The sequence below is a fragment of the Chromobacterium indicum genome (assembly GCF_039708975.1).
Lineage (GTDB): Bacteria > Pseudomonadota > Gammaproteobacteria > Burkholderiales > Chromobacteriaceae > Chromobacterium > Chromobacterium piscinae.
In genome coordinates, this window is sequence record NZ_JAYFSJ010000004.1 from 278,908 (window position 1) to 333,736 (window position 54,829).

The 54,829-nt window shown below is 65.7% G+C and carries 44 protein-coding genes, 1 tRNA gene and 1 pseudogene (1 of these 46 cut by a window edge); 19 read left to right on the forward strand and 27 right to left on the reverse strand.

Annotation, left to right across the window (positions count from 1 at the left end; genetic code table 11):
* The 3 genes from VA599_RS07760 to VA599_RS07770 form a co-directional block, all read right to left on the reverse strand.
* On the reverse strand, nt 1–556 hold the 5' portion of the coding sequence (locus VA599_RS07760; protein ID WP_346788163.1) for a ferredoxin--NADP reductase. It extends 227 nt beyond the left edge of the window; the window shows 556 of its 783 coding nt (coding positions 1–556); it begins with the start codon at nt 554–556; its stop codon lies beyond the left edge, outside the window.
* 804 nt (nt 557–1,360) lie between these two features.
* Nucleotides 1,361–2,395, reverse strand: coding sequence for a glycosyltransferase family 4 protein (locus VA599_RS07765; RefSeq protein WP_346788164.1), 1,035 nt, complete (start codon nt 2,393–2,395; stop codon nt 1,361–1,363).
* Nucleotides 2,383–3,210 carry a UDP-2,3-diacylglucosamine diphosphatase gene (locus VA599_RS07770; RefSeq protein WP_346788165.1) on the reverse strand — a complete coding sequence of 276 codons (828 nt, stop codon included), beginning with the start codon at nt 3,208–3,210 and terminating at the stop codon, nt 2,383–2,385. The genes VA599_RS07765 and VA599_RS07770 overlap by 13 nt, the downstream gene beginning before the upstream one ends.
* Before the next feature lie 190 nt (nt 3,211–3,400).
* On the opposite strand from VA599_RS07770, the gene VA599_RS07775 reads away from it, so the two are divergent.
* The gene (locus VA599_RS07775) at nt 3,401–4,063 is read left to right on the forward strand and encodes a response regulator (RefSeq protein WP_104945392.1); all 663 of its coding nucleotides are present in this window, start codon (nt 3,401–3,403) and stop codon (nt 4,061–4,063) included.
* Nucleotides 4,060–5,406 (forward strand): ATP-binding protein, encoded by a 1,347-nt coding sequence (locus tag VA599_RS07780; RefSeq protein WP_021475448.1) that lies wholly within the window; start codon nt 4,060–4,062, stop codon nt 5,404–5,406. The genes VA599_RS07775 and VA599_RS07780 overlap by 4 nt, the downstream gene beginning before the upstream one ends.
* 121 nt (nt 5,407–5,527) lie before the next feature.
* Here the strand turns inward: VA599_RS07780 and VA599_RS07785 are convergent, their stop codons facing one another.
* From VA599_RS07785 to VA599_RS07795, 3 genes are all read right to left on the reverse strand, one after another.
* Complete coding sequence (locus VA599_RS07785; protein WP_021475449.1) at nt 5,528–5,884, reverse strand: 5-carboxymethyl-2-hydroxymuconate Delta-isomerase; 357 nt, start codon at nt 5,882–5,884, stop codon at nt 5,528–5,530.
* A 13-nt stretch (nt 5,885–5,897) separates the two neighbouring features.
* Complete coding sequence (locus VA599_RS07790; protein ID WP_021475450.1) at nt 5,898–6,302, reverse strand: hypothetical protein; 405 nt, start codon at nt 6,300–6,302, stop codon at nt 5,898–5,900.
* 72 nt (nt 6,303–6,374) lie between these two features.
* Nucleotides 6,375–8,303: a TonB-dependent copper receptor gene (locus tag VA599_RS07795; protein WP_346788195.1), complete on the reverse strand. Its 1,929-nt coding sequence runs from the start codon at nt 8,301–8,303 to the stop codon at nt 6,375–6,377.
* A gap of 118 nt (nt 8,304–8,421) precedes the next feature.
* Here VA599_RS07795 and VA599_RS07800 point away from each other — a divergent pair, with 118 nt between their 5' ends.
* The 5 genes from VA599_RS07800 (at nt 8,422) to VA599_RS07820 (ending at nt 16,124) form a co-directional block, all read left to right on the forward strand.
* On the forward strand, nt 8,422–9,678 hold the full coding sequence (locus VA599_RS07800) for an ATP-binding protein (RefSeq protein ID WP_346788166.1): 1,257 nt from the start codon (nt 8,422–8,424) through the stop codon (nt 9,676–9,678).
* Nucleotides 9,675–10,199, forward strand: a complete 525-nt coding sequence (locus VA599_RS07805; RefSeq protein WP_221663865.1) for a response regulator transcription factor — start codon at nt 9,675–9,677, stop codon at nt 10,197–10,199. Before VA599_RS07800 ends, VA599_RS07805 begins: the two co-directional genes overlap by 4 nt.
* Before the next feature lie 122 nt (nt 10,200–10,321).
* Nucleotides 10,322–11,950, forward strand: a complete 1,629-nt coding sequence (locus tag VA599_RS07810; protein ID WP_346788167.1) for a 3-(methylthio)propionyl-CoA ligase — start codon at nt 10,322–10,324, stop codon at nt 11,948–11,950.
* A 388-nt stretch (nt 11,951–12,338) separates the two neighbouring features.
* A complete protein-coding gene (locus VA599_RS07815; protein ID WP_081666236.1) occupies nt 12,339–14,216 on the forward strand; it encodes a methyl-accepting chemotaxis protein in 1,878 nt (625 codons plus the stop codon).
* Between the two features lie 84 nt (nt 14,217–14,300).
* The gene (locus tag VA599_RS07820) at nt 14,301–16,124 is read left to right on the forward strand and encodes a tetratricopeptide repeat protein (RefSeq protein WP_346788169.1); all 1,824 of its coding nucleotides are present in this window, start codon (nt 14,301–14,303) and stop codon (nt 16,122–16,124) included.
* 38 nt (nt 16,125–16,162) lie between these two features.
* On the opposite strand, the gene VA599_RS07825 is transcribed toward VA599_RS07820, so the two are convergent.
* The 6 genes from VA599_RS07825 to VA599_RS07850 all read right to left on the reverse strand — a co-directional run bounded on the left by VA599_RS07825 (nt 16,163) and on the right by VA599_RS07850 (nt 20,990).
* Nucleotides 16,163–17,545, reverse strand: coding sequence for an FAD-binding oxidoreductase (locus tag VA599_RS07825; RefSeq protein ID WP_346788170.1), 1,383 nt, complete (start codon nt 17,543–17,545; stop codon nt 16,163–16,165).
* A gap of 26 nt (nt 17,546–17,571) precedes the next feature.
* On the reverse strand, nt 17,572–18,084 hold the full coding sequence (locus VA599_RS07830) for a cupin domain-containing protein (RefSeq protein WP_346788171.1): 513 nt from the start codon (nt 18,082–18,084) through the stop codon (nt 17,572–17,574).
* A 98-nt stretch (nt 18,085–18,182) separates the two neighbouring features.
* Nucleotides 18,183–18,806, reverse strand: coding sequence for a glutathione S-transferase family protein (locus VA599_RS07835; protein WP_346788172.1), 624 nt, complete (start codon nt 18,804–18,806; stop codon nt 18,183–18,185).
* 34 nt (nt 18,807–18,840) lie between these two features.
* Nucleotides 18,841–20,304, reverse strand: coding sequence for a sodium:solute symporter family transporter (locus VA599_RS07840; protein WP_021477973.1), 1,464 nt, complete (start codon nt 20,302–20,304; stop codon nt 18,841–18,843).
* Entirely contained in the window at nt 20,301–20,510 is a 210-nt protein-coding gene (locus tag VA599_RS07845) for a DUF485 domain-containing protein (protein WP_021477974.1), read from the reverse strand. Before VA599_RS07845 ends, VA599_RS07840 begins: the two co-directional genes overlap by 4 nt.
* Before the next feature lie 39 nt (nt 20,511–20,549).
* On the reverse strand, nt 20,550–20,990 hold the full coding sequence (locus tag VA599_RS07850) for a GNAT family N-acetyltransferase (RefSeq protein WP_346788173.1): 441 nt from the start codon (nt 20,988–20,990) through the stop codon (nt 20,550–20,552).
* A 233-nt stretch (nt 20,991–21,223) separates the two neighbouring features.
* On the opposite strand from VA599_RS07850, the gene VA599_RS07855 reads away from it, so the two are divergent.
* The gene (locus tag VA599_RS07855) at nt 21,224–23,194 is read left to right on the forward strand and encodes a phosphocholine-specific phospholipase C (protein WP_346788174.1); all 1,971 of its coding nucleotides are present in this window, start codon (nt 21,224–21,226) and stop codon (nt 23,192–23,194) included.
* Nucleotides 23,195–23,236: 42 nt separating this feature from the next.
* Here the strand turns inward: VA599_RS07855 and VA599_RS07860 are convergent, their stop codons facing one another.
* Together VA599_RS07860 and dnaE are read right to left on the reverse strand one after the other, a co-directional pair.
* Nucleotides 23,237–23,740, reverse strand: a complete 504-nt coding sequence (locus VA599_RS07860) for a 2TM domain-containing protein (RefSeq protein WP_104945381.1) — start codon at nt 23,738–23,740, stop codon at nt 23,237–23,239.
* 268 nt (nt 23,741–24,008) lie between these two features.
* Nucleotides 24,009–27,443 carry a DNA polymerase III subunit alpha gene (dnaE, locus tag VA599_RS07865; RefSeq protein ID WP_346788175.1) on the reverse strand — a complete coding sequence of 1,145 codons (3,435 nt, stop codon included), beginning with the start codon at nt 27,441–27,443 and terminating at the stop codon, nt 24,009–24,011.
* Nucleotides 27,444–27,581: 138 nt separating this feature from the next.
* Between dnaE and VA599_RS07870 the strand changes: the two genes are divergently transcribed.
* Complete coding sequence (locus VA599_RS07870; RefSeq protein ID WP_200862085.1) at nt 27,582–28,175, forward strand: flavin reductase family protein; 594 nt, start codon at nt 27,582–27,584, stop codon at nt 28,173–28,175.
* 7 nt (nt 28,176–28,182) lie between these two features.
* Here VA599_RS07870 and VA599_RS07875 read toward each other — a convergent pair whose 3' ends face one another.
* The 7 genes from VA599_RS07875 to VA599_RS07905 form a co-directional block, all read right to left on the reverse strand.
* Complete coding sequence (locus VA599_RS07875) at nt 28,183–29,091, reverse strand: VirK/YbjX family protein (protein WP_346788176.1); 909 nt, start codon at nt 29,089–29,091, stop codon at nt 28,183–28,185.
* A 124-nt stretch (nt 29,092–29,215) separates the two neighbouring features.
* Nucleotides 29,216–30,847 carry an ArnT family glycosyltransferase gene (locus tag VA599_RS07880; RefSeq protein ID WP_346788177.1) on the reverse strand — a complete coding sequence of 544 codons (1,632 nt, stop codon included), beginning with the start codon at nt 30,845–30,847 and terminating at the stop codon, nt 29,216–29,218.
* The gene (locus tag VA599_RS07885; RefSeq protein ID WP_021475037.1) at nt 30,840–31,091 is read right to left on the reverse strand and encodes a PhaM family polyhydroxyalkanoate granule multifunctional regulatory protein; all 252 of its coding nucleotides are present in this window, start codon (nt 31,089–31,091) and stop codon (nt 30,840–30,842) included. Before VA599_RS07885 ends, VA599_RS07880 begins: the two co-directional genes overlap by 8 nt.
* Before the next feature lie 72 nt (nt 31,092–31,163).
* On the reverse strand, nt 31,164–33,449 hold the full coding sequence (locus VA599_RS07890; RefSeq protein ID WP_346788178.1) for an NADP-dependent malic enzyme: 2,286 nt from the start codon (nt 33,447–33,449) through the stop codon (nt 31,164–31,166).
* A gap of 155 nt (nt 33,450–33,604) precedes the next feature.
* On the reverse strand, nt 33,605–34,933 hold the full coding sequence (locus VA599_RS07895; RefSeq protein ID WP_346788179.1) for a TRAP transporter large permease: 1,329 nt from the start codon (nt 34,931–34,933) through the stop codon (nt 33,605–33,607).
* The gene (locus VA599_RS07900) at nt 34,930–35,520 is read right to left on the reverse strand and encodes a TRAP transporter small permease (protein WP_346788180.1); all 591 of its coding nucleotides are present in this window, start codon (nt 35,518–35,520) and stop codon (nt 34,930–34,932) included. The genes VA599_RS07895 and VA599_RS07900 overlap by 4 nt, the downstream gene beginning before the upstream one ends.
* A 61-nt stretch (nt 35,521–35,581) precedes the next feature.
* Nucleotides 35,582–36,586, reverse strand: coding sequence for a TRAP transporter substrate-binding protein (locus tag VA599_RS07905; RefSeq protein ID WP_104945374.1), 1,005 nt, complete (start codon nt 36,584–36,586; stop codon nt 35,582–35,584).
* 183 nt (nt 36,587–36,769) lie between these two features.
* On the opposite strand from VA599_RS07905, the gene VA599_RS07910 reads away from it, so the two are divergent.
* Together VA599_RS07910 and VA599_RS07915 are read left to right on the forward strand one after the other, a co-directional pair.
* Nucleotides 36,770–39,061, forward strand: coding sequence for a PAS domain-containing sensor histidine kinase (locus tag VA599_RS07910; protein WP_346788181.1), 2,292 nt, complete (start codon nt 36,770–36,772; stop codon nt 39,059–39,061).
* Nucleotides 39,062–39,112: 51 nt separating this feature from the next.
* Nucleotides 39,113–39,188, forward strand: a tRNA-Ala gene (locus VA599_RS07915).
* A 76-nt stretch (nt 39,189–39,264) separates the two neighbouring features.
* Here the strand turns inward: VA599_RS07915 and VA599_RS07920 are convergent.
* On the reverse strand, nt 39,265–40,971 hold the full coding sequence (locus VA599_RS07920) for an amidase (RefSeq protein WP_346788182.1): 1,707 nt from the start codon (nt 40,969–40,971) through the stop codon (nt 39,265–39,267).
* Nucleotides 40,972–41,143: 172 nt separating this feature from the next.
* Nucleotides 41,144–42,100: a LysR family transcriptional regulator gene (locus tag VA599_RS07925; protein WP_104947976.1), complete on the reverse strand. Its 957-nt coding sequence runs from the start codon at nt 42,098–42,100 to the stop codon at nt 41,144–41,146.
* 229 nt (nt 42,101–42,329) lie between these two features.
* Here VA599_RS07925 and aguA point away from each other — a divergent pair, with 229 nt between their 5' ends.
* The 3 genes from aguA to VA599_RS07940 all read left to right on the forward strand — a co-directional run bounded on the left by aguA (nt 42,330) and on the right by VA599_RS07940 (nt 46,513).
* Nucleotides 42,330–43,436, forward strand: a complete 1,107-nt coding sequence (aguA, locus tag VA599_RS07930; protein ID WP_346788183.1) for an agmatine deiminase — start codon at nt 42,330–42,332, stop codon at nt 43,434–43,436.
* 942 nt (nt 43,437–44,378) lie between these two features.
* Nucleotides 44,379–45,356 (forward strand): chromate resistance protein ChrB domain-containing protein, encoded by a 978-nt coding sequence (locus VA599_RS07935; RefSeq protein ID WP_346788184.1) that lies wholly within the window; start codon nt 44,379–44,381, stop codon nt 45,354–45,356.
* A complete protein-coding gene (locus VA599_RS07940; RefSeq protein WP_346788185.1) occupies nt 45,353–46,513 on the forward strand; it encodes a chromate transporter in 1,161 nt (386 codons plus the stop codon). Before VA599_RS07935 ends, VA599_RS07940 begins: the two co-directional genes overlap by 4 nt.
* A 215-nt stretch (nt 46,514–46,728) precedes the next feature.
* On the opposite strand, the gene VA599_RS07945 is transcribed toward VA599_RS07940, so the two are convergent.
* A complete protein-coding gene (locus VA599_RS07945) occupies nt 46,729–47,691 on the reverse strand; it encodes an amidohydrolase family protein (protein ID WP_346788186.1) in 963 nt (320 codons plus the stop codon).
* A gap of 123 nt (nt 47,692–47,814) precedes the next feature.
* On the opposite strand from VA599_RS07945, the pseudogene VA599_RS07950 reads away from it, so the two are divergent.
* The 3 genes and pseudogenes from VA599_RS07950 to VA599_RS07960 form a co-directional block, all read left to right on the forward strand.
* A pseudogene (locus tag VA599_RS07950) lies at nt 47,815–47,988 on the forward strand (LysR family transcriptional regulator); the annotation flags it as partial.
* Between the two features lie 69 nt (nt 47,989–48,057).
* Entirely contained in the window at nt 48,058–48,693 is a 636-nt protein-coding gene (locus VA599_RS07955) for a LysR family substrate-binding domain-containing protein (protein ID WP_346788196.1), read from the forward strand.
* A gap of 178 nt (nt 48,694–48,871) precedes the next feature.
* Entirely contained in the window at nt 48,872–49,744 is an 873-nt protein-coding gene (locus VA599_RS07960; RefSeq protein ID WP_346788187.1) for a nitrilase-related carbon-nitrogen hydrolase, read from the forward strand.
* Nucleotides 49,745–49,841: 97 nt separating this feature from the next.
* On the opposite strand, the gene VA599_RS07965 is transcribed toward VA599_RS07960, so the two are convergent.
* The 3 genes from VA599_RS07965 to VA599_RS07975 all read right to left on the reverse strand — a co-directional run bounded on the left by VA599_RS07965 (nt 49,842) and on the right by VA599_RS07975 (nt 53,602).
* Nucleotides 49,842–51,488 carry a Na/Pi cotransporter family protein gene (locus tag VA599_RS07965; protein WP_231177077.1) on the reverse strand — a complete coding sequence of 549 codons (1,647 nt, stop codon included), beginning with the start codon at nt 51,486–51,488 and terminating at the stop codon, nt 49,842–49,844.
* Between the two features lie 452 nt (nt 51,489–51,940).
* Nucleotides 51,941–53,179: an NADH:flavin oxidoreductase/NADH oxidase family protein gene (locus VA599_RS07970; RefSeq protein WP_346788188.1), complete on the reverse strand. Its 1,239-nt coding sequence runs from the start codon at nt 53,177–53,179 to the stop codon at nt 51,941–51,943.
* 153 nt (nt 53,180–53,332) lie between these two features.
* Complete coding sequence (locus tag VA599_RS07975) at nt 53,333–53,602, reverse strand: hypothetical protein (protein ID WP_346788189.1); 270 nt, start codon at nt 53,600–53,602, stop codon at nt 53,333–53,335.
* Between VA599_RS07975 and VA599_RS07980 the strand changes: the two genes are divergently transcribed.
* Both VA599_RS07980 and VA599_RS07985 read left to right on the forward strand, forming a co-directional pair.
* Nucleotides 53,591–54,268, forward strand: a complete 678-nt coding sequence (locus tag VA599_RS07980; RefSeq protein ID WP_346788190.1) for a type 1 glutamine amidotransferase domain-containing protein — start codon at nt 53,591–53,593, stop codon at nt 54,266–54,268. The genes VA599_RS07975 and VA599_RS07980 overlap by 12 nt on opposite strands.
* Before the next feature lie 51 nt (nt 54,269–54,319).
* Entirely contained in the window at nt 54,320–54,733 is a 414-nt protein-coding gene (locus tag VA599_RS07985; RefSeq protein WP_021478478.1) for a MerR family transcriptional regulator, read from the forward strand.
* The last annotated feature ends 96 nt before the right edge of the window (nt 54,734–54,829 follow it).

Below are 54,829 nucleotides of genomic sequence, written 5' to 3' on the forward strand. Positions count from 1 at the left end.
GCTCGCGGGTGACGGTCGGGTAGTAGATCAACTTTTCACGCACCATGTCGCCGAAGAATTCGTTTTCCGGCAGTTCCTTGGTGATGTAGTCGTGGTAGCCCAACTCGCTGACCCAGCGCACGCCGTGGGTCAGGATCACCTTGTCGTAGCGCTCGTACACGTCCGGGTCCTTGATGATGGACATGAACGGGGCGAGGCCGGTGCCGGTGGACAGCAGGTACAGGTTTTTGCCCGGCAGCAGGTTGTCCTGCACCAGGGTGCCGGTGGGCTTCTTGCTGATCATGACTGTGTCGCCGACCTGCAAGTGCTGCAGACGGGAAGTCAGAGGGCCGTCCTGCACCTTGATGCTGTAGAACTCCATGTGCTCTTCGTAATTGGAGCTGACAATGGAGTAGGCGCGCATCAGCGGCTTGCCGTTCACCTCCAGGCCTATCATCACGAATTGGCCGTTGATGAACCGCAGGCCCGCGTCGCGGGTGCAGGTGAAGCTGAACAGCGTGTCGTTCCAGTGATGGACGGACAGGACCTTTTCAGCGGTCAGATTAGGAGAGGACATAAGCTCGTGCGACTCACAAAATTTAAAGATCGGACAATATTGCGCTGCAAAGATTCTAACCCGTTTGCCCGCCCCCTGCTTGTTCGTGCGGCTTCGGGTGTTGTATGGCGGCATGCTTGCCTGTGCTTGGGACGGCGCCGCGCCGGCGTGGGCCGGGGTGGACGCGATCGTGAATGGCGCCTAGCGGATTGTCCAGGCCGTGGCGCGCGGTTGCAGCATGGTAACTGACAGCGCATAGCATGCGGAAGATTGTTTGCTGATTTTTTTATCGTTTTCCGTTATTTGGACGTGCTATAGCGGGCAGCGCTTGATCTGAAGCAAAGAGGGCGTCCCGGTGTCGGGACGCCCTCTGAATGAATTAAGGGGGATTTTACATCGCGGCCGCGCCGCCTGAATCGTTCATGGCGCGGGCCTGTCTGCGACAAGGCGTGCGTTGAAGCCTGCACGCCACCCTGAAGCAGGGCGCTGCGAACACACCGTTCTGGCCGGCGCATCGATGATGCGCCCGCGACGGGCGCTTGGACGGAAATATCGCTTCCGGGTATTGCCGGTACTGCCCATGCGCCGGGCCGTCAATCGCGATGAAGGCAGGCTTGCCTGGGGCCGCGGGGAGATGCATCCGTCCTGGATGCTCGTTGGGCATTGCTGACACCTCCGGTGCCGACCGCCGCTCCGTAACGTGGGCGCGGTCGCAATGCCAATTCATGCGCGGGTCCGCCGGACAAGCTCGCCAAAGACATCCGAGCTTTCCGCGTGCTTCGATTTTTGAAATATAGCGCTTACAGCTGATGAAGCAAGGCGCATTTAATCTGCGATGGGGTTCAGGCCGGCGGATGCGGCGGCGTTGGGACGCAGATGGGATTCGAATTGGCGGCTGGCGGCCTGCCAGGAGTAGCTCTCGGCCACCCGGCGCACATGGCCGCGGTCCAGTTCCAGCGCCTTCAGGCAGGCGGCGCGCAGGTCCCAGTCCAGCACGCCGGCGCCCGAGTCGCCGACCACGTCCAGCGGGCCGGCCACCGGGAAGGCGGCCACCGGCGCGCCGCAGGCCATCGCCTCCAGCAGCACCAGGCCGAAGGTGTCGGTGAGGCTGGGGAAGACGAACACGTCGGCGGCGCGGTAGAAGCGGGCCAGCTCCTGCTGCGGGAACACGCCGGCGAAGTACACGTCCGGGTGCTGTTGTTTCAGCCGGGGCAGCAGCGGGCCGTCGCCGACCACCCATTTGCTGCCGGGCAGGTCCAGTTTCAGGAAGGCTTCGATGTTTTTCTCCACCGCCACCCGGCCGATGTAGACGAAGCGCGGCGGGTTGGATTCGTCCAGCCTCTGGCGCTCGCCGGGGCTGAACATCTCGGTGTCCACGCCGCGGCTCCACAGCTTGACGTTGTCGAAGCCGCGCGCCTCCAGATCGGAGGCGATGGAGCGGGTGGGCACCATCACCGCCTGGGAGGCGTTGTGGAAGCGCCGCATCCAGGCATAGCTGGCGGAGAGCGGCAGCCGGCAGCGGGCGTGGATGTATTCCGGGAAGCGGGTGTGGTAGGCGCTGGTGAAGGCCAGGCCTTCGCGCAGGCAGAAGCGGCGCGCGGCCAGGCCCAGCGGACCTTCGGTGGCGATGTGGATCGCGTCTGGAGCGAAGCCGGCGATGCGTTGCGCCACCTGGCGGTAGGGCAGCAGCGACAGCCGGATGTCGGGGTAGGTGGGGCAGGGGATGGTGCGGAATTCCAGCGGCGTGATCATGTTGACCTGGTGGCCGAAACCGTCCAGCTCGCGGACGGTTTCGGTCAGCGAGCGGACCACGCCGTTGACTTGCGGCTTCCAGGCGTCGGTGACGATCATGATGCGCATGTGGATTCCTCCGAAGGGATGGGCTCGGGCGATTCCTCGATGACCGCGCCGGCGGTCAGCGCGGTCCAGTGCAGCACTTCCAGCCGGCCGTCGGTGTGCTCGACCAGCGCCGACAGGCTTTCCACCCAGTCGCCGCTGTTACCGTACAGGATGCCGTCTATCATCCGCACTTCCGGCTTGTGGATGTGGCCGCACACCACGCCGTCGAAGCCGCGCCGCCGGGCTTCGCCGGCGAGGATGGCTTCGAACTGGCTGATGAAATTCACCGCGTTCTTCACCTTGTGCTTCAGGTATTGCGACAGCGACCAGTAGGGCAGGCCCAGCCGGTGCCGCACCCAGTTGAAGCCTCGGTTCAGCTGCAGGATCAGCGTGTACAGATTGTCGCCGACATAGGCCAGCCACTTGGCGTACTGGATCACGCCGTCGAACTCGTCGCCGTGCAGCACCAAGAGGCGCTTGCCGTCGGCGGTGAAGTGCTCGGCCTCGTGGCGGATGGCGACGCCGCCGAAGTTCAGCCCGCAGTACTGGCGCGCCGCCTCGTCGTGGTTGCCGGGGATGTAGATCACCTGGCAGCCCTTGCGCGCCTTGCGCAGCAGCTTCTGCACCACGTCGTTGTGGCTTTGCTTCCAGTACCAGGATTTTCTCAATTGCCAGCCGTCGACGATGTCGCCGACCAGATACAGGTATTCGGATTCGTGTTCGCGCAGGAAGTCGAGCAGGTGTTCGGCGCGGCAGCCGGCGGTGCCGAGGTGGACATCGGAAATCCAGATGCTGCGCAGTCGGCGGGAGGCGTCGGAAGCGGTATCTGGCTGCATGGCGGGTCCGTGGGCCGGGATGACGTCCCATGCTGCTATGGCGACGTGACAGGGAAATGAGGTTTTGTTGACGGGAAGGTGAATAGTCCTATGCCGTTCAATGACAATATGGGCGGATCGGGACGGCGCTTAAGCATGGTTTAAGCTGTCAGTGGGATAAAGGACGCTGCGGCGGATAGCGGGAGGACGGATGCGGATACTGGTGGTGGAGGACGATGCGCAGATAGGCGATGGTCTGCAGATGGGCCTGCGGCAGCTGGGATTCGCGGTGGATTGGCTGCGCGACGGCCGGCAGGCGCTGGCCGCCTTGCCCGCGGCGCCCTACGACGCGGTGGTGCTGGACTTGGGGCTGCCGGGCATGGACGGCATGGACATCCTCGCCGCCTGGCGGCGCGCCGGCCGCGACGAGCCGGTGTTGGTGCTGACCGCGCGCGACGCGCTGGCCGACCGGGTCGGCGGGCTGGACGCCGGCGCCGACGACTACCTGGCCAAGCCCTTCGCGTTGGCCGAGGTGGCCGCGCGGCTGCGCGCCCTGACCCGCCGCCGCCATGGGCAGTGCGGCCCGCTGCTCAGCCACGGCAGGCTCAGCCTGGACCCGGTGGCGCGGACGGCGACGCTGGACGGCGCGCCGCTGGAGCTGACCGCGCGCGAGCTGGCCTTGCTGGAGCTGCTGCTCAGCAGCAAGGGACGGGTGCTGCCGCGCGAGCTGATCGAGGAAAAACTGTATGGCTGGGGGCAGGAATTGGAAAGCAACGCGCTGGAAGTGTATGTCCACCATTTGCGCAAGAAGCTGGGCGCGGGCTTCATCCGCACCTTGCGCGGCATAGGCTACACGCTGGGAGAGCCGGCTTGACGCGGCTGCGCAGCCTGCAGGCCCGGCTGATGCTGGTGTTGCTGCTGATCGTGCCCGCCACCTGGCTGGCGGCGTCGGCGGCCGCGGTGTGGCTGGCCCAGCGCGAGGTGGATGAGCTGTTCGACACCCAGATGGCGCAGTTCGCCCGCCAGTTGCTGGCGATAGACGTGCACGGCATGCAACCGGATGATCCGCCCAAGCTCAAGCATCTGCTGGCCGGGGCCGACAAGGGGCGGATGGACAACGACGACATGGGGCTGGCGATCTGGGACGCGCAGGGGCGGCAGGTGTTGTGCGACGGCCGCGGCCGCCGCTTCGACTACGAGCCGGCGCGGCGCGGTTTCCACGATTTCATCGGCCATGACCATCATCACGACTGGCGTCTGCTCTATCTGCCGGCGCCGGACGGCTCGCGCATGGTGGCGGTGGGGCAGAAGCTGGGGCTGCGGCAGGAGATGGTGTGGAGCGTGGTCAAGGCCCAGCTGCTGCCCTGGATGATAGGGCTGCCGCTGATGCTGCTGGCCATCCTGTTCGCGCTGCGCCGCGAGCTGGCCCCGTTCCGCCGGCTGGCCGGCGCGATCGCCGCGCGCGCGCCGGACGACAACAGCCCGGTGCCGGACGAGGTGCCACAGGAGGTGCGGCCGCTGGTGCGGGCGCTGAACGCGCTGTTCGTCCGCATCGGGACAATGCTGGAGCACGAGCGGCGTTTCACCGCCGACGCCGCCCACGAACTGCGCACCCCGCTGGCGGCGTTGCGGGTGCAGGCCGAAGTGCTGGCGTTGACGCCGGACGAGGGCGGCCGCCGCCACGCCTTGTCGCAGTTGCAGCTTGGCATCGAACGCGCCGGCCGTCTGGTGGAGCAGTTGCTGGCCTTGTCGCGGCTGGACCCGTTGCAAAGCCCGAGGCAGCGCGAGGCGGTGGTGTGGGGACGGCTGGCCGAGGGCCTGATGGCGGAGTTGGCGGCGACTGCCGACGGGGTGGAATGGCGGTTGGACTGGCGCTGTCCGCCGGAGCAGGCGCTGCCGCTGTCCGGCGACTCGACCCTGGTGGGGCTGATGCTGCGCAATCTGCTGGAAAACGCCTGCCGCTATGGCCCGGCCGACGGCGTGGTGGAGCTGAGGCTGGAGGAGGATGCGGTCAGCGTGCTGGACCGGGGGCCGGGCATCGCGCCGGAATGGCTGGAGCGGGTGCGCGAGCGCTTTTTCCGTCCGCCGGGCCAGGCGCAGCCGGGCAGCGGCCTGGGCTTGTCCATCGTCGAGCGCATCGCCGAGCTGCATGGCCTGGCGCTGACATTGAGGAACCGGCCGGATGGCGGGCTGGAGGCGAGGCTGGAGCGGGCCTGACTGCGACAATCCGCCGCAGGCGGGGCGCGCCGCGCCGAGGTATGCTGTGAAGGCTGGGCGCGACAGGCGTCCGGCAGACAAAGGTTGCAAGCCCGCCATGACCCGGCGGGCTTTTTTTTGCTCAGCCGAGAGCCCGCAGCTTGTCGCGGCGGCTGTAGGCGGCGGGCGCCATGTCGCGAACCTCGCAGCTGACGGATTGCACGCCGGGCAGCCGTTCGCAGACCGCGCGAACCAGCCGGTCCGCCAACTGACCCTTTTGGTCGTCGTCGCGCCCGGCCAGGATGTGGCAAGCGATGTGGACAAAATCCTGGTCGCGGCCGCCTACCAGGAAATCATCGTAGGACTGCAGCCTGACCTTGATGTCGGCGCTTTGGAACAGGCCGCTGGCGTCGGCGGCTTCGTGGACGGCATGCAGCAGTCGGTCGATATCCGGATGGCCGGCGATCTCGGCCGAGCATTCGATCACGCAATGGGGCATGGGCTTCTCGCTATCAATGGGGCGGGTTGGCGGGCGCGCTGAAGCGGATGCGCCAGAACAGCGCGTTGCACACGCCGCCGGCCATCGCGCCCAGGTACAGGGTCATCGAGTCGTTGTACAGCAAGGGCTCGGCGATGCGGGCGTACAGCAGCGTGATCGTGCTGCCGCTGACCGCGCCGGGGGCGAAGGCGACGACGGCGAGCAGCCAGGCCGGCCATTGCCGTTGCCAGCGCTCCACCGCGCCGGCCATCGCGATGCGCAGCAGGCACAGCAGCAGGCCGAAGACCAGCGCCGGCACCGCGCCCATCAGGTAGGCCATCATCGGCACCACGCCGCTGGCCAAGAGCGCCACCAGCGGCCCGAGCAGGATGAACAGCGTCAGACCGCAGGCCAGGATCTTGAAATAGGGAATCTTCATGCCGCCGCCATCGTGAAAAAGGCTTCCAGCCTAGCAGACTGGAAGCCCCGAGACGAGAGGACGGGCGGATATTTACAGCTCGACCTGCAGCTTGGTCCACAGCGTGCGGCCGGGCTCGTTGACGCGGGTGGTCCGGGTGTAGCCGGCCACCATATCGCCGCCCCTGCTGACGCTTTCGGCGTAGTTGCGGTTGAACACATTGTCGATGCCGGCTAGCAGCTTGAAGCGCTTGCTGATCTTCCAGCCCGCGTCCAGCGACAGCGTGGCGAAGCCGGGCGCCGTGCCGATGTCCTGGCCGACGATATTGCCCTGGCCGGGCGCGACGCGGTCCTGGCGCTGCGCCGCGCGCAAGGCGGCGCTGGCGCCGTAGCGGCCGTTGTCCCATTTCAGGCCCAGCTTGCCTTCCAGCGGCGGGGTTTGCGCCAGCGGCCGGCCGTTGTCCAGATTGGCCGCCCATACCCAGGCCACGCTGCCGGACAGCGTCCATTGCGGCGCGAAGCGCCAGCGCGCCTCGCTTTCCAGGCCGTAGCGGCGGGCGTCGACGTTGCGCGCCATCTGCGGGCTGTTGTTGTCGACCAGGATGAAGTCGCCGACGCGGCTCAGGTAGGCGGACAGCGAACCCTGCAGCTTGTCGTCCTGGTACAGCAGGCCGGCATCCAGCTGCAGATTGCTTTCCTTGCCGAGGCCGTCGTTGCGGTTCAGCTCCCAGTAGTCGGGCGCGCGCTGGGCCTGGCCCAGACCGACGTAATGGGTCCAGCCGCCGGTCTTGAGTTCGTAGCGGACGAAGCCGGAGTCCATGTGGTAGCGGTTCTCCGCGCGGACGCCGCCATTGGACGCGGCTTCCTGCACCGCCAGGGTGGCGTCGCGGCGCAGGCCGGCGATCAGCCTGCCCTGCGCGCCAAGGGGGGTGGACGCTTCGGCGTACAGGCCCTGATTGTCGAAGCTGATGTCCGGCAGGCGCGGCTGTTGCTGGTAATCGACGTCGAAGCGTTTGCTGTGGCGGTCGCGCAGCCAGTCGACGCCGGTGGTGACTTCCCAGTCGCCGAAGGCCAGGTCGGCGCTCAGGCGGCCGGTATCGGCTTCGCGGTCGGGATTGCCCAGCATTTTCATCTTGGGAGCCGGGCGCAGCGAGAAGTTGTCCATCACGTGGTCGACATAGCTGTGGTTCAGTTGCAGGCGTACCGCGTCCAGCCAGCCGGCCAGACGGCGCTGCTCCAGCTTGACGCCCCAGGCGTCGCGGTCGAACTTGCTGCCGTCCATCATCCGGTCGGCGTAGGCGGCCTGGCCGCGGCTGCGGTCGGCCGAGACTTCCAGCGTGGTGTCGCGGCCCGGCGTCAGGCCGACGATGGCGGTCTGGCTGTCGCGGTCGAACGCCGAGTGGACCGGACGGCCGTCGCCATCGCGATAGTCGCCGCCGTGGTTGCGGCTGGCCAGGATGCGCGCGTAGCCGTATCGCGAGCCGGCGGCGAAGTCGGCGTAGGCGTCGTTGCGGTCGCCGCTGCCGCCCAGCAGGCTGCCGTTGAAGCGGACGCCCGGCTGGTCGAAGCGGGGCGTCTTGCGTTCGAAGTTGACGCCGCCGGCCACCAGGCCGGGGCCGAGCTTCACGCTTTGCGGCCCCTTGACCACCTCCACCACGTCGTAGGCGTCGGGGAACAGGTAGGCGGTGGGCGGGTCCATCCGGCCGCCGCAGCCGCCGAACACGAAGCCGCCGTCGGCCAGGATGGCCAGCCGCGAGCCGCCCAGGCCGCGCAGCAGCGGATCGCCGGAGCTGCCGCCCTTGCGGGCGACGTTGAAGCCGGGAATGTTTTTCAGCAGCGAGGCGCCGTCGGCGGCCGGCGCCGGCTGGCGCGGCGCGCGCGGGTCCAGCGACAGTTGCAGCGGCTGGTCGAGGCGGCTGGCGGTCACCAGCACTTCTTCGCCGACGAAGGCGGGCGTTTCCGCCGCGCAGGCGTGGGCGACGGCCAGCGCGAGCGGCAGGGGGAGCAGGTAGCGGATTGTCATCACGGAACAGGTTTGTGTTGGAATTATTGACCGGAGATGGTAGTGGAAGCCGCCGAGCCGACCAATGCGGCAAAGTGTCGCAGCCGCCGAGCGGCCGGCTTGGTGGTAAAGTGCCCCCATGAACAGGAATGCGATGTTGGCGCCGGCGCTGGCGGGGGATGCCCCGCAGGCCGGCGCGCGGGTGCGGCGCTTGCGCTGGCTGATGCTGTGGCTGGCGGCGGCGATGCTGGCCGGTTGCGCGCTGGAGCGGGTGGAACTGCCATGGCTGCTGGTCGGCCAGGCGCTGGCCACGCTGGCGTTGGTGAACCTGTTGCTGCCGCGCCTGCCGGCCTGGGGGCTGCCGGCCGAGCTGGCGCTGCGGCTGGGCCTGCTATGCGACGTGCTGGTGCTGACCGAGCTGCTGGCCTTCAGCGGCGGCGCGGCCAATCCGCTGGCTTCGCTGTATCTGCCGCCGGTGCTGTTCGCCGCGCTGCTGTCGCCGGGCTGGTTCGCCTGGCTGCTGGCGGCGCTCAGCGTGGCGGCGTACGGCCTGCTGTTCGAGTGGCATCTGGACTGGCCGCTGAACGGCGGCAACGCCGCCTACGCCTTCAATCTGCACCTGTCCGGCATGTGGATTTCCTTCGCGCTGTCGGCGCTGCTGATCGCCGGTTTCGTTTCCTGGCTGGCCCGCCAGCTGCGCCATCAGGGCGACGCGCTGGCGCAGGCGCGCGAAACCCAGCTGCGCGACGAGCAGCTGCTGGCGGTGGGCATGCAGGCGGCCGGCGCCGCCCATTCGCTGTCCACGCCGCTGAACACGATGACGCTGTTGGTGGACGAGCTGCTCAGCGAGCGGCAGGGCGACGAGGCGCTGCGCCAGGATCTGGAATTGATGCGCGCGCAGCTGGCCAGCTGCCGCGCGACGCTGTCCCGCCTCAAGCACGGCTCCGAATCCCGCGGGGGGCCGCAGCCGCTGTTCTCGTCGCTGGCCGAGCGGCTGGAAGGCTGGCGCAGCCTGCGGCCAGACGTGAGGCTGGAGTGGCGGACGCCCGACGGCGACGATCCGCTGGTGAGTCTGGACGCCGCGTTCTGGCCGGCGCTGTTCAATCTGGTCAACAACGCGGCCGAGGCCGGCGGCGGCGAGGTGGCGGTGTCGGCCTGCCTGAGCGGCGGCCGGCTGCGGCTGGACATCGTCAACCGCCAGGGCTGTCTGAGCGAGGCGCAGTTGGCGCGCGCCGGGCTGGCGCCGCTGGATTCGTCCAAACCGGCCGGCCTGGGGCTGGGCATGATGCTCAGCCACGCCACGCTGGCCCGGCTGGGCGGCACGCTGCGCCTGGACAACCGCGCCGAGGGCGGCGTGCACGCCCGCATCGAACTGCCGTTGGAGGAGGGAGCGTGAGCGATTTCCTGCTGATAGACGACGACGAAGCCTTCGCCATGGTGCTGACCCGCTCGCTGGCGCGGCGCGGCCACGCGGCCGCCTGGGCGCGCGACGCGGCCGAGGCGCTAGCGCGGGCGGCCGAGCGGCCGGCGCGCATTCTGCTGGATCTGAACCTGGACGGCGACAGCGGCCTCAGGCTGCTGCCGGCGTTGCGGGCGGCCAGCCCGGACAGCGCCATCGTGGTGCTGACCGGCTACGCCAGCATCGCCACCGCGGTGGAGGCAACCAAGCTGGGCGCGGTGCAATACCTGGCCAAGCCGGCCGGCGTCGACGAGATCCTGGCCGCCTTCGCCCAGCAGACGGCTAATCCGGAGCTGCCGGTGGCGCCGCAGCCGATGTCCTTGCGCCGCGTCACCTGGGAGCACCTGCAACGGGTACTGGCCGAGCACGACGGCAACATCTCCGCCACTGCGCGCGCGCTCAACATGCACCGCCGCACCTTGCAGCGGATGCTGGCGAAACGGCCAGTCAAGAGCTGAGTCAATTCCGATGACGAATATATAAATCAGACGATGGCCGGCCATCAGAAAATATGATTGGAGTGAAAACTCCAGCGCGGCGTAACGTGCGGATTCCATACCGATAACAGGGGAGATGCCAGATGCTGCGTGGACAGATGATGGACCAGCCTTTGCTGATTGCGGATTTGCTCGAGCATGCCGAGCGCTTCCACGGCGACACCGAGATCGTGTCGCGCACGGTGGAAGGCTCGATGCACCGCTACACCTACCGCGACGCCGCCCGCCGCGCCCGCCAGCTGGCCAACGCGCTGCCGTCGCTGGGCGTGGCGCCGGGCGACCGGGTGGGCACGCTGGCCTGGAACGGCTACCGCCATTTCGAAATCTACTTCGCGGTGTCCGGCAGCGGCGCCGTCTGCCACACCGTCAATCCGCGGCTGTTCCCCGAGCAGATCGCCTGGATCGTCAACCATGCCGAAGACAAGGTGCTGATGTTCGACGCCACCTTCCTGCCGCTGGTCTCTCAGTTGGCGGACCAGTTGAAGAGCGTCGAGCATTTCGTGCTGCTGGCGGCGCGCGCCGACTTGCCGGCCGACAGCGGCATCCCCAATCTGCTCAGCTACGAAGACCTGGTGAACAGCCACAGCGACGTCTACGACTGGCGGCTGCTGGACGAGAACGCCGCCTCCAGCCTGTGCTACACCTCCGGCACCACCGGCAATCCCAAGGGCGTGCTGTATTCGCACCGCTCCACCGTGCTGCACGCCTTCGGCAGCTCGCTGCCGGACAGCTTCGACCTCTCGGCGCGCGCGGTGGTGATGCCGGTGGTGCCGATGTTCCACGCCAACGCCTGGGGCCTGCCATACAGTTGCGCGATGAACGGCAGCAAGCTGGTGCTGCCCGGGCAGAAGCTGGACGGCGCCAGCCTGCAGCAGTTGATCGCCGAGGAAGGCGTCACCACCACCGTCGGCGTGCCCACGGTCTGGCTGCAGCTGTTGCAATATTGCCAGCGCGAAAACCTGTCGCTCTCGCCCTTGAAGCGGGTGATCGCGGGCGGCTCGGCGGTGCCGGAAAGTATGATCGAGCAACTGGCCGAGCGCGGCATCGAGCTGCGCCAGCTATGGGGCATGACCGAGCTGTCGCCGTTCGGCACCACCAGCACGCCCAAGCTCAAGCACGAAGGCCTGCGAGGACGGGAGTTGAACGCGCTGCTGACCAAGCAGGGCCGGCCGGCGTTCGGGGTGGACATCCGCATCGTCGACGACGCCGGCCTGCCGCTGCCGCACGACGGCGTGTCCTTCGGCAATCTGCAGGCGAGGGGGCCGTGGGTGCTGTCGCAGTACTTCAAGCGCGAGCTGGACGCCAACCACAGCGCCGACGGCTGGTTCCACACCGGCGACGTGGTGACCATCGATCCGGACGGCTACATGCGCATCACCGACCGCACCAAGGACGTGATCAAGTCCGGCGGCGAATGGATCAGCTCAATCGATCTGGAAAACATACTGGTCGGCCATCCTGCGGTGGCCGAGGCGGCGGCGATCGCCGTGCCGCACCCCAAGTGGGACGAGCGGCCGCTGATGGTGGTGACGCTGAAGCCGGGCGGGCGGGCGACGCGGGAGGAGCTGCTGGCTTACTTCGACGGCAAGATCGCCAAATGGTGGACGCCGAACGATGTCGTCTTCGTCGACGAGCTGCCGCACACCGCCACCGGCAAGCTGCTGAAGATGAAGCTGCGCGAGCAGTTCCGCGATTACCGCTGGCCGGAATAATGAAAATTGGATGAATTGCTCTAAAGTGCTGGATTTCCGTAGAGCAATTACGCTAGAATGCCGGCTGCACTGAGAACCGCAAGGTTTTGAGGTGTTAGCCCCTCGAAATATCGCGCTGGCCGAGGCCGGTCCGATGTTTCTTCCTCGTGTTGACCCCTGCCGCATTGCCGCAGGGGTGTTTTTTTGCCCGTCCTTCCCCGTTATTCACATCGACTGAAATCATGGTTGCACCTATCATATTGTGAAAACGGCATGAGCTTGATCAAGCGCCCGCGCGTCCGCTTGGTTTAGCGTATCCATCAGGCTCTCCAAATGAATCACCACCAGTCTGCCGAGGAAATGGCCGGCTTTCGCCCGGGCTATACAGGGTAGAAATGAAGGGAAGGCGATGAAATCACTTCGTAGTCGATTGATAGCGTTCAATGCCCTGTTGATGGCGTTGTTCGGCCTGGTCCTGGTGACCATAGTTTTCACGCAGATGCGATCGGAAATCCTGGAAGGGCTGGACAACGAATTCGCCGCCAGCTTGAAGGGGCAAAGCTCGGTGGTGACCACCTGGCTGGGCGAGAAGAAGCAGCAGATCGTCGCCCAGACCGCGGTGGCGGGCGAGGCCGACGCGATGCGCTTCCTCAAGGTGGGCACCAAAGCCGGAGGCTTCAACGTCAACTACGCCGGCTACGCCGACGGCCGCACGCTGTTCTCCGACGACTGGGTGGCCCCGGCCGATTACAAGGTGGCCGACCGCGACTGGTACAAGCAGGCCCAGGCCTCAGGCCAGCCCGTCGTCACCGACCCCTATGTCGACGAGGCCACCAAGAAGCTGACTGTCACCATCTCCGCGCCGTTCAACCACAACGGTGCCTTCGCCGGCGTGGTCGGCGGCGACGTGATGGTGGACACGCTGGTGAAGTCGGTGCTGTCGCTGAAGGTGCGCGGCAATGGCTACGCTTTCATCATCGACAAGAAGGGCACCGTCATCGCCCACCCGCAGGCCGAGCTGACGCTGAAGCCGATCACCAGCGTGGTGCCGGCGCTGACGCCCGACCGCCTCGCGCAACTGGTGCAGAACGACAAGGCGTCCGACGTCGACATCGGCGGCAGGAGCATGCTGATCGCGGCGCAGGCCATTCCCGGCACCAACTGGATTCTGGCGCTGGTGTCGGACCGCGACGAGATCCTGGCCCCGCTGCACACGCTGCTGTACACCATAGGCGGGCTGACGCTGCTGGTGTTCGCGCTGATGATCCCGTTCGCCAGCCTGGTGATCGGCAAGATGCTGGCCGGCCTGGTGCGGCTGAAGGCGGCGATGGAGGACATCGCCCGCGGCCAGGGCGATCTGACGCTGCGGCTGAAGGACGACGGCCAGGACGAGATCGCCGCCACCGCGCGCGCGTTCAACACTTTCGTCGGCCAGCTGGGCCACCTGTTCCGCGGCCTGAAGGGCGATGCGGCCGGCGTGGTCGGGGGGGTGAAGGACGCCAGCCAACTGGTGGCCGACGTCGCGCAGAGCTCGCGCCACATCTCCGACGTGTCCTCGTCCAACGCGGCCACGCTGGAGCAGATCACCGTTTCCATCTCCCATATCGCCGACAGCGCGCGCCAGGCCGACGACCTGGCCAGCGCCACCGGCCATAACCTGGCTGCCAGCGCCGACAATATGCAGCGGCTGTCGTCCGGCATGGAAAACACCGTGCAGTCGGTGCGCGGGCTGGAAGAGATGCTGTCCTCGCTGGACAAGCGCTCGCAGGAAATCTCCGGCATCACCAACGTGATCCGCGACATCGCCGACCAGACCAACTTGCTGGCGCTGAACGCGGCGATCGAGGCCGCCCGCGCCGGCGAGCAGGGCCGCGGCTTCGCGGTGGTGGCCGACGAGGTGCGCAAGCTGGCGGAGCGCACCGCGCAGGCGACGCTGGAAATCTCCAATATGGTGGGCGCGATCCGCGAGGAAACCGGCCGCGCGGTCGGCGACGTCAACTCCACGGTGCAGGCGGTGGACGAGGGCGTCGGCCTGACCCGCGAGGCGGTGGACAATATCGCCGCCATCCGCGCGTCGATGCTGGACGTGGTGGCCAAGATGAGCGAGATCTCCAACTCCACCCAGGAGCAGCACAAGGCCACCACGCTGATCGCGCAGAGCTCCGAGGCGATCAACGGCCACGTGCTGGAAAACGACGACGTGCTGCAGAACGTCAGCAGCACCTTGCAGGGCCTGGCCGGCAACGCCGGCAAGATGGACGCCGAGTTCAACAAGTTCCGGCTGTAAGCCCGATCCGTCTTCTCGAACGCCGCCTTGCCGGGCGGCGTTTTTGCGTCGATGATCCGGAGTGAAACGATTTCGGAAGCCGCGATGACCCTGCTTTCCCCCGATACGCTTGAAGCCGCGCGCCTGTTGGCCGACGGCGATCTGCAAGGCGCGCTGCGAGCCGCCCAGCGCGGTTTGCAGGCCGAGCCCGGCAATGCGCCGTTGTGGAATCTGCTGGGCGTGTGCGCCGCGCGCCTCGGCCAAGCGCCGTTGGCCGAACAGTGCTGGCGCCAGGCTCTGGCTTTGGAGCCGGCCACGCCGGACGCGCGCTTCAATCTGGGCAGGCTAGCCGAAGAGAGCGGCGACGCGGCCGCCGCCGAAGCTCACTACCGCTCCGAACTGGCGCGCGATCCCGATCATCTGGCGAGCCTGGGCAATCTGGGCAATCTGCTGCAGGACGCCGGCAGGCTGGCCGAGGCCGAAGCCTGCTTCCGCCGCCGGCTGGCTGCCCAGCCTGGGGCGGCCGTCCATTACCAGCTGGGCCGGCTGCTGGATTCGCAGGGCTTAAGTCGCGAGGCGGAAGCGCATCTGCGCGCCTGCCTGGACGAGGCGCCTGACGATGCCGAGGCGCTGCAGCTGCTGGGGCGGCTGCTGGAGGATAGGGGGGAGGCCGGGAAGGCCGAAGCCATGCTGCGGCGCGCGTTGGAGTCGGCGCCGGGCCATGTCGTCGCCGGCAACAATCTGGGTTTGTTGCTGATGGCCCAGCGACGCTGGGACGAGGCGGAGCGGCATTTGCGCGCCGCCCACGCGGCTGCGCCCGGCTCCGCGCTGGCCAATCTGGCCTCGCTGCTGCTCGCCACCGGCCGCGCGGCGGAGGCGGAAAGCCTGGCGCGGCAGGCGCTGGCGACGGAGCCTGGCCGCGCCGACTGGCTGAACCTGCTGGGCCTGGCCTTGCGCGAGCAAGGGCGGGACGACGAGGCCGGGCGGGCATGGGGGCAGGGCCTGGCGTCGGCGCCGAACCACCGCCGGCTGCGGCAGAATCTCGGCTATCTGCAACTGGCGCGCGGCGACTGGGCGGCCGGCTGGGCCAATCACGAGGCGAGGCTGGAGGCGGCCGGCTATCCCGCTTTGCCGACGCCGCGCTGGCAAGGGGAGGACTTGGCGGGGCGGAGGCTGCTGGTGTTGTTCGAGCAGGGCTATGGCGACGCGATCCAGTTCAGCCGCTATTTGAATCCGCTGCTCGAAAAGGGCGCGGTGCGAGTCATCGCGCTATGCCGCGAGCCGCTGTTGCCGCTGTTCCGCCGGCAATGGCCGCAGGTGGAATGGCAGGCGATGGCCGGCGCTTATCCGGCCGACTTTCCGCCGCATGATTGCCATGTGTTTTCGATGAGCCTGCCATGGGTCTTGCGCGCGTTCGAGCCGCGCGCGGAAACCTATCTGCAGGCCGATCCGGCGTTGCGGCAGGCGTGGCGGAAGCGCTTGCCGGCCGGCCGCAACATCGGCCTGGTCTGGCGCGGCCGCGCCGAGCATCCGTTCGACCACTGCCGCTCGTTGCCGGGGCCGGAGGCCTTGCTGCCGCTATTGGTGGATCGAGGCGTCAACTGGATTTCGCTGCAGCCGGAGCCGAGCGATGTCGAACGGCAATGGTTGCTCGAACATGGCGTGGCTGAGTGGGGCTCCCAATTGGGGGATTTCGCCGACAGCGCGGCGTTGCTGGCGGAGCTGGATGGTTTGGTCGCCGTGGACACGGCGATGGCGCACCTGGCGGGCGCGCTGGGCGCGCCTTGCCGGCTGCTGTTGGCCGGAGAGCATGTGGACTGGCGCTGGGGCGTCGATGGCGCTGCGACGCCGTGGTACCGGTCGCTGACGCTGGAGAGGCGGCGGCGCGGGGAGGAATGGGAAGACACTACCGGCCGCTTGGCGATCTGAATCGTTGCCATCCTCTCCGATGGAGCACGCGCGCGGGTTTACAACCACTTGCCCGGATTCATCAGCCCGTCCGGGTCCAGCGCGGCTTTGATGGTCCGCATCAGCTCCAGCGCCAGCGGGTCCTTGTAGCGGACCAGCCAGTCTTTCTTCAACTGGCCGACGCCGTGCTCGGCCGCCAGCGTGCCGCCCAGCCGGTAGACGTGGTCGTAGACGATGGCGTTGACCGCGTCCTCGTCGTCGAACAGGTCGGCGTTGCCGGGCCGGGTGAAGCTGACGTTGTAATGTAGATTGCCGTCGCCGGCATGGCCGAAGGCGACGATGCGCACGCCGGGGAAGGCCTGGTCCAGGTCCGCCGCGCAATCGCGTACCAGCCGCGGCAGCGCCGAGGTGGGCACCGCGATGTCGTGCTTGATGCTGGGGCCGTCCTTGCGCTGGCTTTCCGATATTTCTTCGCGCAGCGTCCACAGCTTGCGGCGCTCGGTTTCGTTTTGCGCGACCACGCCGTCGGTCATGGTTTGCACGGACAGCCATTCCACCAGCGCGTCGTTGAGCGGCGCCGGATCGCCGCCGTCGGACAGCTCGATCAAAATCAGCCACGGCGCGGAGAACGGCATCAGCGACGGATGGTGGCGCAGCAGCACCTGCTGGCAGCTGGCGCCCATCACTTCGAAGGCGGTCAGGCGGTCGCCGAAGCGGTGGCGCAGCCGGTTCAGCCAGTCTATCGCCGTCTCGATGTCTCCGACGCCGACCACCGCGGTGGCATGGGCGCTGGGCAGCGGGTACAGCTTCAGCGTGGCGGCGGTGATCAGGCCCAGCTGGCCTTCCGCGCCGATGAACAGCTGCTTCAGGTCGAGTCCCGTCGTGTCCTTGCGCAGTCCCTGCAGCTGGTTCAGCACCCGGCCGTCAGGCAGCACCGCCTCCAGCCCCAGCGTCAGCTCGCGCATGGTGCCGTAGCGCAGCACCGCCACCCCGCCGGCGTTGGTGGACAGGTTGCCGCCGATCTGGCAGGTCCCTTGCGAGGCCAACGACAGCGGAAACAGCCGGCCGGCGGCTTCGGCCGCCTGCTGCGCCTCCAGCAGCGTGACGCCAGCCTCGACGGTCAGCGCGTTGTTGTCGGTGTCGACATCGCGGATGGCGTTCAGCCGGCGCAGCGCCAGCACCAACTGGCGGCCGCTGCCGTCCGGCGTCGCCGCGCCGCAGGTGGAGGTGTTGCCGCCCTGCGGCACGATGGCCACCTTGTGCGCGCGGCACAGCTTGACCACCTCGGAGACTTCGGCGGTGGAGCCCGGACGCGCGACGGCCAGCGGCGCACCCTGGTAGCGGCGACGCCAGTCCAGCGTGTACGGCGCGGTGTCGATGTCGTTGGTCAGCAGATGTTGCGGGCCGACGATGGCGGCCAAGGCGGGCAGAAAATCGTTCATGCGGATTCCAGTTGGGATGGCGGCTCTCAGAATGGCCCGCCGTTTTCGCGCAGCTTGTCCGGCAGCCCGTCGTGGCCGCCGAGCTCGCGTTCCGGCGCGTCGTCCCAGTGCAGCGCGCCCAGGAACTGGTTGCGTTTGGGATGTACGGCGTAATGGATGCGGTTGTCCGCTCGGTCGGTGTCGCCGACGCAGAGCAGGCGGACGATCTGTTCGGTGTTATTGATGAAGGTGTGGGCCAGGCCGTCTCCGGCCTTGAAGCCCACCGAGTCGCCCGGCTGTAGCCGGTAAAGGCTGCCATCCAGCCAGACATCGGGCGTGCCTTCCAGCACGTGGACGAACTCGTCTTCGGTTTTTTCGGCATGCGGCCAACTGGTGCGGCAGCCCGGCTCCAGCAGCTCATGATGGATGCCGAGCCGGGCGAAGCCGTAGTGCTTGCCCAGCGGGCTGCCGCGCGACAGCGGCTCCTGGCTGCCGGAGTAATAGCGCGGCCTGTCGCTTTGCAGCTCGCTCCAGTGTTTGATGCAGTCGGGTCGGCTCATCAGTTCTCCTCAGTCTTTTTCGCGGCGGTCCGCGCGGCGGGAACAGGGCGCGTCAGCCTTCAACCATACCACTTGCCGGCTTGCCGCGGCCGGCGGGCTTACTCCGGGATGTCCGGCGACATCAGCTCGTCAGGATGCTGCCAGCCCGGCTGGGCGGCGATGCGGGCGAGCCAGGCCTGGATATTTGGCCAGTCGGCGATAGCCAGGCCGGCGTCGGACAGCCACCACAGGTAGCCGCTGAGCGACACGTCGGCGATGCTGATCTGGTCGCCGGCCAGGTAGCGGCGCTCGGCCAGCTCGGCTTCCAGCACCGAGAGGTCGGCGCGCAGCCGCGTTTCCAGCCAGGCTTCCACTTCCGCGCCGGCGGAGCGGTAGGCGCGCGACACGCGCAGATTGGGCAGCGACAGGCCCAGGCGGTTGGTTTCCCAGTTCAGCCATTCGCGCATGCGCTGGCGCTCGCCCAGAGCGCCGCCCAGCGCGCCGTAGCTGTCGGCCAGCCATTGCAGTATCGCGTTCGACTGGCACAGCGGCACGCCGTCGGCCACCAGCACCGGCACTTCGCCGAAGCGGCTGGCGGCGCGGAAGTCTTCCGGCCGCTCGCCGCGCGGCAGCGAGATGTCGATGTGCACGTAGTCATGCGAGATGTCGGCCAGCATCAGCGCCAGCCTCACCTTGTAGCTGTGGCCGGAGTAGCGGTTGCCGTACAGGATCAGATTGCTCATTGCGATAGCTTTCTTTTAATGCGTAGACATCATCTTAGTTCGGCCGGCGCGATCCCAGCCAGGCCGCGGCGAAGGCCAGCGGCAGCGAGAACAGCGCCGGGTTGGTGTAGGGGAACAGCGGCTTGGCGTGGCCCAGCGCGGCCACCCACACCGCCGGGCCGCAGACGATCAGCGCCAGCGACGAAGCGATGCCGGCGACGCCGCCCCACACCACGCCGCGGGCGGTCAGGCCGCGCCAGTTCAGCGCCAGCAGCAATAGAGGAAAATTGGCGGAGGCGGCGATGGCGAAGGCCAGGCCCATCATCACCGCGATGTTCAGCTGCTGGAAGGCGGTGGACAGCAGCATCGCCGCCAGGCCCAGGCCCAGCGTGGCCAGCCGCGACACCTTGAGTTCGCGGCGCGGATCGGCCTGGCCGCGCTTCAGCCAGCTGGCGTACAGATCGTGGCTGACCGCGCTGGCGCCGGCCAGCATCAGTCCGGCCACCACCGCCAGGATGGTGGCGAAGGCCACCGCGGCCACCAGCGCGCGGGCGAAGTCGCCGCCCAGCAGCTCGGCCAGGTGCAGCGCCGCCATATTGCCGCCGCCGATCAGCTTGCCGTCCGCGCCGTGGAATTGCTGATCGGGGCCGATCAGCGTCATCGCGCCGTAGCCGATGATCAGGTTGAGCAGGAAGAAAGCCGCCACAAGCCAGGTAGCGATGCCTACCGAGCGGCGCGCGGCGCGGGCGTCGGCCACGGTGAAGAAGCGCATCAGCACGTGCGGCAGACCCAGCAGGCCCAGGCTCAGGCCCAGGCCCAGCGACAGCGCCTCCACCGGGTTGGCCAGCGCCTGGCTCGGCAGGAAGGCGGCCGCGCCGCGCAGCTGGTGAGCGGCGGCGAACAGCGCGGCCGGGCTGCCGCCGTAGCGTCCCAGTACGCCGGCGGCCAGCAGCAGCGCGCAGACGAACAGCAGGCTGGCCTTGCTGATCTGCACCCAGGTGGCGGCCAGCATGCCGCCCAGCGCCACGTAGGCCATCATCAGCGCGCCCACCAGGCCGACGGCGGCCAGATAGGGCAGGCCGAACAGCAACTCGATCAGCTTGCCGGCGCCCACCAGCTGCACGATCAGATAGCACAGCGTCACCGTCAGCGAACTGGCGATGCTGACCAGGCGCACGCCGGCGTGGTCGAAGCGCTGGCTGAGCACGCCGGCCACCGTGTAGCGGCCGCGCTTGCGCAGCGGTCCGGCCAGCAGCAGCAACAGCAGCGGCCAGCCGGCCAGCGTGCCCACCGCGTAGGCCAGCGAGTCGTAGCCCTGGCCCAGGTACATGCCGGCGGCGCCGAGGAAGGCGGCGGCGGACAGGTAGTCGCCGGCCAGCGCCAAGCCGTTCTGCCAGGCGGGCAGACGGCCGCCGGCGGTGTAGAAGTCATTGAGGGAGGCGGTGCGGCGGCGGGCGGCGGCGGTCAGGCCCAGGGTCAGCAGCGTCAGCGCCAGGAACAGCAGCTGGGACGCGCTCATGCGTCCTCCCCGTCGCCCACGCGGCTGTACAGCGTGGATACTAGGCACAGCAGCAGGATCACCGCCAGCGCCAGCAGGATGGACAGCGGCAGGCCGGCGACGCAGCCGGACAGCCAGTCCGGGCGCAGCGCCAGGACCAGGAAATAGCCGAGGCAGGCGGCCAGGGTGAGGGCGGCCAGCAGGCGCTGTAGCAATGCGGACTTCATCGGCGCTTCAATCGGGCAAAAGCGCCAGTGTAGCGCATGTCAGCCGGGTTGCCACTCCAGCAGCAAGCGGGCCTCGCCGGGGCCGAAGTAGTCGGCCTCCGCGCCGATCTCGGCGAAACCCAGCTTGCGGTACAGCGCCGCCGCCGGATTGGCCGGGTCCACGGTCAGGCGGATGCTGCGTGCGCGCGGCTGCATCGCCTGCAGCGCCGCCAGCATCAAGGCCTTGCCGGCGCCGCGGCCGCGGCAGGACGGCAGCAGCGCCAGCGACAGCAGCCACAACTGGTCCGGCTCCTGGGACGGCGCGCCCAGCGCGTAGCCGGCGGGCGCGCCGGTCTCGTCTTCGGCCAGCCAGAACCAGTCCGGCCACAGGTCCAGCGCCTGGCGGAAAAAGAAGTCGGGGTAGACGTGGCTGCCGAACACCGCCTGCTCGATGGCGAACACGGCGGGAAGGTCGGACAGGCGGACCTGGCGTAACTGCATGGCGGGCATCCTGCTTGGGTGTGTCGAGCGGGCAAGGTTAATCGATGCGCGCCGGATGGAAAAGGGAAGCGGACGCGGCGGACCGAATCCGGTTTCGCTGTCCGGTCTGCCAGCGGCGCCTCGCCGATCGCCGCCGGCTGTCCTTTAATCAAGCCATCACATTGCATGAGCACACTGCGCGCTTGGCCTGGCTTGCCAGGGTCATGAATCCTGAAAATTTACGGAGCGTTGTCATGAGCGAGATGTCACGTCGTGAGTTTATCAAGCTGTCGGCCGCCGGCATGGCCGCCGGCGCGCTGCCGCCGGGCCTTGCCGCCGCGATGGCGATACGTCCGGCCGGGCGCAGCCTGTCGGCGGTCAAGCATGTGGTGGTGTTCATGCAGGAAAATCGGTCTTTCGACCATTATTTCGGCGCGCTGGGCGGCGCGCGCGGCTTCGGCGACCGCAGCGCGCTGCAGCTGCGCAACGGCAGCAGCGTGTTCCGCCAGCCCAATCTGTCCAACGGCGAATACCCGTTCCGCCTGGACACCAGCCGCACCAACGCCCAGTACCTGACCGATCTGGACCACTCCTGGACCGGCACCCACGCCGCCTGGAACCAGGGCAAGTACGATGGCTGGATCGCGGCCAAGAGCAGCCTGACCATGGGCTACTTCACCCGCGCAGACATTCCTTACCATTACGCGCTGGCCGACGCCTTCACGCTGTGCGACCACTATTTCTGCTCGGTGCAGGGGCCGACCAATCCCAACCGACTCTACCTGTGGAGCGGCATGGTGGACCCGGCCGGCAAGAACGGCGGGCCGGTGATAGACAACAGCGAGAAGGGCTACAGCTGGACCACCTATCCGGAGCGGCTGCAGGCGGCCGGCGTCAGCTGGAAGGTGTACCAAGTGCTGGGCGACAACTACGACGACAACGCGCTGGCCTGGTTCAACCAGTACCGCAGCGCCAAGCCGGGCAATCCGTTGTGCGACCGCGGCATGAGCTCGGTGCCCAAGGTCAGCGGCAACTCGGTGCAGGATCTGGTGGCCGCCATCCGCAACGACGCGGTCAACGGCACGCTGCCGCAGGTGTCGTGGATCGTCGCGCCGGAAGCGTATTCCGAACACCCGAGCGCGCCGCCGGCCGCCGGCGCCTACCTGCTGGACCGCGTGCTGCAGGCGCTGACCGCCAATCCGGACGTATGGGCGTCCACCGTGCTGCTGCTCAATTACGACGAAAACGACGGCCTGTTCGATCACATGCCGCCGCCGGTGCCGCCGGCAGGAACCGCCGCCGAGTTCATCGGCGGCAAGCCCATCGGCCTGGGGCCGCGGGTGCCGATGCTGGTGCTGTCGCCGTGGAGCCGCGGCGGCCATGTCTGTTCGCAAGTGTTCGACCACACCTCGGTGATCCGCTTCCTGGAAACCTGGACCGGCGTGCAGGAGCCGAACATCTCGGCCTGGCGCCGGCAGGTCTGCGGCGATCTTTCCAGCGCGCTGGATTTCTCCAATCGCAACCCCAGCGTGCCGGCCTTCCCCGATACCGCCGCGCTGCTGACCCAGGCGCAGCAGAGCAAGAACTGGCCGGCGCCGACCGCGCCGGTGCCGGGCCAGATGCCGCTGGCCGATGGCGGCCGCCGTCCGGCGCGGGCGCTGCCTTACCAGTGCAACGGCTACGGCAGCACCGACGTCGCCGGCGGCATCTTCTGGACGCACATGCAGAACAGCGGCAGCCAGGCTGTCCACTATTCGATCTACGCCAACCAGTACCGCAGCGACGGCCCGTGGCAGTACGACGTGCCGGCCGGCGGCGAGATCAAGGACTATTTCCACGCCCAGACTTACGGCGGCGGGTTCTACGACCTGACGATGTATGGCCCGAACGGCTTCCTGCGCCGCTTCGTCGGCAATCTCCGCAGCGCGACCGGCGTGCTGGAGGCGGTGGGCGCGGCATCGGTGGTGGCGGGCGTGCCGCAGTTGACGCTGCAGCTGAGCAACGGCGGCAAATCGCCGGTGACCTTCCAGATCAGCGGCAACGGCTACGGCGGCTCCGCGCCGCAGCAGGTCAGCGTGGCGAACGGCGGCAGCCAGATACTGAGCTGGAACCTGTCCGGCGTGTACGGCTGGTACGACTTCACCGTCAGTTGCACTAACGACGCCAACTTCCTGCGCCGCCTGGTCGGCCACGTGGAAACCGGCGCCGCCAGCGTCACCGGCTGAGCGGTGCCCAGGCCTGGCGGGCGCCGCTCAGGCGTCCGCTTGTCAGGACGACAGCTTGCGGCCCAGCCGCTTCTCCACCTGCCGCTTCTCCCAGTCCGGGCCCAGGATGGGCAGCAGCTCGAAAGTGTTGACCGCCTGCAGCAGCAGGCCTATGCCCCAACCCAGCGCCGGCCAGACCACCCATAGTCGGTGCGGCGAGGTCAGCAGATTGACCGCGGCCAGCAGCGCCATCACCAGCGCGTATTGCGCCAGGTGGCGGTAAAAGCGCTTGAGGCGGTTCACGTGTTGCAGCGCCAGCATTTCTTCCAGTTCGCGGGAGGCTACTGGCGCGGCGGCGGTATCGGGGGCGGTCAAGTCGGTCATGGCGGGCTCCTGGTTCAGTTCCGAGAAATCGATCTCGAACACGGAGGCCAGCGACTTCAGCGACTCGACGCTGGCGCCCTGGCCGCGCTCGATGCGCTGGACGGTGCGCACGCTCAGACCGCTCAGATCAGCCAGTTGTTGTTGCGACCAGCCGCGTTGTAGCCTCAGTTTCTGTATCAGCATAAAACCTCCGTTCGATCACTGGACGCAGTGTGGCGGCGCTTAGGGCAAGAGACAACGACAGCGGGGCGACAGATAGGCGACAGCGGAGCGACAATGCCCGCCAGGCTTGGGTTTCCAGCTGACGCCGGCCAGGCGCCGCCCGCGTTTCAGGCGCTCATCGGCATGATAGGGACAGGGAGCGGCCGCTGGCAAGGCGGCGCGCCGGAATGAAAAACGCCGCCGTTCGAGCGAACGGCGGCGCGGGAAGAAGCGGCTTGGCGCCGGGGCCTTACCACAGCACTCTGACCTTGCCTTCTCCCAGCCACTCGGTCAGCGCCAGCAGCAGGCCGTCGTCCAGGCGCACGCCCCATTCCTGCGGCAGCATCAGTTCGCCCTTGGCCTTGCCGTTGTTGTAGGCCAGCCGCACCAGGCTGCCGGCGTCCTGGCTCTTGAACGGATGCAGTTCCGCCTTCAGGCGGGCGATGTCGGGCTTGGCCGGCAGCTGCAGCGCCAGGCCGCGGGCGTAGCGGCTGCGCGCCTCGCCCAGGCTGTGCAGCTTGTCTACGACGATGCGCAGGCCGCCGGAGAAGCTGTCCTCGCTGACTTTGCCTTCCACCACCAGCACCACGTCCTCCTTCAGCTTGTCGCGGTTCAGCTCGAAGCTCTCGGCGAACAGGCTGACTTCCAGCTTGGCGGTGCCGTCGTCCAGCTGGACGAAGGCCATCTTGCCGCGGTTGCCCACCTTGACCCGGATGCCGGTGACGAAGCCGGCCAACAGCTGCGGCTCCTTGCGTGGGCTGAGGCGGGACAGCGTGGTCTTGATGAAGCCGCGCACTTCTTTCTCGTAAGAGGAGAACGGGTGGTCGGACAGGTAGAAGCCGATCGCGAGCTTTTCCTCGGCCAGCTTGACCGCGTCGCTCCACGGCCGGGTGGCCACCATTTCCACCGCCGGCGCGACGTCGTCGCCGAACATGTCGAACAGGCCGCCCTGGTTGGCGTTGGCGTGCTCCTGCTCGGCGGCTTCCATCGCCAGGCCGACGTTGGCGAACAGCAGCGCGCGGTTGGGTTCGATGGCGTCGAAGGCGCCGGCGCGGATCAGCGCCTCGATCACGCGCTTGTTGACCAGCTTCTTGTCGGTGCGTTTGCAGAAATCGAACAGGTCGGTGAACGGTCCGCCGGCTTCGCGCGCCTCGACGATGTGGTTGACCGCCGATTCGCCGGTGCCCTTGATCGCACCCAGCGCGTAGCGGATTTGCTTGCGGTTGACCGGCACGAAGCGGTAGAAGCCGTGGTTGACGTCTGGCGGCAGGAAATCGATGCCGTTCTTGCTGTCCTGGCAGTCGTCGTAGAACACCTTCAGCTGGTCGGTGTTGTCCAATTCGGTGGACATCGTCGCCGCCATGTAGGCCGCGCAGTGGTGGGCCTTCAGCCAGGCGGTGTGGTAGGCCACCAGCGCGTAGGCGGCGGCGTGCGACTTGTTGAAGCCGTAGCCTGCGAACTTCTCCATGTAGTCGAAGATTTCGTTGGCCTTGGATTCCGGAATGGCCTGCTTGTCGGCGCCTTCCACGAACATGGCGCGCTGCGCCACCATTTCCTCGACCTTCTTCTTGCCCATCGCGCGGCGCAGCAAGTCGGCGCCGCCGAGAGAGTAGCCGCCGATCACCTGGGCCGACTGCATCACCTGCTCCTGGTACACCATGATGCCGTAGGTCGGCGCCAGCACCGGCTCCAACAGCGGGTGCAGGTACTCGAACTTGGCGCCGTGCATACGCTGGATGAAGTCCGGGATCAGGTCCATCGGGCCCGGGCGGTACAAGGCCACGAAGGCGATGATTTCCTCGAACTTGCTGGGCTTGGCCTCCACCAGCATCTTCTTCATGCCGGTGGACTCGAACTGGAACACGGCGGTGGTGTTGGCGGTGGCGAACACCTTGTAGGCGGGCTTGTCGTCCAGCGGCAGGTGGGCGACGTCCACGTCCTCGCCGGTGGTGTCCTTGATGTACTTCTGCGCCAGCTCGATGATTGTCAGGTTGCGCAGGCCCAGGAAGTCGAACTTCACCAGGCCGATCTGCTCGACGTCGTCCTTGTCGAACTGGGAGACGGGCGAGGCGCCGTCGCCGCTGGCGATGTACAGCGGACAGAAGTCGGTCAGCTTGCCCGGCGCGATCAAGACGCCGCCGGCGTGCATGCCGATGCCGCGGGTCAGGTCTTCCAGCGTCATCGCCAGCTCGATCAGCTCGCCCGCGCCTTCGCTCTCGATGATCTCGCCGATCTGAGGCTCCACCTCCATCGCCTTGGTCAGGCTCAGCGGCTTGTTGGCCTCGAGCGGAATCAGCTTGGACAGGCGGTCGCACAGGCCGAAGGGCAGGTCCAGCACCCGGCCGACGTCGCGGATCACCGACTTGGACGACATGGTGCCGAAGGTGGCGATCTGGCTCACCGCCTCCTCGCCGTACTTGCGGCGGGTGTATTCGATCACCCGCCAGCGGTTTTCCTGGCAGAAGTCGACGTCGAAGTCGGGCATGGACACCCGTTCCGGGTTCAGGAAGCGTTCGAACAGCAGCGCGTACTTCAGCGGATCCAGATCGGTGATGGACAGGCTGTAGGCCACCAGCGAGCCGGCGCCGGAACCCCGGCCCGGACCCACCGGGCAGCCGTTGGCCTTGCCCCACTGGATGAAGTCCGCCACGATCAGGAAGTAGCCGGGGAAGCCCATCTGGATGATGGTGTCGCACTCGAACTTCAGCCGGGCGTCGTACTCCGGGCGTTTCTCCAGGCGTTCCGCCTCGTCCGGGTACAGCTGCTTCAGCCGCTCCTCCAGGCCGCGCTGGGCTTCGTGGACCAGGAAGTCGTCCAGCGACATGCCGTCCGGCGTCGGGAACAGCGGCAGGTAGTTCTTGCCTAGCACCACCGAGATATTGCAGCGCTTGGCGATTTCGACCGTGTTGGCCAGCGCCTCCGGGATATCGGCGAAGCGGGCTTCCATTTCTTCGGCGCTGAGGAAATACTGGCATTCGTTGAAGCTGCGCGGCCGGCGTTTGTCGCCCAGGGTGTAGCCTTCTGCGATGCACACTCGCGCCTCGTGCGCCTTGAAGTCTTCCTTCTCCATGAACTGGATCGGGTGGGTGGCGACTACCGGCAGCTCCAGCTCGCCGGCCAGCCACAGCGTGGCCTGCACCACGTTTTCCACCTGGGCGCTGTCCACGCGCTGGATTTCCAGATAGAACGCGCCCGGGAACAGCTTTTCCCAGTACTCCGCGCGGCGTCGCGCCTCGTCGCGCTGGCCCATGGACAAGGCGATGCCGACGTCGCCCAGGTGGGCGCCGGACAGGCACAGCAGGTTGCTGTTGTCGCCGGACGCCAGCCATTCGCGCTTGATCTCGGCGCGGCCGCGGTACTGGTTGTGGCTGAACGCCTCGGTCAGCAGTTCGCACAGCCGGCGGTAGCCCTCGCGGTTCTTCGCCGTCAGCAGCAAACGGTAAGGCTTGTCCCGGTCTTCCTCGTTCTCCAGCCAGATGTCGGCCGACACGATGGGCTTGATGCCCTTGTTGCGGCAGCTCTTGTAGAACTTGACCATGCCGAACAGATTCATCAGGTCGGACGCGCCGAGCGCGGGCATCTGATCCTTGACGGCGCGCTTGACCGCGTCGTCGAGGCGGACGATGCCGTCGGTGATGGAAAACTCCGAGTGGAGGCGAAGATGGACAAAGCGGGGTGCGTTCATCCCGGCATTTTAACGGCTGGCGCTGTGGCAAACCAGTTGAATCGCCGACAAAAAGCGGCTGGTGCGGCGGCGGCCATGCACATTAGAATGTTGGCATTCGAAGTCTGACGCAGGTGAAAGAACGAGATGGAGTTCAATGTGCAGCAATTGGAACGGACGAATCTGTATCAGCTGCTGGTGGGCTGCGTGTTGCCGCGTCCCATCGCCTGGGTCAGCACTCAGGATTTGAAAGGCGTGTGCAATCTGGCGCCGTTTTCCTTCTTCAACGTGATGAGCGTCAATCCGCCGCTGCTCGGCATCAGCATCCTGAAGCAGGCGCCGGAGCGGGACAAGGACACGCTGGCCAATATCCGCCTGACTGGCGAGCTGGTGGTCAACATCGTCAGCCAGCCGCTGGCGGCGGCGATGAACGCCAGTTGCGGCGCCTATCCGGCCGACATCGACGAGTTCGAGCTGGCCGGCGTGGCCAAGATGGGCAGCGTGACGGTCAAGCCGCCGGGCGTGGCCGAGGCGCCGGTGAGGCTGGAGTGCGCGTTGCACCAGTGCCTGACCTTCGGCCACGGCAGCGGCGCCGGCAACCTGGTGCTGGCCGAAGTGAAATACATCCATGTCGCCGACGGCCTGTGGCGCGACGGCGCGATAGACGAGCAGGCCTTGCAGGCGGTGGGCAAGCTGGGCGGCAACCGCTACAGCCTGGCAGAGGAGGCGTTCACGCTGGAGCGCCCGGCCTGACCGGACTTCAAACGGCGGCCAGGGTCTGGGCGGTGAGATCGTCCAGCAGGTTGTAGCGGCGCTGGTATTCCGAACGCTTCTTGCTGGCGATGTCGGTCATCGCCTTGCGCGGCAGCGTCAGCGGGATGCGGTAGAAGCGCAGCTTGTCGTCCGCGGCCTCGGCTTCCATGGTTTGCCAGAAGCTGTCGTAGTCGGCGAAGAAATGCCGGCGATAGCGCCAGGAGCTGTAGATGTGCTCCCTGTTGCCGACTGCCAGAATCTCGTCCGCGCCGATCTTGCGCGCCAGCGCGGTCAGCGCTTCCATCGCCAGCCGTTTCGGGAACAGGCCATGGGCGGCCTTGGTCGCCAGCTGCACCTGCTCCGCGCCATAGGGTTTGCGCGGGCCCTGCAGGCCGCCGATCACTATCGCCATCTTGTCGCCGCGGCGGGTCAGCGTGAAGGTCAGCGTGGCCAGCGGCACTTGCTCCGCGTCGCAAACCTGCAGCGACATTTCCCCTTCCTTGTCGAAGTTGTGTTGATGCGTGAGCAGCAACAGCAGGCGGCAATCGTTCTTGCCGGCGATATCGGCCAGGCGCAGCGGCGCGCTGGACAGCAACTGGGCGCGGATGTCGGCGGAGAAGCGCTGCTCCAGCAGCTGGTAGTGCGCGCATAGCGCCTCCAGCTTGCCGCGGCATCCCAGCGAGCGGTACAGGTAGGGGCGGTGGAGCTTGCTGGCCAGCCGTGGATTGCGGCGCAGATAGGTCAATAGCGTCTGCGACTGGCGGAAGGTATCCAGCCAGCGCAGCGTCCACGGCAGCGTCAGCATGCCGCGGAAGACGAATTTGAAGCGGTTCTTGCCTTGATCGAAACCGTCGCGCCGGGAGAACTCACCCGTCGCCAGCGACCAGAACAAATCCACGGAGTTTGTGACAGTCATGCAATACCTCATCCTTGGGAATGTCAGGATAAGATAAATTTGCACAAGAATTTGTTAATAGTTATGTGGGACAGTGTGACGGAATGTGACGCAGGATAGCGCTGTCATGATGAAAAATGCCAATTCACCTCAGGCTATACAAGCGGAAGCGTTCCTTGTGGTCGCCCGGCCGTTGGAAAACGTAGACGGGATACAATTTGTCGTAGGGCGGCGGAATCTGGTCGTGCAGCGTTTGCAGCAGCAGCCAGCGGCAGCTGCCGGAGCCGCCCGCGGCTTCCAGGCGTTGCGTGCGCAGGCCCGCGTAGTATTCCAGCAAGGCGCGCTGGGGCTCGCCCAGGCCCAGGCTGGCGACGCAGTCTCCGGGCCGGATCAGGGCCGCCGGGCCGGGTTTCAGCGCGGCGAAGGCTTCGCGGTAGCGCATGCCGTGGTCCAACGCCGGCAGCCATAGCGTAGCCATGCCGCACCAGAGCAGGGTCAGGCCAACGCTCCAGCGCCAGATCAGGCGATAACCGTCGGCCAATGGCTGCCGCCAGCACCAGACGAGCAGCGCCGCCGCGGCGGCGAACAGCAGCCAGCGCCCGGGCTGGAACTGCGGCGTCCAGCCATGGAAGCGTCTGCCCAGCCATTCCCGCGCGGGATGGATGTCCAGGGGGAAGCTCAGCGCGGCGGCGCAGAGCAGCATATAGGCGGTCAGCGCGCACAGCAGCAGCGCCAGCGCGATGTTGAGCCAGCGCGGGGGGCGGCCCAGGCCGCGCAGCCCCGCCACGGCCAGCAGCGCCAGCGGCGGCAACAGCGGCAGCGCGTACAGTTCGCGGGCGTCTGCCGCCGAGGCCAGCACCGCCAGCGTGCAGCCGGCCACCGCCAGCGGCGGCAGGATGGCGGGCCAGTCCTGCCGCGCGCGCGCGGCGCGCCATAGCGCGAACAGCGCCAGAGGCCAGGTCGGCAGCGCGTACCAGGGCAGGGTCAGTCCGTAGAAGCCGCGCGCGGCGCGCGGTCCCAGGTGGACGGTGCCGCGGAAGCGGCCGAAGTTATTGGCGTCCAGCCAGAGATGAAACAGCTCGGGGCTGCGCTGGTACAGGCTGACCATCCACCACAGCGGCAGCGGCAGCGCGGCGGCCAGCGCGATGGCGAGGGTTTTCAGATAGGCGGGCCGGCGGTAGTCGCGATGCGCGAGCAGCGCCAGCGCGGCGGCGGCCAGACAGCCCGGGCCGAGCAGGCCCTTGCTGAGGAAGGCGATGGCGGCGCCGGCGCCCAGCATCAGCCCGGCGGATAGCGGGCGGATCAACGCCAGGCTCAATCCCGCCAATCCCCAGCAGAAGCCGGCCAGCAGTGCGGTGTCGGTGATCAGTTGATGGGCGCGCAGCGGCAGGCCGACGGTGCCGATCAGCAGCACCAGCGCCCAGCGGCCATGCCCGGGGCCGAACAGGCCTCGCGCGGCGGCGGCAAGCCCCAGCCAGGCGATCAGGTTCCAGAAGCCGGCGGCGAGCCGGGCGGCGTCGGGCGCGCCCAGCCAGCCCTCGAACAGACGCATGGTCCAGGCGGCGCTGATGAAGAACAGCGGCGGCTTTTCCATGAAGGGTTCGCCGGCCAGCGTGGGCACCACCCAGTCGCCGCTGGCGGCGATATGGCGCACCAGGCCGAAGGTGTAGGCTTCGTCAGGCTTCCAGGGTTCGTGGCCGACCAGGCCCGGCAGCAGCCACAGCAGGCACAGCGCCAAAAGCGGCGCCCAGCGCAGCGGAGCCCGGGGCTCAGCCAATGGGCGGGTCTTTCGGCCGCATCGAGTGCAAGGCGGCTTTCTGCATTTCCAGCGTCTTGATCTGCATCGCCAGCACGCCCATGTTCATGGTCAGCCAGCCTTCCACCACTTTCAGCTCGGCCAGCTTGCGGTCGATCTCCTCTTCCGACATCGGCGGCAGGAAGGCCTGCATGCCGGGCGGCGTGGCTTGTTGCCAGAACTGGCGGAACAGGGCGAACGGGTCGTTGTGGTTTTCTTGGCTCATCGACATTTTCCTGCAATGAAAAACGGGCAAGCGATGCTTGCCCGTTCAGTATAAGACGCCTGAGACGCCGGATCAGCCCTGTTGTACGGCAACCTGGGCGTCGACCGAGGCCAGCGCCACCATGTTGACGATGCGGCGCACTGACGAGATCGGGGTCAGGATGTGAGCCGGCTTGGCCATGCCCATCAGGATCGGGCCGATGGTCACGCCGTCGGACGCCGACACGCGCAGCAGGTTGTAGCTGATGTTGGCGGCTTCCACGTTCGGCATGATCAACAGGTTGGCCGAACCCTTCAGCGTGGAATCCGGCATCGCCTGTTGGCGGATGCTTTCCACCAGCGCGGCGTCGCCCTGCATTTCGCCGTCGATTTCCAGCTCCGGCTGAGCTTCGCGGATCAGGTCGAAGGCGGCGCGCATCTTCTGCGCCGACGCGGTGTTCAGCGCGCCGAAGCTGGAGTTGGACAGCAGCGCGGCCTTCGGCTGGATGCCGAAGCGCTGGATGGACTCGGACGCCATCTTGGTGATGGCGGCCAGCTGCTCGGCGTTCGGCTCGGCATTGACGTAGGTGTCGGTGATGAAGATGTTGCCGGTCGGCAGGATCAGCGCGTTCATCGCGCTGGCCACCTTGTCTTCATTGGCGTAGCCGAGCACGTTCTCCAGGATGTCGAAGTGCTGGCGGTACGGGCCGTAGGTGCCGCAAATCAGCGCGTCGGCGTCGCCGCGGCGCACCATCATCGCGCCGATCAGCGTGGTGTTGCCGATCACGCGGCGGCGAGCCTGTTCCTGCGACACGCCCTTGCGCTTCATCAGCTGGTAGTAGTCCTGCCAGTAGGTGTTGAAGCGCGGATCGGATTCGTTGTTGACCAGTTCGAAATCGATGCCCGGGCGCAGCTTCAGGCCCAGTTTTTCGATGCGCTTCTCGATCACGCTGGGGCGGCCCACCAGGATCGGCTTGGCCAGGCCCTGGGTGACGATTTCCTGGGTGGCGTGCAGCACGCGCTCGTCCTCGCCCTCGGTCATCACCACGCGCTTCGGATCCTTCTTGGCCTGGGCGAACACCGGCTTCATGAACAAGTTGGTCTTGTACACGAACTGGGCCAGCTGGTCGGCGTAGGCGTCGAAGTCCTCGATCGGGCGGGTGGCGACGCCGGAATCCATCGCGGCCTTGGCCACGGCCGGGGCGATCTTGACGATCAGGCGCGGGTCGAACGGCTTGGGAATCACGTATTCCGGACCGAAGGACAATTCCTGGTCGCCGTAGGCGGTGGCCACCACGTCGTTTTGTTCGGCCATCGCCAGGTCGGCGATCGCGCGCACGGTGGCCAGCTTCATCTCTTCATTGATGGTGGTGGCGCCCACGTCCAGCGCGCCGCGGAAGATGAAGGGGAAGCACAGCACGTTGTTGACCTGGTTCGGGAAGTCCGAGCGGCCGGTGCCGATGATGGCGTCCGGGCGCACTTCCTTGACCAGCGGCGGCAGGATTTCCGGTTCCGGGTTGGCCATCGCCAGGATCAGCGGATCGCGGGCCATGGACTTGACCATGTCTTGCGACACCAGGCGCGGGCCGGACAGGCCCATGAAGATGTCGGAGCCGGCCATCGCGTCGGCCAGCTTGCGCCAGCCGTTGTCCTTGATGGCGTAACGCAGCTTGGACTCGTCCAGCTTCTCGTCGCGGCCGATGAAGACCACGCCCTTGGAGTCGCAGATGGTGATGTTTTCGCGCTTCACGCCCAGGGCCACCAACAGGTCCAGGCAGGCGATGGCGGCGGCGCCGGCGCCGGAGGCCACCACGCGCACTTCGCCGATTTCCTTCTTCACCAGGCGCAGGCCGTTCAGCACCGCGGCGGCGGCCACGATGGCGGTGCCGTGCTGGTCGTCGTGGAAGACCGGGATGCCCATGCGCTCGCGGCACTTCTTCTCGATGTAGAAGCACTCCGGCGCCTTGATGTCTTCCAGGTTGATGCCGCCGAAGGTCGGCTCCAGCGAGCAGATGATGTCCACCAGCTTGTCAGGATCCAGTTCGTTGACTTCGATGTCGAACACGTCGATGCCGGCGAATTTTTTGAACAATACGCCCTTGCCTTCCATCACCGGCTTGCTGGCCAGCGCGCCGATGTTGCCCAGGCCCAGCACCGCGGTGCCGTTGGAGATCACGGCCACCAGGTTGCCGCGGGCGGTGTACTTGTAGGCGTTGAGCGGGTCTTCGACGATGGCGTCGCATGGGGCGGCCACGCCGGGGGAGTAGGCCAGTGCCAGATCGCGCTGGGTGGTCAGCGGCTTGGTCGGGGCAACCTGAATCTTGCCCGGTGTCGGGAACTGGTGAAACTCCAGTGCGCTTTGGCGCAATTGCTCGTCCATTCGCAGGCTCCTGATTGAGAGATGTTCTTTTATGTTGGTAAGGGAGAATCAGCCTCGCATTATAAGACTTATGCCAGGCCCGGGCTATGCCGTGTCGGACAAAAGCCGCGACGGGCAAAGCCCATCGCGGCGGCATGTCATCTGACGCGGGAAGCTCAATTCATCATGCCCAGCATCCGCGGCAGCCACAGCGAGATTTCCGGGATGAAGGTGACGGCCAGCAGGAAGCCCAGCATGGTCAAGAGCCACGGCCACACCGCCACCGTCAGCTCGGTGATCCCCATCTTGGTGATCCCCGACGCGACGTAAAGGTTCAATCCCACCGGCGGGTGGCACATGCCCACTTCCATGTTGACCGCGATCAGGATGCCGAAGTGCACCGGGTTGACGCCCAGCTTCACCGCCACCGGATACAGGATGGGCGCCATGATCAGCACGATGGCCGACGGGTCCATGAAGTTGCCGGCCGCCAGCAGCAGGATGTTGGTCAGCAGCAGGAAGGCGACGATGCCGAAGCCCTGGCTGGCCATCCAGGCCGCCATGGTCTGCGGGATCTGCTCGGACGCCATCAGGAAGGAAAACAGCACCGCGTTGGTGATGATGTAGAGCAGCATCGCGCTCATCGACGCGGCGTTGATCAGCACCTTGGGCACGTCCGGCAGCTTCATGTCCTTGTAGACGAACACCGCGATCACGAAGGCGTACACCGCGGCCATCGCCGCCGCCTCGGTGGGGGTGAACACGCCGCTGTAGATGCCGCCTATCACCAGCACGATCAGCAGCAGGCCCCACACGCAGTCGCGGAACGCGCTCCAGCGCTCGCCCCAGCTGGCCTTGGGCAGGCGCGGATAGTCGAACTTCCTGGCGCGGAACCAGGTAGTCATGCCCAATAGAAAGGACAGGCACAGGCCGGGCAGCACGCCGGCAATGAACAGCTGGCCGACCGAGGCGGTGGAGACCGCGTTGCCGTCCGGGCCGGTGACGCTCATGCCGGCGGTGGCGATGCTGAACATCACCAGGTTGATCGACGGCGGAAACAGGATGCCCAGCGCGCCGGAAGTGGTGATCACGCCGGCGCCGAAGCGGGCCGGGTAACCTTGCTTCAGCATCGCCGGCAGGATGATGGATCCGACGGCGACGACGGTGGCGACCGAGGAGCCGGTGATCGCCGCGAACAGCGCGCAGGACACCACGCCGGCGAGGCCAAGGCCGCCGTACCAGTGGCCGACCAGGGTGGTGGCGAAGCGTATCATCCGCCGCGCCACGCCGCCGTGCATCAGGAAGTTGCCGGCCAGGATGAAGAAGGGGATCGCCATGATCTCGAACTTCTCGATGCCGGTGAACAACTTGAGCGCGACGGAGGTGATCGGCACGTCGGTCATGGTGAACAGGAAGGTGAGGACGGTCAGGCCCAGCGAGATGGAGATCGGCATGCCGGTCAGCATCAGCGCCAGCAGCAGGCCGAAGATGATCAGGGCGCTCATGGACGGCCTCCGTGATGCATGTCGCGCGGGTGAAGGTTGTCCAGCGTGTCGTCGCCTTCGATGCCGTCGACGTGGTCGTGGTCATGCTTGGGCAGGCTGCCGGTCTTGACGAAGTTCCAGGCCACCTGCAGGAAGCGGAAGCACATCAGCGTGGAGCCGGCCGGGATGGCCAGGTAGACCAGCCACATCGGCGCTTCCAGGTCGGGCGAGGTCTGGTCGGTGTGGGCGATGTTCCAGACGAAATCGCCGCCCATCACGGCGACTGCGCCGGTGAACAGCGCGCCGGCCAGCAGGCCGAACACGATGAAGCGGCCGCGGGTCTTGTCGGGCAGGCGGTTGATCAGCACGTCGACGCCGACGTGGATGCCGGTGCGCACGCCGTAGGCGGCGCCGAACTTGGCCATCCAGACGAACAGATAGACGGTGAGTTCTTGCGCCCACGCCAGATTGATGTGGGCGAGATACGGTTGAAGAGCGGGAATGCCGGAGCCGTAGCGGTGCAGCACGGCTACGAAAGTGATCAGGGTGGCGGCACCCATCAGACAGGCAATCATCCACTCCTCGAGGTGGTCGAGGAATTTCAGCATGGCGGGATTTCCTATGCGCGCAGCGCAGCCGCGCATCGGGCGATGCGCGGCCGTCGGCCTGTTACTTGCCGGGGTTGAAACCGGTTTCTTTATAAATCTGCTTTAGCAGATCGGGGCCGATGCGGGAAGCCATTTTCTGGTGCACCGGCAGCAGCGCTTTCTTGAACGCGTCGCGCTCCTGCGGCGTGGGGACGTAGACCTTGGTCTTGCCGGATGCCTTGATCGCCGCCACGGCCTTGTCGTTCTCTTCCTTGGCGATCTTGTTGGCGTAGACGGAGGCGTCCTGCACCGCGCTGTCCAGCTGGGTGCGGACGTCGGCCGGCAAACCGTCCCAGAACTTCTTGTTGACGATCAGCGCGTAGCCGAGGAAGCCGTGCTGGGTCAGCGTCAGGTTCTTCTGCACTTCGTAGGCCTTGCTGGTGTACAGGTTGGACGCTTCCAGCTCGGTGCCGTCCACCACGCCGGTCTGCAGCGCCTGGTAGACCTCGGAGAAGGCCATCACCTGCGGCAACGCGCCCAGGGTGCGCATTTCTTCCTCAAGCACCTTGGACGACTGGATGCGGATCTTCATGCCCTTGAGGTCGGCCGGGGTCTTGATCGGCTTGTTGGCCGAGAAATTCTTGAAGCCGTTGTCCCAGTAGGCCAGGCCCTTGATGCCCTTGCCCTCCAGCTTGCCCAGCAATTGCTTGCCGAGCGGACCGTGCATCACCTTGTTGACCTGGTCGTAGTTGTCGAACACATAGGGCAGGTCGAAGACTTCGAATTCCTTCACGCCCAGCGGGCCGAACTTGGCCAGGCTGGGGGCCAGCATCTGCACCGCGCCCAGCTGCAGCGCCTCCAGCTCTTCCTTGTCCTTGTACAGCTGGCTGTTGGGGTAGACCTGGACCTTCACCTTGCCGTGGGTGCGTTGCTCGGCCAGCTTCTTGAAGTATTCGGCGGCCTTGCCCTTGGGGGTGTCCGGCGACACCACGTGGCTGAATTTGATGACGATCTCGCCGGCCGCCTGGGCGAATCCGGAGAGGGCGAGGCTGGCGCAGACGGCCAGCGCGGCATGCTTCAGTTTCATGTAGGGATCTCCATCCATTTGTAGCGTTGTAGTGTCAGGCCCGGCTCGTGCCGGTTGTTGTTGTGGGTAAAGTAGAAGCTCTATGGCGGTTTGGCCATTAGGGAATTCCAGAACATGGGCATGCTCCCTGCCGGTCCGCGGCCGCGGTATCATCTAACGCGTTCCATTGTCCGGTTGTCCGCCATGCCCCCATCCCACTCCCGCATCCGCCGCATTCCCCATCAGCTGTGGCTGGGCGCCAGCCTGGCCTTGCTGGCGCTGCTGCTGGCCTTGTGCAGCCTCAGCTACCTGGTGTACCGCGACTGGCGGGACGAGCAGCAGGACAACCTGATCCAGGAAGTGCTGTGGCTGGAGCAGTCGCTGCGCATGCATCTGGAGGCGCATCAGGAATGGGGCGAGGCGCTGGCGCGGGACATCGCCGCCGGCAAGGTGGACAGCCGGCGTTTCGCCCAGCTGGCGGCGTTCTACCTGCGCGAGAATCCGGAACTGGTGACGCTGGAAAGAATCGGCATGGACCGCCAGGTGGAATGGGACCCGCACGGCCTGCGCCGCGACCAGCGGCAGCTGGGGCTGCCGGAGTACGACGCGATGTGGCGCGCAGGACGCCTGCTGCGCAATAGCTACGGCGCGCCCTACCAGGGGCAGGACGGCAAGTACCGCTTCGACCTGGCGATTCCCATCGTCCACGACGGCCGGCTGCTGGGCGGGCTGCGCCTGTCCTATCAGCTGGACGCGCTGCTGTACCACCAGGTGCCGTGGTGGATCGCCTCCAAGAACTACATCAGCATCATCGATCTGGGGGGCAAGACGCTGGCGCAGAAGTTCGACGCCGCCGAGCAGCCCGGCAACATCTCGCACCAGACCAGCTTCGATCCGCCCGGCTACGGCCTCTACCTGCGCGCGGTCAGCTACCGCAGCGGCCTGGGGCTGACGCTGCCGGTGCTGACGGTGGTGATCGCGCTGCTGCTGCTGACCCTGCTGTACGCGGTGTGGCGCATCCGCCGCCACATGCGCGAGCGCTTGCTGGCCGAGCAGCGGCTGGCCAAGGAGGTGTCGCTCAGGCAGGCGATAGAGGATTCGATGAAAAGCGGCCTGGTGGCGATCGGACTGGAAGGAGAGATCGTCCGTGTCAACCGCGCCTTCTGCGACATGCTGGGCTTCTCGCCGGAGGAGCTGGTGGGCAGCCACCCGCCGCATCCATTCTGGCCGGCCGACCAGCACGGCGTGCTGGCCGACGCGATGGACGCGGTGCGCGACAACCGCCAGCCGGAGCAGGGCTTCGAACTGACCTTGATGCGCAAGCGCGGCGACACCTTGGTGGTAAGGCTATTCGCCACGCCGTTGGTGGAGGAGGACGGCGACCAGCGCGGCTGGATCGCCTCTATGTTCGACATCACCGAGCGCCAGCGCCAGCGCAAGGAAATGGACGCTGCCCACAGCCGCTTCCTCACCGTGCTGAATGGTCTGGCCGCCGGGGTGTGCGTGGTGGACGAGGACAGCGCCCAGCTGTTGTACGCCAATCCCGGTTTCGCCGAATTGTGGCAAGTGGGCGATGCCGACGCGCCGTGCTGCGTGTTGCTGCCGGGTTTGAAGGCCGGCGAGGGCGAGGATATCGGCCAGGAGTTCATCGTTACCGGCGAGCGCTGCCTGCTGATCCGTCGCCGCCGCATCGAATGGGTGAACGGCGAGGCGGCCTGGCTGGCGATACTCAGCGACGTCACCGCCGACCGCCGGCGCGAAGAGCGCGAGCAGGCGCAGCAGGAGCGCTTCCAGAACACCGCCAGGCTGATCGCGATGGGCGAGATGGCGTCCACGCTGGCGCATGAGCTGAACCAGCCGCTGACCGCGATCCACACCTACGCCGCAGGCGTCAGCCGCCGCTTGCCGGAAGAGCTGGCACTGCCGGCCGGCGTGCGCGACGCCATCCAGGCCATCGCCGAGCAATCGCGGCGCGCGGCGCAGATCGTCAGCAGCATCCGCGCCTTCGTCAAAAAGCACGAGCCGCAACTGGAGCGGGTGGACCCGGCGCGGGTGGTGCAGCGCGCGCTGGGCCTGGCCGAGCCGCTGGCCGCCAAGAACGCCGTCGGCCTGCAACTGGCCGCCGACCGCAGCCCCTGCCGGGTGGACATGGACCCGGTGCTGATCGAGCAGGTGTTGCTCAATCTGATGAAAAACGCGATCGAGGCATTGGTTGAGGCGGGCACGGCGCGCCCCGGAGTGGAGCTGCACACCTGCGTGGAAAATGGCAAATGGCGGGTGGAGGTGGTGGACAACGGCCCCGGCCTGGCCGCCGGCATGCAGGACAACCTGTTCACGCCGTTCTACTCCACCAAGCCGGAAGGGATGGGCATCGGCCTCAATATCTGCCGCTCCATCGTGGAGTTCCACCGCGGCGAATTCGGCGCCGTCAGCAGCCAGGAAGGCGGCTGCGTATTCTGGTTCAGCCTGCCGCTGGCCGGCGCGGAGGAGAGCTGACGCAGGGACTGGTCAAGCGAAATGCCATCGTGTTAGGATGCCTGAGTCGATGGGCCGATAGCTCAGCTGGGAGAGCGCTGCGTTCGCAATGCAGAGGTCGGGAGTTCGATCCTCCTTCGGTCCACCAGAATTCATGCGACGGGAAGCATAAGTTGGCCGAAACGGCCAGCTTATGCTTCCTGTTTCGCGTTTCTAGCTACTGCTCATTGACCTAGCGGCGGGGTGCGCGGCGGGATCATGCGCTTGTTGCCGGTGGCTTCAAATGCGCCAGCGAAGCGCAGCAGCGCGTTGTCATCATAGGCGCGACCCGCAAAAGTCAGCCCCACCGGCATGCCGATATCAGCCATCACCCCCATCGGTACGGTAACCGTCGGGACGCCAAGATGGCGGATGGCGAGGTTGCCATTGGCTACCCAGACGCCGTTGCTCCAGGCGATGTCGGCGGAGCGCGGATTGACGTCTGCATCAGCCGGGCCGACGTCGGCCACGGTGGGGAACAGCACCGCGTCCAGCTTCAGCTGATCCATCCAGTCTTCCAGATCCAGCTTGCGGGTCTTTTCCAGACCACGCAGACCATCCGGCACGCTTTCAATCCGGTCATAGGACTTGAGGCCACGCTTGGCCATGTTGACGTATTCGTCCATGCCGGCGGCCAGGTCTCCTTCGCGGTTTGGCAGGGTGCCAGGGTCATGCGGGAAGATCTGCGGGCCATCTGCGTCAGCCAGTTTGTTGAGCTTGGGGTCGCCGTTGGCGCGCAGGAACTCATCGAAGGCCCAGCCGGACAGCTCCCACAGCTCGTCATTGAGAAACTCAGGCGAGACGATGCCGCGGTTGAATACGGTGGGCGCGCCGGGTCGGTCGCCTTCACAGTTGGAAACCAGCGGAAAGTCCACTTCGATGACTTCCGCTCCGGCGGCTTCCAGCGCCTGACGCGCGGCCTCCCAGAGATCGATCACCGACGCGCGGGTATGGATGCGCTGTCCGGTCGGGCCGCCGATGCCAGGCGTCTCGCTGGTGCCGGCCAGTTCGTCCTTGTTGATGTACATGCGTGGTATGCCAAAGCGCTTGCCTTTGAGCATGTCGGGCTGAGCCAGCAGGCCGGAATAGGAATCTGGCCGAACCGCCGAGGCTTTGGGAATCTCCACCCAGGGCTGCAGGCGCCATAGGTCGCCACGGCTGATCGGGTCGTCTGCGACGATGACGTCGAGCACTTCGAGCAAGTCCGCCATGGTGCGGGCGTACGGCACGACAACGTCCATGGTCGGTGTCAATGGCCAGTTGCCGCGCACCGAGATGACCCCGCGAGACGGCGTATAAGCGCACAGGCCATTGTTCGAGGCCGGACCGCGGCCGCTAGACCAGGTCTCCTCAGCCATGCCGAAGGCGGCGAAGCTGGCGGCCGTCGCGGTGCCGGCGCCATTGGAGGAGCCGGAGGCGAACGGCGCAGTCAGGTAGTCGGCGTTGTAGGGGCTTTCGGCGCGGCCGTAGCAGCCGCGCTGCATGCCGCCATTGGCCATTGGCGGCATATTGGTTTTGCCCAGGCAGATGGCGCCGGCCGCGCGCAGGCGCGCGATGGTGAAGGCATCGTGTTGGGCGACCAGATCCTTGAACGCCGGGCTGCCTGAAGCGGCGGTCAGCCCCTTCACCAGGTAGCTGTCCTTGGCGGTATACGGGATGCCGTCCAGCGGGCTCAGCGTTTCGCCACGGGCGCGACGGGCATCGGATGCCTCGGCTTCCTTGATCGCATCCGGATTACGCACCACCACCGCATTGAGCCTGGTATCCGTCGCGGGGCCATCGTAGGCCTCTATCCGCGCCAGATAGGCCTTGACCAGTTCAACCGCTGTCGAACGCCCGGATTCGAGCGCCGCGCGCAGCTCGGCAATGGATAGCTCGGTAACCTCGATCATGCTACTACCTCCACTAAGAAGACGGATTTCATTCCCATCGCGGTGACCGTTTCCTGCAGGCGCAGGCGGGTCATGCCGCACGGTAGCCGGCGCACGCATGGGTTGTTCTGCAATATGGCGGCTAATCTACAAGAGATAGCGTCATGCGGGAAAATGATTCATTTTGATGCACTCATTCATGCGGCGAATACCGGGGCAGCATCATGCCGTGCGCCGCATCATCGGACTCGATGAGCTTGCGCATCAAGTCGCGCAGCCAGTGCAGCGCGGGATTACTATCCTGTACTGGGTGCCAGATGCAGTTAAGGTGATAGCCTGGCAGCTCTTCCGGCAACGCAACCGTCTTCAACGGCCAGTAGCCCGCGATCATCGCCGCGACTTTCTTCGGCAGGATAAACAAATGATCGGTGTTGCTGACGATGGCGGCTGCAGCCATATAGCTTTGGCTGTGCACCGAAATCTTGCGCTGCAAGCCGCGCTCGGCCAGAAAATCATCCATTGGCGACCCCAGATTGCCCAGCGGCGCGTGGAAGACATGCGGCAAGGCAATCAGATCCGATAGTGTCAGCCTATCGCTCTGGAGAGGGTGGTCATGGCGCAAGATGCCGATCAGCGGCTCGTTCAGCCAGGTTTCCCGGCACAGATAGCTGGGGATGGACATGTATTCGTCAAAACCCAGCAGGAAGTCGATTTCACCATCGGCCAGCGCCAGCTCCGGAATGTCTTCCCGCAGGATGGTGATGTCGATATGAACGTTAGGCGCGGCCTCCGCCAGTTTTTTCACCAGCGGCGGAATCAGCACGCACTCCACATAATCCGTGGTGCATAGGGTGAAGCGGCGCGCCGATGTGGCGGGATCGAAGGCCTCCGGCTGGCTGAAATGGCTTTGCAGCAGGCTGAGCGCCTGATGGACGCCTTGTTGCAGATAGAGCGCTTTTTGCGTCGGCAGCATGCCATGCGGCGAACGCACCAGCAGCGGGTCGTCGAAGAATTTCCGCAAGCGATTGAGCGAGTGGCTCATCGCAGGCTGGCTGACAAACAGTTTCTCTGCCGCCCGCGTGACGCTGCGCAGGCTGACCAAGGCATCCAGCGCCAACAGCAGGTTCAGATCCAGTTGATGCAGTTTCACATCATTCACCGTATTTATGAAAGTATTCGTATTGTTCATTTGCTGAATAGTTTGGCGCTCCCTAGACTGCGTCTGTCAATCACTTCCTCGTGCATGGCAGAAAAAACGGGTCATCACGGCCCGCTGGCTTGGAGCCGCTGCGACTGGCCGCGCCAACCCGGCTCGTCCTTTGCACATGCACGATGTTTTGAATACTTCTGATGGCATCAATCAAGTCATGGTGATCAAAATGCACAGCAAAACGCTCAACAGCCTACCCGCCGCCGACGGCTTTCACATGCCAGCCGAGTGGGCCCCGCAGCAGGCGGTATGGATGATCTGGCCGCAGCGTCCGGATAACTGGCGCCATGCCGGCCGCGAAGCGCAACAGACCTTCGCCGCCATCGCCAAGGCCATTGCGGCGGCCACTCCGGTCTTCATGGCGGTGCCGCAAGCATGCATGGCCGAGGCCCGCGCGGTGATGCCATCCGAAGTGACGCTGGTGGAAATGAATAGCGATGACTGCTGGATGCGCGACAGCGGCCCGACCGTGGTCATCGACAAGACAGGCAATGCGCGCGGCGTGGACTGGCAGTTCAATGCCTGGGGCGGCCTCAATGGCGGGCTGTACCATCCTTGGGATCAGGATAGTGAAGTCGCGAGCCAGGTGTTGGCTCAGCATGGCTTTGATCGCTACGCAGCCCCGCTGGTGCTGGAAGGCGGCTCAATTCATGTCGACGGTGAAGGCACGCTGCTCACCACCGCCGAGTGTCTGCTCAACCCCAACCGCAATCCGCACTTGTCCCAGGCCCAGATTGAAGCCTTGCTGTCCGAATATCTGGACGTGACACATTTCATCTGGCTGCCCGAAGGCGTGTTCATGGATGAAACCGACGGCCACATCGACAATATGTGCTGCTTTGCCCGCCCGGGCGAGGTGGTGCTGCACTGGGTCGACGATGAGCAGGATCCGCAGTATCCGCGTTCGCAGGCCGCCTACGAAGTGCTGTCCAAAGCGCGCGACGCCAAGGGCCGCCAGCTCAAGATCCACAAGATGCTGGCCCCGGGCCCCTTGTTCTATGAGCAGGAGGAAACGGCTGGCGTGGTGGCTAGCGGGCAGGCGGTGCCGCGCGAGGTTGGCGAGCGCATGGCCGCTTCTTATGTCAATTTCCTGATCAGCAACGGGCAGATTATTTTCCCGCTGCTGGATGAGCGCACCGATGCCGCGGCAGCCAGCCGCTTGCAGGAGATCTTCCCCGAGTACCGAATTGTCGGCGTCCCGGCACGGGAGGTGCTACTTGGCGGCGGCAATATCCACTGCATCACCCAGCAGATTCCGGCAGGCAAGGCTAGCTGAGGCGCTATCGCGCACGGCGGGTGAATTCCCGCCGTTTCTGTCTGCCATGAGCCGAGCGTGTGCAGAATTTTGTGTGTGGCCAGCTTATAGCAGTCGCTGACGTAGCTGAGGTTGAACGACGGCGTTGGCCGATGAAAAGAGCCACGTTTCATTGTTCTATGACCTAGGTAATCCGGCGTTTCGAGATCTTTCCTGTAGCTTGTTGTATTCCTCGCGCAGCGATCCGCACAGCCTCGATAGCTGATCAGGCCGCAGGGTCTGGGACATCCGACGGATGCTCAGATAGTCGCCCGCCGGCGACGATGTTTCTGAAGACTCTGCCTGTCCGTTCCACATCTTCTATCTGACGCTCCGCAGTGGTCCGCTGCTATGACTGCTGGTGCTTGTGTGTCTGCTGCACCAACCGTTCCGGAAACCATATTTGGCGTAGCTGCGCGTTATGCCGATGCGCTTCAGGATGTGGGAGGCCGGTTCTGCGGTGTCGGGGGCATCGAGTTGCTGACGCAGCCGTGATTCGAGGGAGGCTTTACTCAGCTGGGCTACGGGGCGTGGCTTGGTTTTTGTTTGGAAGGATGACGTTCTGCTTGGAGCTTGTTGCGGCAGGGGCTCGGTGAATAGCTGGTGCAGCGTCATGTCCAGCTTGTCTGCGATCTGCCGCAGCTATATAAATCCCGGCTTCTGCTGTTTGTTGGCCTAGCCACCGATGGCGCTGTCGCCCAGGCCCAGCGCCAGTTTCTTCTTTATCTTCTTTTCCCCTTCCGTCCAGCGTTCTGCCGTGGTTTGCAGGATGGCCATCAGCTGTGGCCGCGGAGTCTCCCCGTACCAGGCGACACCGTCGGCATCCCCATTGCAACGAGGATCTCGTTGTTTGAAATAAGCTCCGCATCAGAATGTATATCACCTTGGTTGCAAATTGTGTAATCTTAATTTCAAGGAGGTGGTATGGGCGCATTCGAATGGCTGGTGCTGATCGCCAGCATCCGAGGCGGCAACAGCAATCCGCGGGTGAGGCTGTGGCGGCAGATGAACGCGCGGGGAGCCGCGGCGCTGGGCGATGGCGCCTACTTATTGCCGGATCGGGCGGAACTGAGGCTGCAACTGGAGAATCTACGCGAGGAGCTGATCGCCGCCGGCGGCAGCGCGCATGTTTTGCGCGTGCGAGAGGAGGCGCCCGAGCGGCAGGCGGAGTGGCGGGCGCTGTTTGACCGCAGCGATGCCTATGCGCAGTGGACTCTGGCGCAGACAGCTTGGCTGGCGGCGCTGCCGGAATCGGAAAGCGAAGCGCGGCGCGGCTTGCGCCAGCTGCGCAAGGAGCTGGAGGCCATCGCGTCAACCGATTATTTCCCTGGAGAGCCGCTGGCACGGGCGCGCCAGCGTTGCAATGACGCCGAACGCCAGCTGGCCAGGCATTACTCGCCCGGCGAGCCATTGTCGGCGGATGGCGGGATCGAGCGGCTGGACCGCGCCGCATACCAGGGGCGGGTCTGGGCGACGCGCGCCCGGCCCTGGGTGGATCGCGTCGCCTCGGCTTGGCTGATCCAGCGCTTCATCGATCCGGCGGCTCGCTTCCTCTGGCTGACAGATATCCGCGACTGCCCATCTGGCGCGCTGGGTTTCGATTTCGACGGCGCGGCCTTCACCCATGTCGGCGAGCGGGTCACCTACGAAACGTTGCTGGCCAGCTTCGGGCTGGAGCGGAATGGCGGGTTGCTCCGATTGGGGGCGATAGTGCATGCGCTCGATGTCGGCGGCGTCATCGTGCCGGAAGCCGCCGGCTTCGAGGCCATGCTGGGCGGCGCGCGCCAACGGCTGGTGGATGACGATCAGCTGCTGGCCGAGATTTCGCAGGTGTTGGACTCGCTGTACGCCCATTTCACGCCAGCCGGCGCCAGGCTGGCTCTCTCAGGAGTCGAATCATGACGGCTTCCACCATGACACCGGCCACATACAGCCTGTGGCAGCTGACGCGCTATTTCCTGCGGCTGGGCGCGCTGGGCTTTGGCGGCCCGGTCGCGCTGGTCGGCTATATGCACCGCGATCTGGTCGAGCGGCGCGGCTGGATGGCCGAGGCCGATTACAAGGAAGGGCTCGCGCTGGCGCAGATCGCGCCGGGGCCGCTGGCGGCCCAGCTAGCGATCTATCTGGGCTATGTCCATTACCGCATCTTGGGCGCCACCGCGGCGGGCTTCGCCTTCGTGCTGCCGTCTTTCCTGATGGTGCTGGCGCTGGGCTGGGCCTATCAAGTTTTTGGCGGATTGCCCTGGATGCAGGCGGTGTTCTATGGCGTGGGCGCCGCGGTGATCGGCATCATGGCGATCAGCGCGCATAAGCTGGCCACCAAGAACCTGAAAAGCGACCGCTTGCTGTGGGCCATCTTCGCCGTATTGGCCTTGCTGACCATCGTCACCCAATCAGAGATCGCCTGGCTGTTCATTGCCGCCGGCTTGCTGGTTTGGCTGGTGCGCTGCCGGCCGCGGCCATGGACCGGCACGCTGGGCGCGGCGCTGCCGCTCCCGTTATTGCCGGCCGTTTACGATCCGGGCTTGCTGCTGCAGCTGACCGTGTTTTTCGCCAAGGCCGGCGCCTTCGTCTTCGGCTCCGGCCTCGCCATCGTGCCGTTTCTTTATGGCGGCATCGTCAGCGAGCATCACTGGCTGACCGACAAACAGTTCGTCGACGCGGTGGCGGTTGCCATGATCACGCCGGGGCCGGTGGTGATCACCACCGGCTTCATCGGCTACCTGGTGGCAGGCCTGCCCGGAGCCTGCCTGGCGGCGCTGGCCACTTTTCTGCCGTGCTATCTGATCACGGTATTGGCCGCGCCGCATTTCAAGAAGCACGGCAAGCGGACGGGGCTGGTCGCTTTCGTGGACGGCATCACCGCGGCGGCCATCGGCGCCATCGCCGGCTCGGTCGTGGTGCTGGCGCAGCGTTCGCTGACCGATTTGCCCACCGTATTGCTGGCGATTGCGGCCGCGGCTTTGTCATGGAAGCTGAAGAAGCTGCCTGAACCGGTGATTGTCGCCGGCGCGGCGCTGCTTGGCGTCGCGCTCTTTCCGCTGACGCATCGTTTCTAAACGGGCGGGGCACAAACCGCTATGGCAAGAGCTTGTACAGAATTTGTGTGCGACAAGCTTATGGTTCTTCAGGAGGGCAAACTTATACTTCCCGGTTCGTGTTTCTAGCCACTTCGCCGTCCCAATTCATTCCGTTTTTCCCCATTCCTATCCCTTGAGAGCGTTGCACAGTAAGGCTGCCCGTGTTTGAAACGCCATTCCTGTTCTTGGCCAGCTTATGGGCGAGCGCTGTCGACTTTGGCCAGTCGCGAGAACAGGGCCAGCGCGTTGCGGCGGTTGATCGCGGCATGCTCCGCGGGGGACAGTTCAGCGCATGCGTCCAGCTGGGCGGTGAATGACGCTCTAACCGCTGCCGGCGCGTAGGGGTAGTCGCTGCCGTACAGGATGCGGCCAATGCCGGAGAAGGCGGTCAGGCTGGGAAGGGCTACCCGAGCGGAGGCCAGCGCGGTGTCGAAATAGAAGCGCTGGAACAGGCGCAGCAATTCCTCGGTTGCCGGGACATCATTGCGCACGCCCGGGGCCAGTTCGGCGAAGCGATGGGACGCGTACGGCAGAAAGCCGCCGGCATGGGACAGGATGACGTTCACGTCCGGATGGCGCGCCAACGTGCCGTTCAGCACCATCTGCACCGCGGTGCGAGTGGTGTCGAAGGGGTAGTCCACCAGTGGGCCGGGCATGCCGGCGATGGCGTCGATGGCGGGTTTGCCCGGATGGATGAACACGGTGGCGCGGCGCCGGTTCAGTTCAGCCCAGACCGGCTCGAATCCCGGATCGCCCAGGTATTGGCCGCCGTAGTTGCTGAGCAGAACCACGCCGTCCGCTTTCAATGCGTCAAAGGCAAATTCGATCTCCCGCAGCGAGCCTTCGATGTCCGGCAGCGACACGGTGGCGAAATGACCGAAGCGGTCCGGACGGTGTTCTACCAGGCCGGCGGTGTATTCATTGACGCGGCGGGCCATGTCCCGCTTGGACTGGCCGGACCAGCCCTGCACGCCGGTGGCGGTCAGAGACAACACGCCGGTGGCGATGCCTTGGCTGTCCATGAAGGCGATAGCGCTCTGCGGGCTCCATTCCGGGCTTTTCCAGCCGGAAGGATCGCCGCCGTGGGCGGGCAGGGCTTCAGCCCAGAATGGGGGAACGACATGCTGATGGACATCGATGCGTTGAGTAGCGGTCATGGTGTGGCTCCTGATTCATGGCGCCGCGGCGCGGCGTCTGATGCTCAGAGTAGGCGCGCTTGAAAAATCACTCCAATAGATTAAATTTGAAGATTGATCATTTTTAGTGATGAGTTTGGGCGCATGGAATTACGCCATTTACGCTATTTCCTGGCGGTTGCCGATGAGGGCCATTTCGGCCGGGCCGCCGAAAAGCTGCATATCGTCTAGCCGGCCTTGAGCGCCCAGATCCGATCGTTGGAAGAGGAGTTGGGCGTGACCTTGTTCGTGCGCAGCACGCGCAAGGTGGAGTTGTCCGACGCCGGACGGATTCTGCTGATCGAGGCGAGGCGCACGGTGGAGCAGGCCGAGCGCGCCAAGAGCGTGATGCGCCGCGCCGCGCGCGGCGAAACCGGCGTGGTGAGGATAGGTTTCGTCGGCAATGCCGTGGCGGCGGGACGTTTATCGGATGATTTGCTGGCCTTCCATGCGGCCTGGCCGGATGTGGTGGTGGAGTTGCATGAAATGGCGCCGGCGGAGCAGTTGGAAGCGATTCTGGCCGGACGGCTGGATGTCGGCTATTGCCCGCAACTTGGCCATTCGCTTCCAGCCGGCTTGCAGGCTAGATCGGCGGGGAGCTGGCACTGGGAGGTGGCGATGGGGGCGCGGCATCCCTTGGCCGCGCACCGCTCATTGCGCGTCTCTGACTTGCATGAGCAGCCGTTCATCGTTTACGCCGCCGATGGCGACGATGAGGGCCAGTTGCCGATGTTGCGCCGGCTATTGGGCGGCGAACCGCGCATCGCTTACAAGGTGGGCAGCACCATGTCGGTTCTGGCCTTGGCGGCGGCGGGCTTGGGCCTGGCCCTGGTGCCAGCGCCGGTGCGCAAAATGGCGGCGCCTAATCTTGTTTATCGCCGATTGGCGGAGCGCTCGCCGCTGGTGTCGGAATTGGCAGCGATCAGCCGGGCGGGCGACGAATGGGGCGCGGCGCGGCGCTATCTGGACATGCTGAATGGCTGAGCATGCGCGGCGTCAGCCAAGGCAGTCTGGCCTCGCCCATTGCAATCGTTTTTGACGGCGGTTTGATGATGGCAATGCTTTTCATCGGAAGGCGGCCACCTCTGGAACATCGGCAAGGAACCTCGACTCCTATCTGGATCACTCAAGGATTCGACCCCATCCCATACTGGAAGTCGCCATGCCGCACGCCGTTTTGCCTGCAGAAAAAACCGCCCGCTCCGTAAGTATCGCCTGTTGCCAACTTGCGCCTGTGTTCGGGGATGTCCCCGGCAATATGCGCCGCAGCCGCGATGCGCTGATCCAGGCGTCGCGCCGGGGGGCGAAACTCGCCATCCTGCCCGAGCTGGCCAACACGGGTTACGTTTTTTCCAGCCGCGACGAAGCCTGGGGGCTTGCCGAAACAGCCGCCGGGCCATGCGTCAGCGAATGGCGCGAACTGGCCGCCGAGCTGGATCTCATCGTTGTCGCTGGCTTTTGCGAGGCGGATGGCGACGGGCTGTATAACAGCGCTGTGCTGCTCAGGCCGGATGGCGGACAGACCTGCTACCGGAAAGCGCACCTGTGGGATGGCGAGAAGGCGATTTTCGATGTGGGGAATCAACCCCCGCCGGTGGTGGAAACGGCGATTGGCCGGCTGGGCATGATGATCTGCTATGACCTGGAGATTCCTGAGTGGACGCGCCTGCCTGCGCTGGCCGGCGCGGACTTGCTCTGTGTCCCGGTCAACTGGCCGGCGCAGTCTCATCCGGAGGGCGAACGGCCAGCGGAAATGATCAAGGCGCAAGCCAACGCCGCATTCAACCATTTGCCTGTGGCGGTTTGCGACCGCGCCGGCAGCGAGCGCGGCGTGGATTGGGCGGGCTGTTCGCTGATCACCGACGCCAAGGGCTACGTGTTGGCGCGCGCCAGCCGCCAAGACGGCGATTGCCAGCTGATTCTGGCAGAGCTTGATCTGGTCGCAAGCCGAGACAAATACATCAGCCCGCGCAATGATGTATTGGCGGATCGCCGGCCGGAGCTGTATCGCGCGCTGCTGGATCCCTCGCGCTGAAGGCGGCCGCGGATCGGCTGGCCGGATCCGCGCGGGAGGCAAACGGTGAGAAGGGGGCATGTCCAAGACATTCGCCCGCATGGCCGTCAGCCGCGCGCTATGACGTGGCCAGCCGATCGGCCGGCAGTTCCCCGCGTTGTTCGAGCAGCGGGTAGGCGGTGCCGGTCAGATAGGAATCTATGCGTTTGAGGACGCGCAGGGTCTCCAGGTAAAGGTTGCCTGCGGCCAGATCGCTGGTGCTGCCCGCCCGGATCTGGTTGAACTGGCGCTCGGCGGCGTTCAGCTCCATCTCGCGCAGGCGCGCCTTCTCCTTCAACAGTTGATGCGCCGAGCTGGCGTCGCCGAACATCAATATGGTGACGGCCAGGTGCAGGTGGCCCAGCAAGCGGCCGAGCACTTCGTCGATGTCCGACAATTCTTCCTCCGACAGCGCCAGCTGTTGTTTGACCAGGCGGTTGGCGCAGGCCATCAGGTTTCGGTCCACCATCTCGCTGATATGCTGCAGCACGCTGGCGAAGTTGAGGATCTCGCCGATCCGGCGCAATTCCTCGTCGTCCAGCGAATAGGGGCTGAGCGCGGCCAGATAGCGCTGGATGGCGCCATGCAGCTGGCTCAATTGGTCGTCCATCGCGCGTATCTGGCTGACGCGGTTGCGGTCCACCTCGCGGAAAGCCGCTTGCGATTGGCGCAGCATCAGCGTCAGGACATCCGCCATGCGCAGCACTTCGCGAGCGGCGTTGGTCAAGGCCAGGGTGGGCGTGCCGAGCATGGCCGGGTCCAGGTACATCGGCTGCGAGGGTTCGTCCGGCGAGGCATGCGCGGGCAGCCATGTGACCAGCCAACGAGATAGGCGGGGAAGCGCGCCGATGAACAGCATGGACATCGCCAGATTGAACAACAGATGAAAGTGCGCGGCTAGCCTGCCCGGATCCGGATCCACGCTCAGGATGGCGCGCTGGATGTCGTCCAGAAACGGCAAGGCGAGCAGGCAGCCGGCCAGCCGGTTCACCAGGTTGCCGACCGGCATCCGCAGCTGGGCGGGATCGTTGCGATTGCCTTCCAGCACCGGATTGAGCGCGCTGCCGAGATTGGCGCCCAACACCATGGCGACGGTGATGGTCGGCGACAGCACGCCGGCGCCGGCCAGGGACATGATGAACAGCATCGAAGCCACGCTGGAGTGGGCGGCCAGCGAGAACAAGGCGGCAAGCAGCAGGTTGAGCGTAGGGTCGCTGGTGATGTTCTCCAGCAGCAGGCGCAGCGTGCGCGACGCCTCGATAGGCTGAACCGTCTCCAGTATCAGGTGCAGCGCCAGCAGCATCAGGCCGAGGCCGATGCCGACCCGGCCCATGTCGCGGGTGCGGGTGCGCGCGCTGCGGCGGAAGGCGGTGACGCCGGCGAGTATCAGGATGGGGAAGGCCAGTGTGATGTTGAACGACAGCGCCTGCACGATCAGCGTGGTGCCGACATTCGCGCCGAGCATGACGGCCAGCGAAGGCGCGAGATCCACCATGCCGCCGGCGGCGAAGGAGCCGAGCATCAGGGCCGTGGCGGTGCTGCTTTGCAGCAAGGTGGTGATGCCTAGGCCGGAGAGGAAAGCCCGCAGCGGAGTGCGGAGGCTTTTGCCGAGAAATTGGCGAATCTGGCTGCCGAAGGCCCTCAGAATCCCGGTATGGACCATGTGGATGCCCCACATCAGCAGCGCGACTTCGCCAAACAAATCTATGAGTATTTGAGTTGCCATATGGCCCGGCCTCTTTGAAAAACGATGAAGCCCTTTTAGGCGGATATGCCTTGCGGGGATTCATGGCGGTTTGCCAAGCTCGTTTGCCAGTGGCTTCAACCCGGCGGCGGCACCGGGAAAAGCCCGATATGGGCGCAGGCCCTTCTCCCTGCGCGCGGCATTTCACCTTGCAGGCGGAAGCGGCCGGATTGAGTGCTGTTTTATTGATCATAATCTGAAATTTTTGCAGTTTCAGATAAAAGGTCTTTATTTTCTCCCTTGATAGAAATTGAAATGGCGATGAGAAACTATTGCGAATTCTGAGTCGATGGGTTCATCAAATCCCAATCAGCCATTTCAGTCTTCATGTCGGCTGCGGCGGCGGTTTTCACGGCGTGGCCGGTTTTCGATGGTTGCGCTATTCGACGATGGCGACGGTGGCGGCGAGGCGGTATTTTTCCCCGCCGCAATGTTCATGTCGAAGCAGCCTGGCGCCGGATCCAGCGGCGGTAGCGTCCGGTCCGGATCTTGGCGTCCCACTGCTGCCGCAGCAGCGCCAGGGCCGGAGAGACATCGGGCCGGGTGCGTTTGCCCAGGCTGAGGCGGCGCAGCTGGTATTTCACCATCGCCATATAGCCGACCGAGGCCAGCACCTTGTTCTTCCACGGAATGGCGCGCAGTTGCGGCGCGGCCGACGCGTCGCTGCGCCAGGCCTTGGGCAGATTGGGGTTTATCGCCAGCGCGGTGGCCATGCCGGCGACGGCGACGCCGCTGTTCAGCACCTGTTCGACGATCGGGTAGCGGCGGATGCCGCCGGTCACCATGATGGGCATCCGCGCGACCGAGGCGATGTCCTGGGCGAATTCCAGGAAATAGGCCTCGCGGGCCAGGGTACGGCCGTCGCGTGTCTGGCCGTGCATGGCCGGCGCTTCGTAGCTGCCGCCGGATAGCTCGATCAGGTCCACGCCCAGCGGGTTCAGCATGGCCGTCACTTGCTTGGCGTCGTTGGCGCTGAAGCCGCCGCGCTGGAAATCGGCCGAATTGATCTTCACCGAAACGGCGAAGCCGGCGCCCACGGTCTGGCGCACTTCGCGGACGATGTCCAGCAACAGGCGGGCGCGGTTTTCCAGACGGCCGCCCCAGCGGTCGGCGCGCTGGTTGGTGATGGGCGACAGAAACTGGCTGATCAGGTAGCCATGCGCGGCGTGGATCTGCACGCCGGAAAAGCCGAACCGCTCCGCCAGCCGCGCCGTGTTGACGAAGCGGGCTTTCACGTCGGCGATATCGGCTTCTGACATCGCGCGCGGCGCTGCGAACTGTTTGGAGAAATTGCCGAGGTCCATGGCCACAACGGATGGCGCGATGGTTTCCTGTCCCAGCGCGGCGGGCATCTGGCGGCCCGGATGGTTGATCTGCATCCAGATCTGCGCGCCTTGGGCGCGAGCGGCTGCGGACCACTCCTCAAAGCGTTCGCCGAATCGCGCCGACTCCAGCACCACTCCGCCTGGGCCGGTCATCGCGCGCCGGTCCACCATGACGTTGCCGGTGATGATCAGCCCCGCGTCGCCTTCCGCCCAGGCGCGGTACAGGCGGATCAGTTGTTCGGACGGCGCGTGGTCGCGGTCGGCCATGTTTTCCTCCATGGCGGCCTTGGCCAGGCGGTTCGGCAGCAGGCTGCCATTGGGCAGGGTGAGTGACGCGAAGGGATTCATCGTGGTCTCCAGGGTAGTGATGAGCGCACGATAGGATTAAAGCCAACTTTAAGGTCAAGTCTGCCGATGAAGAAATTTCTGCAGGCGCGGCGGAAGACCGGTTTTGAGATCACGCGCTTGAGCGGGCGAGGAGCGGGATAGGGGAGCGCGGAGTCAAGCGGGCAAGAGCTTGTTGACATTAAAGCTGGCTTTAATCTTAGCATGGGGCTTGGCGCGCATTTCAATGCCTATGGTATTTATCCGGAAGGAAAAATGGCGCGATGTACTATCATGAAGAAGGTGTTGTCCGTGCCTGTTTTCAACAAACCCGTTCTGGTCGCCATGTCCATGCCAATCATGCAAACCGCCGCGGTAGACGCCGCGCCCCTGGTCCAGGAGCCCTCTGCCAGCGTCGGCAAGATCCTGATGGTCATGACCAATCATGACCGCTATCCGAGCCGAACCGAGCGCACCGGATTGTGGCTGGCCGAGCTGACGCACGTTTACGATGCGCTGACAGAAGCCGGCTACGCCATCGATTTCGCCAGCCCGAACGGCGGCCCCGTGCCGCTGGACCCGCGCAGCCTGGGTTGGCCCCATGCCGATGCCGCGGCCAAGGCCCGCCTGAACGACCCGGCCTTCATGGCGCTGTTGCAATCGACCCGGGCGGTGGCCGACATCGATCCCGGCGCTTACCGCGCCATCTTCTACACCGGCGGCCATGGCACAATATGGGATTTCCGCGACAACGCCGATCTGAACCGGGTCGCCGAAAGCATTTACCGCAGCGGCGGCATCGTCTCGGCGGTGTGCCATGGCCTGGCGGGCCTGCTAGATCTCAAGACCGAGGAGGGCCGGCCGCTGCTGGAAGGCCGCCGCGTGACCGGCTTCTCCAATTTCGAGGAGGCGCTGTCCGGGGTGAAGGACCAGGTGCCCTATCAATTGCAAAGCGAGATGGAGGCCAGAGGAGGGCGCTACGAGAAGGCTGTCATGCCTTTCGGCAGCTTCGCGCTGACGGACGGCCGCCTCATCACCGGCCAGAATCCGCGTTCCAGCAAGGCGCTGGCCCAGGCCTTGCTGGCGGCGCTGCGCAATGAGCCAGCGCGGTAGGCCGGCCGCGGTGTCTGATGAGACTCAGGCAAGAGCTAGGTCTGGAGCGGCATGAAAATCGGAGAACTGGCCAAGCGCAGCGGCATGGCGGCCTCGGCGATCCGCTTTTATGAATCCAAGGGCTTGCTGAAGGCGGCCAACCGCCAGGCGAACGGCTATCGCGACTATCCGCCCGAGACGGTGGCGGTGCTGTCCATCATTCGCGACGCGCAGCAAGCCGGCTTCACGCTGGATGAGATCCAGCAGATCCTGCCGGCGGATTTCCAGTCATGGAAGCATGAGCAACTGCTGTCCGCGCTCAGGCGCAAGCTTGAGGATATCGAGTCGCTGGAGGCGCGGCTGGCGCAGAGCAAGGCGCATATCCAGACGCTGATTCAGCTGATACACGCCAAGCCGGATGATATGGACTGCCAGGCCAATGCGGCCAGGGTGGTGGCGAGCATGGGCATGGCCGGCGATAAATAGGCCATGTTCCAGCTTGGTTTGGTCTGTCCCGATCCCCATGGACACTAACTTAAGGTGGATAATCCCCACCAAGGAGCAGTGTTCATGACCAAGACC

Excerpts from the sequence above, each read along its gene's own strand:
- VA599_RS07765 (WP_346788164.1), bottom strand. The coding sequence starts at position 2,395 with ATGCGCATCATGATCGTCACCGACGCCTGGAAGCCGCAAGTCAACGGC.
- VA599_RS07770 (WP_346788165.1), bottom strand. The coding sequence starts at position 3,210 with ATGCAGCCAGATACCGCTTCCGACGCCTCCCGCCGACTGCGCAGCATC.
- VA599_RS07775 (WP_104945392.1), top strand. The coding sequence starts at position 3,401 with ATGCGGATACTGGTGGTGGAGGACGATGCGCAGATAGGCGATGGTCTG.
- VA599_RS07785 (WP_021475449.1), bottom strand. The coding sequence starts at position 5,884 with ATGCCCCATTGCGTGATCGAATGCTCGGCCGAGATCGCCGGCCATCCG.
- VA599_RS07790 (WP_021475450.1), bottom strand. The coding sequence starts at position 6,302 with ATGAAGATTCCCTATTTCAAGATCCTGGCCTGCGGTCTGACGCTGTTC.
- VA599_RS07795 (WP_346788195.1), bottom strand. The coding sequence starts at position 8,303 with ATGACAATCCGCTACCTGCTCCCCCTGCCGCTCGCGCTGGCCGTCGCC.
- VA599_RS07800 (WP_346788166.1), top strand. The coding sequence starts at position 8,422 with ATGAACAGGAATGCGATGTTGGCGCCGGCGCTGGCGGGGGATGCCCCG.
- VA599_RS07810 (WP_346788167.1), top strand. The coding sequence starts at position 10,322 with ATGCTGCGTGGACAGATGATGGACCAGCCTTTGCTGATTGCGGATTTG.
- VA599_RS07815 (WP_081666236.1), top strand. The coding sequence starts at position 12,339 with ATGAAATCACTTCGTAGTCGATTGATAGCGTTCAATGCCCTGTTGATG.
- VA599_RS07820 (WP_346788169.1), top strand. The coding sequence starts at position 14,301 with ATGACCCTGCTTTCCCCCGATACGCTTGAAGCCGCGCGCCTGTTGGCC.
- VA599_RS07825 (WP_346788170.1), bottom strand. The coding sequence starts at position 17,545 with ATGAACGATTTTCTGCCCGCCTTGGCCGCCATCGTCGGCCCGCAACAT.
- VA599_RS07830 (WP_346788171.1), bottom strand. The coding sequence starts at position 18,084 with ATGAGCCGACCCGACTGCATCAAACACTGGAGCGAGCTGCAAAGCGAC.
- VA599_RS07835 (WP_346788172.1), bottom strand. The coding sequence starts at position 18,806 with ATGAGCAATCTGATCCTGTACGGCAACCGCTACTCCGGCCACAGCTAC.
- VA599_RS07840 (WP_021477973.1), bottom strand. The coding sequence starts at position 20,304 with ATGAGCGCGTCCCAGCTGCTGTTCCTGGCGCTGACGCTGCTGACCCTG.
- VA599_RS07845 (WP_021477974.1), bottom strand. The coding sequence starts at position 20,510 with ATGAAGTCCGCATTGCTACAGCGCCTGCTGGCCGCCCTCACCCTGGCC.
- VA599_RS07850 (WP_346788173.1), bottom strand. The coding sequence starts at position 20,990 with ATGCAGTTACGCCAGGTCCGCCTGTCCGACCTTCCCGCCGTGTTCGCC.
- VA599_RS07855 (WP_346788174.1), top strand. The coding sequence starts at position 21,224 with ATGAGCGAGATGTCACGTCGTGAGTTTATCAAGCTGTCGGCCGCCGGC.
- VA599_RS07860 (WP_104945381.1), bottom strand. The coding sequence starts at position 23,740 with ATGCTGATACAGAAACTGAGGCTACAACGCGGCTGGTCGCAACAACAA.
- dnaE (WP_346788175.1), bottom strand. The coding sequence starts at position 27,443 with ATGAACGCACCCCGCTTTGTCCATCTTCGCCTCCACTCGGAGTTTTCC.
- VA599_RS07875 (WP_346788176.1), bottom strand. The coding sequence starts at position 29,091 with ATGACTGTCACAAACTCCGTGGATTTGTTCTGGTCGCTGGCGACGGGT.
- VA599_RS07885 (WP_021475037.1), bottom strand. The coding sequence starts at position 31,091 with ATGAGCCAAGAAAACCACAACGACCCGTTCGCCCTGTTCCGCCAGTTC.
- VA599_RS07890 (WP_346788178.1), bottom strand. The coding sequence starts at position 33,449 with ATGGACGAGCAATTGCGCCAAAGCGCACTGGAGTTTCACCAGTTCCCG.
- VA599_RS07895 (WP_346788179.1), bottom strand. The coding sequence starts at position 34,933 with ATGAGCGCCCTGATCATCTTCGGCCTGCTGCTGGCGCTGATGCTGACC.
- VA599_RS07900 (WP_346788180.1), bottom strand. The coding sequence starts at position 35,520 with ATGCTGAAATTCCTCGACCACCTCGAGGAGTGGATGATTGCCTGTCTG.
- VA599_RS07905 (WP_104945374.1), bottom strand. The coding sequence starts at position 36,586 with ATGAAACTGAAGCATGCCGCGCTGGCCGTCTGCGCCAGCCTCGCCCTC.
- VA599_RS07910 (WP_346788181.1), top strand. The coding sequence starts at position 36,770 with ATGCCCCCATCCCACTCCCGCATCCGCCGCATTCCCCATCAGCTGTGG.
- VA599_RS07920 (WP_346788182.1), bottom strand. The coding sequence starts at position 40,971 with ATGATCGAGGTTACCGAGCTATCCATTGCCGAGCTGCGCGCGGCGCTC.
- aguA (WP_346788183.1), top strand. The coding sequence starts at position 42,330 with ATGCACAGCAAAACGCTCAACAGCCTACCCGCCGCCGACGGCTTTCAC.
- VA599_RS07935 (WP_346788184.1), top strand. The coding sequence starts at position 44,379 with ATGGGCGCATTCGAATGGCTGGTGCTGATCGCCAGCATCCGAGGCGGC.
- VA599_RS07940 (WP_346788185.1), top strand. The coding sequence starts at position 45,353 with ATGACGGCTTCCACCATGACACCGGCCACATACAGCCTGTGGCAGCTG.
- VA599_RS07945 (WP_346788186.1), bottom strand. The coding sequence starts at position 47,691 with ATGACCGCTACTCAACGCATCGATGTCCATCAGCATGTCGTTCCCCCA.
- VA599_RS07955 (WP_346788196.1), top strand. The coding sequence starts at position 48,058 with ATGCGCCGCGCCGCGCGCGGCGAAACCGGCGTGGTGAGGATAGGTTTC.
- VA599_RS07960 (WP_346788187.1), top strand. The coding sequence starts at position 48,872 with ATGCCGCACGCCGTTTTGCCTGCAGAAAAAACCGCCCGCTCCGTAAGT.
- VA599_RS07965 (WP_231177077.1), bottom strand. The coding sequence starts at position 51,488 with ATGGCAACTCAAATACTCATAGATTTGTTTGGCGAAGTCGCGCTGCTG.
- VA599_RS07970 (WP_346788188.1), bottom strand. The coding sequence starts at position 53,179 with ATGAATCCCTTCGCGTCACTCACCCTGCCCAATGGCAGCCTGCTGCCG.
- VA599_RS07980 (WP_346788190.1), top strand. The coding sequence starts at position 53,591 with ATGACCAATCATGACCGCTATCCGAGCCGAACCGAGCGCACCGGATTG.
- VA599_RS07975 (WP_346788189.1), bottom strand. The coding sequence starts at position 53,602 with ATGATTGGTCATGACCATCAGGATCTTGCCGACGCTGGCAGAGGGCTC.
- VA599_RS07985 (WP_021478478.1), top strand. The coding sequence starts at position 54,320 with ATGAAAATCGGAGAACTGGCCAAGCGCAGCGGCATGGCGGCCTCGGCG.